Annotated in this window: 53 protein-coding genes; 11 read left to right on the plus strand and 42 right to left on the minus strand. The window is 68.3% G+C overall.

The genetic code is table 11. The features are described 5' to 3' along the window. From MLGJGCBP_RS28775 to MLGJGCBP_RS28800, 6 genes are all read right to left on the minus strand, one after another. Positions 1-555: acetyl-coenzyme A synthetase N-terminal domain-containing protein (locus tag MLGJGCBP_RS28775; RefSeq protein ID WP_236581430.1), on the minus strand; the 555-nt coding region annotated here is incomplete at its 3' end. Positions 556-615: 60 nt separating this feature from the next. Then, a complete protein-coding gene (locus tag MLGJGCBP_RS28780; protein ID WP_160099797.1) occupies positions 616-1,449 on the minus strand; it encodes an HpcH/HpaI aldolase/citrate lyase family protein in 834 nt (277 codons plus the stop codon). Then, complete coding sequence (locus MLGJGCBP_RS28785; protein ID WP_160099799.1) at positions 1,446-1,961, minus strand: MaoC family dehydratase; 516 nt, start codon at positions 1,959-1,961, stop codon at positions 1,446-1,448. The genes MLGJGCBP_RS28780 and MLGJGCBP_RS28785 overlap by 4 nt, the downstream gene beginning before the upstream one ends. Next, on the minus strand, positions 1,958-3,118 hold the full coding sequence (locus MLGJGCBP_RS28790) for an acyl-CoA dehydrogenase family protein (RefSeq protein WP_160099801.1): 1,161 nt from the start codon (positions 3,116-3,118) through the stop codon (positions 1,958-1,960). Before MLGJGCBP_RS28790 ends, MLGJGCBP_RS28785 begins: the two co-directional genes overlap by 4 nt. Continuing rightward, positions 3,115-5,124: an acetyl/propionyl/methylcrotonyl-CoA carboxylase subunit alpha gene (locus MLGJGCBP_RS28795; RefSeq protein ID WP_160099871.1), complete on the minus strand. Its 2,010-nt coding sequence runs from the start codon at positions 5,122-5,124 to the stop codon at positions 3,115-3,117. Before MLGJGCBP_RS28795 ends, MLGJGCBP_RS28790 begins: the two co-directional genes overlap by 4 nt. Positions 5,125-5,138: 14 nt before the next feature. Beyond that, positions 5,139-6,755 (minus strand): carboxyl transferase domain-containing protein, encoded by a 1,617-nt coding sequence (locus MLGJGCBP_RS28800; protein ID WP_160099803.1) that lies wholly within the window; start codon positions 6,753-6,755, stop codon positions 5,139-5,141. A gap of 146 nt (positions 6,756-6,901) precedes the next feature. On the opposite strand from MLGJGCBP_RS28800, the gene MLGJGCBP_RS28805 reads away from it, so the two are divergent. Then, positions 6,902-7,519, plus strand: a complete 618-nt coding sequence (locus MLGJGCBP_RS28805) for an SACE_7040 family transcriptional regulator (RefSeq protein WP_373414049.1) — start codon at positions 6,902-6,904, stop codon at positions 7,517-7,519. Positions 7,520-7,568: 49 nt separating this feature from the next. Here the strand turns inward: MLGJGCBP_RS28805 and MLGJGCBP_RS28810 are convergent, their stop codons facing one another. The 3 genes from MLGJGCBP_RS28810 to MLGJGCBP_RS28820 form a co-directional block, all read right to left on the minus strand. Then, positions 7,569-7,838 (minus strand): GlsB/YeaQ/YmgE family stress response membrane protein, encoded by a 270-nt coding sequence (locus tag MLGJGCBP_RS28810; protein ID WP_072945630.1) that lies wholly within the window; start codon positions 7,836-7,838, stop codon positions 7,569-7,571. 148 nt (positions 7,839-7,986) lie between these two features. Further along, entirely contained in the window at positions 7,987-8,613 is a 627-nt protein-coding gene (locus MLGJGCBP_RS28815) for a response regulator (RefSeq protein WP_087558496.1), read from the minus strand. After that, positions 8,610-9,812 carry a sensor histidine kinase gene (locus MLGJGCBP_RS28820; protein WP_160099805.1) on the minus strand — a complete coding sequence of 401 codons (1,203 nt, stop codon included), beginning with the start codon at positions 9,810-9,812 and terminating at the stop codon, positions 8,610-8,612. The genes MLGJGCBP_RS28815 and MLGJGCBP_RS28820 overlap by 4 nt, the downstream gene beginning before the upstream one ends. A 164-nt stretch (positions 9,813-9,976) precedes the next feature. Between MLGJGCBP_RS28820 and MLGJGCBP_RS28825 the strand changes: the two genes are divergently transcribed. Continuing rightward, positions 9,977-10,555, plus strand: coding sequence for a GlcG/HbpS family heme-binding protein (locus MLGJGCBP_RS28825; protein WP_160099807.1), 579 nt, complete (start codon positions 9,977-9,979; stop codon positions 10,553-10,555). Positions 10,556-10,590: 35 nt separating this feature from the next. On the opposite strand, the gene MLGJGCBP_RS28830 is transcribed toward MLGJGCBP_RS28825, so the two are convergent. The 13 genes from MLGJGCBP_RS28830 to MLGJGCBP_RS28890 all read right to left on the minus strand — a co-directional run bounded on the left by MLGJGCBP_RS28830 (position 10,591) and on the right by MLGJGCBP_RS28890 (position 25,286). Then, positions 10,591-12,228: an AMP-binding protein gene (locus MLGJGCBP_RS28830; RefSeq protein WP_160099809.1), complete on the minus strand. Its 1,638-nt coding sequence runs from the start codon at positions 12,226-12,228 to the stop codon at positions 10,591-10,593. A gap of 161 nt (positions 12,229-12,389) precedes the next feature. Next, complete coding sequence (locus MLGJGCBP_RS28835) at positions 12,390-13,730, minus strand: MFS transporter (RefSeq protein ID WP_442972130.1); 1,341 nt, start codon at positions 13,728-13,730, stop codon at positions 12,390-12,392. A gap of 119 nt (positions 13,731-13,849) precedes the next feature. Beyond that, positions 13,850-14,395 (minus strand): hypothetical protein, encoded by a 546-nt coding sequence (locus MLGJGCBP_RS28840; protein ID WP_087558499.1) that lies wholly within the window; start codon positions 14,393-14,395, stop codon positions 13,850-13,852. A gap of 216 nt (positions 14,396-14,611) precedes the next feature. Further along, positions 14,612-15,787, minus strand: a complete 1,176-nt coding sequence (locus MLGJGCBP_RS28845) for an MlaD family protein (protein ID WP_160099811.1) — start codon at positions 15,785-15,787, stop codon at positions 14,612-14,614. After that, on the minus strand, positions 15,784-16,833 hold the full coding sequence (locus tag MLGJGCBP_RS28850; RefSeq protein WP_160099813.1) for an MCE family protein: 1,050 nt from the start codon (positions 16,831-16,833) through the stop codon (positions 15,784-15,786). Before MLGJGCBP_RS28850 ends, MLGJGCBP_RS28845 begins: the two co-directional genes overlap by 4 nt. Further along, positions 16,830-17,921, minus strand: a complete 1,092-nt coding sequence (locus tag MLGJGCBP_RS28855; RefSeq protein WP_236581420.1) for an MCE family protein — start codon at positions 17,919-17,921, stop codon at positions 16,830-16,832. The genes MLGJGCBP_RS28850 and MLGJGCBP_RS28855 overlap by 4 nt, the downstream gene beginning before the upstream one ends. Beyond that, positions 17,918-18,958, minus strand: coding sequence for an MCE family protein (locus MLGJGCBP_RS28860; protein WP_160099817.1), 1,041 nt, complete (start codon positions 18,956-18,958; stop codon positions 17,918-17,920). The genes MLGJGCBP_RS28855 and MLGJGCBP_RS28860 overlap by 4 nt, the downstream gene beginning before the upstream one ends. Further along, positions 18,955-19,974, minus strand: coding sequence for an MCE family protein (locus MLGJGCBP_RS28865; RefSeq protein WP_160099819.1), 1,020 nt, complete (start codon positions 19,972-19,974; stop codon positions 18,955-18,957). Before MLGJGCBP_RS28865 ends, MLGJGCBP_RS28860 begins: the two co-directional genes overlap by 4 nt. Then, entirely contained in the window at positions 19,971-20,972 is a 1,002-nt protein-coding gene (locus tag MLGJGCBP_RS28870) for an MCE family protein (protein WP_236581422.1), read from the minus strand. The genes MLGJGCBP_RS28865 and MLGJGCBP_RS28870 overlap by 4 nt, the downstream gene beginning before the upstream one ends. A 50-nt stretch (positions 20,973-21,022) precedes the next feature. Further along, positions 21,023-21,883 carry an MlaE family ABC transporter permease gene (locus tag MLGJGCBP_RS28875; protein WP_124394561.1) on the minus strand — a complete coding sequence of 287 codons (861 nt, stop codon included), beginning with the start codon at positions 21,881-21,883 and terminating at the stop codon, positions 21,023-21,025. Further along, positions 21,883-22,692, minus strand: coding sequence for an MlaE family ABC transporter permease (locus MLGJGCBP_RS28880; RefSeq protein WP_160099823.1), 810 nt, complete (start codon positions 22,690-22,692; stop codon positions 21,883-21,885). The genes MLGJGCBP_RS28875 and MLGJGCBP_RS28880 overlap by 1 nt, the downstream gene beginning before the upstream one ends. A 66-nt stretch (positions 22,693-22,758) precedes the next feature. Further along, entirely contained in the window at positions 22,759-24,351 is a 1,593-nt protein-coding gene (gene fadD5, locus MLGJGCBP_RS28885) for a fatty-acid--CoA ligase FadD5 (protein ID WP_160099825.1), read from the minus strand. Positions 24,352-24,467: 116 nt separating this feature from the next. Next, positions 24,468-25,286, minus strand: coding sequence for an enoyl-CoA hydratase (locus tag MLGJGCBP_RS28890; RefSeq protein WP_160099827.1), 819 nt, complete (start codon positions 25,284-25,286; stop codon positions 24,468-24,470). Between the two features lie 274 nt (positions 25,287-25,560). Here MLGJGCBP_RS28890 and MLGJGCBP_RS28895 point away from each other — a divergent pair, with 274 nt between their 5' ends. After that, a complete protein-coding gene (locus MLGJGCBP_RS28895; RefSeq protein WP_087558478.1) occupies positions 25,561-26,799 on the plus strand; it encodes a TetR/AcrR family transcriptional regulator in 1,239 nt (412 codons plus the stop codon). Between the two features lie 109 nt (positions 26,800-26,908). Here the strand turns inward: MLGJGCBP_RS28895 and MLGJGCBP_RS28900 are convergent, their stop codons facing one another. Further along, complete coding sequence (locus tag MLGJGCBP_RS28900) at positions 26,909-27,823, minus strand: oxygenase MpaB family protein (protein ID WP_160099829.1); 915 nt, start codon at positions 27,821-27,823, stop codon at positions 26,909-26,911. 18 nt (positions 27,824-27,841) lie between these two features. Then, complete coding sequence (locus MLGJGCBP_RS28905; RefSeq protein WP_160099831.1) at positions 27,842-29,392, minus strand: aldehyde dehydrogenase family protein; 1,551 nt, start codon at positions 29,390-29,392, stop codon at positions 27,842-27,844. A gap of 157 nt (positions 29,393-29,549) precedes the next feature. Between MLGJGCBP_RS28905 and MLGJGCBP_RS28910 the strand changes: the two genes are divergently transcribed. Continuing rightward, positions 29,550-30,692 (plus strand): acyl-CoA dehydrogenase family protein, encoded by a 1,143-nt coding sequence (locus MLGJGCBP_RS28910; RefSeq protein ID WP_160099833.1) that lies wholly within the window; start codon positions 29,550-29,552, stop codon positions 30,690-30,692. A 47-nt stretch (positions 30,693-30,739) separates the two neighbouring features. Then, a complete protein-coding gene (locus tag MLGJGCBP_RS28915; protein WP_087558482.1) occupies positions 30,740-31,435 on the plus strand; it encodes a GntR family transcriptional regulator in 696 nt (231 codons plus the stop codon). Between the two features lie 27 nt (positions 31,436-31,462). Here MLGJGCBP_RS28915 and MLGJGCBP_RS28920 read toward each other — a convergent pair whose 3' ends face one another. Both MLGJGCBP_RS28920 and MLGJGCBP_RS52105 read right to left on the minus strand, forming a co-directional pair. Beyond that, entirely contained in the window at positions 31,463-32,185 is a 723-nt protein-coding gene (locus MLGJGCBP_RS28920; RefSeq protein WP_236581424.1) for an esterase/lipase family protein, read from the minus strand. Positions 32,186-32,211: 26 nt separating this feature from the next. Next, a complete protein-coding gene (locus MLGJGCBP_RS52105) occupies positions 32,212-32,397 on the minus strand; it encodes a hypothetical protein (RefSeq protein ID WP_236581426.1) in 186 nt (61 codons plus the stop codon). Between the two features lie 234 nt (positions 32,398-32,631). Here MLGJGCBP_RS52105 and MLGJGCBP_RS28925 point away from each other — a divergent pair, with 234 nt between their 5' ends. From MLGJGCBP_RS28925 to MLGJGCBP_RS28945, 5 genes are all read left to right on the plus strand, one after another. Further along, complete coding sequence (locus tag MLGJGCBP_RS28925; protein ID WP_160099835.1) at positions 32,632-33,081, plus strand: chorismate mutase family protein; 450 nt, start codon at positions 32,632-32,634, stop codon at positions 33,079-33,081. Then, positions 33,081-35,153 (plus strand): aminodeoxychorismate synthase component I, encoded by a 2,073-nt coding sequence (gene pabB, locus MLGJGCBP_RS28930; protein ID WP_160099837.1) that lies wholly within the window; start codon positions 33,081-33,083, stop codon positions 35,151-35,153. The genes MLGJGCBP_RS28925 and pabB overlap by 1 nt, the downstream gene beginning before the upstream one ends. After that, entirely contained in the window at positions 35,150-36,070 is a 921-nt protein-coding gene (locus MLGJGCBP_RS28935; RefSeq protein WP_160099839.1) for a prephenate dehydrogenase, read from the plus strand. Before pabB ends, MLGJGCBP_RS28935 begins: the two co-directional genes overlap by 4 nt. Next, positions 36,067-37,026: an AurF N-oxygenase family protein gene (locus tag MLGJGCBP_RS28940; protein ID WP_160099841.1), complete on the plus strand. Its 960-nt coding sequence runs from the start codon at positions 36,067-36,069 to the stop codon at positions 37,024-37,026. The genes MLGJGCBP_RS28935 and MLGJGCBP_RS28940 overlap by 4 nt, the downstream gene beginning before the upstream one ends. Positions 37,027-37,164: 138 nt before the next feature. Next, positions 37,165-38,100 (plus strand): RNA polymerase sigma-70 factor, encoded by a 936-nt coding sequence (locus MLGJGCBP_RS28945; RefSeq protein ID WP_160099843.1) that lies wholly within the window; start codon positions 37,165-37,167, stop codon positions 38,098-38,100. Between the two features lie 70 nt (positions 38,101-38,170). Here MLGJGCBP_RS28945 and MLGJGCBP_RS28950 read toward each other — a convergent pair whose 3' ends face one another. Together MLGJGCBP_RS28950 and MLGJGCBP_RS50705 are read right to left on the minus strand one after the other, a co-directional pair. Continuing rightward, complete coding sequence (locus MLGJGCBP_RS28950; protein ID WP_160099845.1) at positions 38,171-38,473, minus strand: hypothetical protein; 303 nt, start codon at positions 38,471-38,473, stop codon at positions 38,171-38,173. 15 nt (positions 38,474-38,488) lie between these two features. Beyond that, positions 38,489-38,950, minus strand: a complete 462-nt coding sequence (locus MLGJGCBP_RS50705) for a hypothetical protein (RefSeq protein ID WP_201453228.1) — start codon at positions 38,948-38,950, stop codon at positions 38,489-38,491. A gap of 49 nt (positions 38,951-38,999) precedes the next feature. Between MLGJGCBP_RS50705 and MLGJGCBP_RS50710 the strand changes: the two genes are divergently transcribed. Beyond that, the gene (locus tag MLGJGCBP_RS50710) at positions 39,000-39,362 is read left to right on the plus strand and encodes a diiron oxygenase (RefSeq protein ID WP_268960780.1); all 363 of its coding nucleotides are present in this window, start codon (positions 39,000-39,002) and stop codon (positions 39,360-39,362) included. 58 nt (positions 39,363-39,420) lie between these two features. On the opposite strand, the gene eutC is transcribed toward MLGJGCBP_RS50710, so the two are convergent. The 14 genes from eutC to mftC all read right to left on the minus strand — a co-directional run bounded on the left by eutC (position 39,421) and on the right by mftC (position 57,671). Further along, positions 39,421-40,188 carry an ethanolamine ammonia-lyase subunit EutC gene (gene eutC, locus MLGJGCBP_RS28960; RefSeq protein WP_160099847.1) on the minus strand — a complete coding sequence of 256 codons (768 nt, stop codon included), beginning with the start codon at positions 40,186-40,188 and terminating at the stop codon, positions 39,421-39,423. Continuing rightward, a complete protein-coding gene (locus MLGJGCBP_RS28965) occupies positions 40,185-41,597 on the minus strand; it encodes an ethanolamine ammonia-lyase subunit EutB (protein WP_160099849.1) in 1,413 nt (470 codons plus the stop codon). The genes eutC and MLGJGCBP_RS28965 overlap by 4 nt, the downstream gene beginning before the upstream one ends. Next, positions 41,594-43,048 carry an ethanolamine permease gene (gene eat, locus MLGJGCBP_RS28970; RefSeq protein ID WP_160099851.1) on the minus strand — a complete coding sequence of 485 codons (1,455 nt, stop codon included), beginning with the start codon at positions 43,046-43,048 and terminating at the stop codon, positions 41,594-41,596. Before eat ends, MLGJGCBP_RS28965 begins: the two co-directional genes overlap by 4 nt. 154 nt (positions 43,049-43,202) lie before the next feature. Further along, positions 43,203-43,745 carry a DUF779 domain-containing protein gene (locus tag MLGJGCBP_RS28975; RefSeq protein WP_015889873.1) on the minus strand — a complete coding sequence of 181 codons (543 nt, stop codon included), beginning with the start codon at positions 43,743-43,745 and terminating at the stop codon, positions 43,203-43,205. Next, on the minus strand, positions 43,745-45,268 hold the full coding sequence (adh, locus tag MLGJGCBP_RS28980; RefSeq protein ID WP_015889872.1) for an aldehyde dehydrogenase: 1,524 nt from the start codon (positions 45,266-45,268) through the stop codon (positions 43,745-43,747). Before adh ends, MLGJGCBP_RS28975 begins: the two co-directional genes overlap by 1 nt. Before the next feature lie 78 nt (positions 45,269-45,346). After that, entirely contained in the window at positions 45,347-46,663 is a 1,317-nt protein-coding gene (locus MLGJGCBP_RS28985; protein WP_160099853.1) for a helix-turn-helix domain-containing protein, read from the minus strand. Positions 46,664-46,729: 66 nt separating this feature from the next. Then, positions 46,730-48,202: a mycofactocin dehydrogenase MftG gene (mftG, locus tag MLGJGCBP_RS28990; protein WP_160099855.1), complete on the minus strand. Its 1,473-nt coding sequence runs from the start codon at positions 48,200-48,202 to the stop codon at positions 46,730-46,732. Continuing rightward, entirely contained in the window at positions 48,202-49,602 is a 1,401-nt protein-coding gene (gene mftF, locus MLGJGCBP_RS28995; protein ID WP_160099857.1) for a mycofactocin biosynthesis glycosyltransferase MftF, read from the minus strand. The genes mftG and mftF overlap by 1 nt, the downstream gene beginning before the upstream one ends. Before the next feature lie 106 nt (positions 49,603-49,708). Continuing rightward, complete coding sequence (mftE, locus tag MLGJGCBP_RS29000) at positions 49,709-50,431, minus strand: mycofactocin biosynthesis peptidyl-dipeptidase MftE (protein WP_124395511.1); 723 nt, start codon at positions 50,429-50,431, stop codon at positions 49,709-49,711. Positions 50,432-50,481: 50 nt separating this feature from the next. Next, the gene (locus MLGJGCBP_RS29005) at positions 50,482-52,443 is read right to left on the minus strand and encodes a mycofactocin system FadH/OYE family oxidoreductase 2 (protein WP_160099859.1); all 1,962 of its coding nucleotides are present in this window, start codon (positions 52,441-52,443) and stop codon (positions 50,482-50,484) included. Beyond that, entirely contained in the window at positions 52,440-53,252 is an 813-nt protein-coding gene (locus tag MLGJGCBP_RS29010) for a mycofactocin-coupled SDR family oxidoreductase (RefSeq protein ID WP_160099861.1), read from the minus strand. The genes MLGJGCBP_RS29005 and MLGJGCBP_RS29010 overlap by 4 nt, the downstream gene beginning before the upstream one ends. An 8-nt stretch (positions 53,253-53,260) precedes the next feature. After that, positions 53,261-55,222 carry a mycofactocin system FadH/OYE family oxidoreductase 1 gene (locus MLGJGCBP_RS29015; protein ID WP_160099863.1) on the minus strand — a complete coding sequence of 654 codons (1,962 nt, stop codon included), beginning with the start codon at positions 55,220-55,222 and terminating at the stop codon, positions 53,261-53,263. Positions 55,223-55,238: 16 nt separating this feature from the next. Beyond that, the gene (gene mftD, locus MLGJGCBP_RS29020; protein WP_160099865.1) at positions 55,239-56,420 is read right to left on the minus strand and encodes a pre-mycofactocin synthase MftD; all 1,182 of its coding nucleotides are present in this window, start codon (positions 56,418-56,420) and stop codon (positions 55,239-55,241) included. Between the two features lie 30 nt (positions 56,421-56,450). Further along, positions 56,451-57,671, minus strand: a complete 1,221-nt coding sequence (gene mftC / locus MLGJGCBP_RS29025) for a mycofactocin radical SAM maturase (protein WP_160099867.1) — start codon at positions 57,669-57,671, stop codon at positions 56,451-56,453.

The raw sequence follows: 57,671 nt of genomic DNA on the forward strand, positions 1-57,671 counted from the left end.
CTCAACACTTCGGCGTGCCGGACGAATCGACCCTCGACCGTCCGCCCCGGAGATTGACCATTTCCCGCAGACACCCGTGGCGAGGAACGCGACGACCGCCTCGGGGATGTTCGGAAGGTAGCCGACCACGCGATCACCGACCCCGACCCCGTGCTCGCGGAGCGTCGCGGCGAGACCCGCCACCGCAGAACGCAACTCGTCCCACCCGACGGAAACGTCGGGAAATCCCTCACCCGCGTACAGGATCGCCGGGGTGCCGGGCCGGGCGTTCCGGAAGACGTGGTCGACGTAGTTGAGCGTCGCCCCCGGAAACCAGACGGCGCCCGGCATCGCGGCGTCGGCGAGGGCGGGCCCGGGATCGGTGGCGGACCGGAACTCGAAGTAGTCCCACACGTCCTGCCAGAACTCCCCCGGCGCCGCCACCGACCAGCGCCACAGCGACCGGTAGTCGTCGACCGTGACACTGTGGCGCCGTGCGACGAACGCGGCGAAATCGGTGATCACCGCGTCGCGCACGTCGGCTTCGGTGGGAACCCATTGCGGATCGGCAGCCATGGGGACCATCTTCCCCGAGAGCGCGGCCGTTCCGCTCACTTTCGCCGCCTACCGCCGGCCTCAGGCCTGCTTGCCCCTTGCCGACTCGACCTGTGAGCGGCGCAGGATCGCCTCGGCGTGACGCAGGACCGGCGCGTCCACCATCTTTCCCTCGAACGCGAAGACCCCGCGCTGGTCGGCGACGGCGGCGAGAACCCGCGTCGCCCAGTCGACGTCCTCGTCGGACGGCGCATACGCCTCGCGGATCACCGCGACCTGACTCGGGTGGATGGCGACCTTGACGTCGAATCCGACGGCGACGGCGTCGAGGGCCTCGGCGCGAAACCCGTCCAGGTCCTTGATGTCGAGGTAGACGGAGTCCAGCGCGAGCCGGTGATAACCCTTGGCCGCCAGCAGCGTCGACGACCGCACCTGGGTGGCGACGTCGCGGTAGCTGCCGTCCTCGCGGCGGCTGGAGTTGCCGCCCATCGCGGCGACGAGGTCCTCGGCCCCCCACATCACGCCGATGGTGCTCGCCGCCAACGCGATCTCGGTGACCGCGAGCGCACCGAGCGGCGACTCGACCAGGGCGATCACCTCGCGCGGAGCCAGCGACAGCACCTGGTCGGCCGACTCGCACTTGGCCAGCATGAGCCGGGTGTAGCGGGTGCCGTCGAGCGCCAGCAGGTCGCGTTCGTGGTCTTCGGTGCCGACCGGGTTGACCCGCACGACGGTCCGATCGGGATCGAGCGGGGTGTCGATGAGGGCGACCCGGGCCGCTTCCTTATCGCCGGGCGCGACCCCGTCCTCGAGGTCGAGGATCACGACGTCGGCGGCCGCGGCGGCTTTCGCATACCGTTCGGGCCGGTCCGCCGGGCAGAACAACCAGGCGGGACCGGGCAGTTCCCAGCTCACGACGGCTTCTTCTGGACGAGGGTCTTGCGGACCGCGATGGCCACCACGTCGCCGTTCTGGTTGCGGCCGGTGTGCTCGAGCGTGACGATGCCCTCGCCGGGACGGCTTTTCGATTCACGCTTGTCCGCGATCTTCGTCTCCGCGTACAGCGTGTCCCCGTGGAACATCGGCTTCGGGAAACTGATCTCCGAGAACCCCAGGTTCGCGACGATGGTCCCCTGCGTCAGCTGCGCCACCGACAGTCCGACCAGGGTCGACAGGGTGAACATCGAGTTGACGAGTCGCACGCCGAACTGGGTGCCCTCGCTGTACGCCGCGTCCAGGTGCAGGGCCTGGGTGTTCATCGTCTGCGTCGTGAACAGGACGTTGTCGGCCTCGGTGACGGTCCGGCCGGGACGGTGCTCGTACACCGCGCCCAGCTCGAACTCCTCGAACCACAGGCCACGCTGGACGATTCGCCTGGGCTCCGTCGTCGCAGATTCGGTGTCGGTGGTGCTCTCCGCGGAGGTCACAGTCCCGCCTCCCGCGCGATCAGCATCAACTGCACCTCGGTGGTGCCCTCGCCGATCTCCAGGATCTTGCTGTCGCGGTAGTGCCGCGCCACGGTGTACTCGTTCATGAACCCGTAGCCGCCGTGGATCTGGGTGGCGTCCCGGGCGTTGTCCATCGCGGCCTCGGAGGCGACGAGCTTGGCGATGGCGGCCTGCTTCTTGAACGGCTTGCCGGACAGCATCCGGGCGGCGGCGTCGTAGTACGCCGTGCGCGCGGTGTGGGCGCGCGCCTCCATGCGGGCGATCTTGAAGGCGATGGCCTGGTTGTGCCCGATCGGCCGCCCGAACGCCTCACGTTCCTTGGCGTACTTGACCGACTCGTCGACGCATCCCTGGGCGGCGCCGACGCTGAGGGCGGCGATGGCGATGCGCCCCTCGTCGAGGATCCGGAGGAAGTTCGCGTACCCGCGACCGCGCTCGCCGAGCAGGTTCTCCTCCGGGACGCGCACGTCGGTGAACGTGAGCGGGTGGGTGTCGGAGGCGTTCCAGCCGACCTTGTTGTACGCCGGTTCGGCGGTGAAGCCGGGTGTCGACGTCGGCACGAGGATGGTGGAGATCTCCTTCTTGCCGTCCTTCGTCCCGGTCACCGCGGTGACGGTGACGAGCTTGGTGATGTCGGTTCCGGAGTTCGTGATGAACTGCTTGTTGCCGTTGATGATCCATTCACCGCTGTCGAACTTCGCGGTGGTCTTCGTGCCGCCGGCGTCGCTTCCCGCGCCCGGCTCGGTGAGCCCGAACGCGGCCAGGCTCTTGCCGCTCGTCAGCTGCGGCAGCCACTCCTGCTTCTGCTCCTCGTTGCCGAACCGGTAGATCGGCATCGCACCCAGCGACACTCCGGCTTCCAGGGTGATCGCGACGCTCTGGTCGACCTTGCCGAGTTCTTCGAGTGCCAGGCAGAGGGCGAAGTAGTCGCCGCCCATTCCGCCGTACTCCTCGGGGAAGGGCAGGCCGAACAGGCCCATGTCGGCCATCCCCGACACCACCTCGTACGGGAACGTGTGGTTGGCGTCGTGCTCAGCCGCGACCGGTGCCACCACGTTCTTGGCGAAGTCCGCGACGGTCTTCGCCAACTGCTGGTACTCGTCCGGAAGCTGGCCGGTGGCAAGGAATTCAGTCATGACGCGTCTTCTTTCGTGTCGGTGGTGTCGGTGTGCGGGGTGACTCGTGCGAGCAGTTGGTCGACCATCACCTGGTCACCGGGCGCGACGAGGACGTCGACGACGCCGTCGACGGGCGCGGTGAGCGCATGCTCCATCTTCATCGCCTCGACTACGACGAGTGTCTGGCCGGCGGTGACGTGGTCGCCCGCCTCGGCGCCGACCGCGATGACGGATCCGGGCATGGGGCTGGTGATCTCCGCCTCGCCCGCGTGAACGTCGCCGGTGCGGACACTGAGTTCGCGGACCTCACGCAGCATCGTCGTGCCGTCGGACCCCGCGAGCCAGATGTGCCCGTCGGTCTGGGCGACCCGGTAGGTCTCGCGCCTGCCGTCGATCACGACCGACAGCGTGGACCCGTCGAGCGCCGCCGTCAGCGACAGGGTGTCGCCGTCCTCGACCTGCGCGGTGGCCTCGGACGGGCTGCCCGTGATGCGCACGTGGTCGGTGCGGGTGGGCGAGGACAACCGGATGCTGGTGGGTGCGGGCGTGCCGACCCGCCAGCCGCTCGGAACGTCCCACGGGTCGGCCTGCGCACGCTCGGGCCAGCGCTGCAACCACCGGAACGCCGCTGCGGCGATCAGGGCGGCATCGGTGGCCTCCGCGGCGACGAAGTCCTCGAGCCGCCGGTCGAGCAGGCCCGTGTCGAGGGTGCCCGCCACCACGTCAGGGTCGGCGAGCAGGAAGCGCGCGAACTCGATGTTGGTGACCACTCCCAGCACACCGGTCCCGGCCAGGGCGCGGTCCAGTTTCCGCAGCGCGCCGGCGCGGTCGTCGGCGTGGGCGATGACCTTCGCCAGCATCGGGTCGTAATCGCTGCCCACGACCGTGCCGGGCTGCAGCCCGGAATCGACCCGGACACCGGGGCCTGCGGGTTCGACGACGTCGGCGACGAGTCCGCCGGTGGGGAGGAAGCCGCGACTGGGGTCCTCGGCGTAGACGCGGGCTTCGATGGCGTGCCCGGTGAGGGTGACGTCGTCCTGGGTGAACCCGAGTGGCTCACCGGCGGCGACCCGCACCTGCCACTCGACGAGGTCGAGGCCCGTGACGAGTTCGGTGACCGGGTGCTCGACCTGCAAACGGGTGTTCATCTCCATGAAGAAGAACTCGTCGGGCTTGTCGGCGGAGACGATGAACTCGACGGTTCCCGCACCGGAGTAGTCGACGCTGCGCGCCGTGTTGCAGGCGGCCTCGCCGATCCGGGCGCGCGTCGCCTCGTCCAGCAGCGGCGACGGCGCCTCCTCGATGACCTTCTGGTGGCGGCGCTGCAGACTGCATTCGCGCTCACCGAGATGGACCACGTTCCCGTGTCCGTCCGCGAGGATCTGCACCTCGATGTGCCGGGGGCGCAGCACGAACCGCTCGAGGAAGAGCGTGTCGTCGCCGAACGCCGACGCCGCTTCACGCCGCGCGCTGCGCAGCGCCTCGGCCAGTGCGCCCGGCTCCTCCACCAGGCGCATGCCCTTGCCGCCGCCACCAGCCGAGGGCTTGACGAGCACCGGGTATCCGATATCGCCCGCGGCCGCGATCAGTTCGTCGTCGGACAGGCCGGGCCGGGCGATGCCGGGAACGACCGGCACGTCGAACTTCGCCACCGCGTTCTTCGCGGTGATCTTGTCGCCCATCACCTCGATGGCGTGCGCGGACGGGCCGAGGAACGCGATCCCCGCATCGGCGCACGCGCCGGCGAACTTGGAGTTCTCCGACAGGAACCCGTAACCGGGATGGATCCCCTGCGCACCGGTCGCCTGCGCCGCCGCGATCACCTTCTCGATGACGAGGTAACTCTCCCGGGCCGCGGCCGGGCCGAGCAGGACCGCGGTGTCGGCCTCGCGGACGTGCCGGGCGTCCCGATCCGCCTCGCTGAAGACGGCGACGGAGCGGATTCCCATGGCCCGCAGCGTGCGGATCACGCGCACCGCGATCTCGCCGCGGTTGGCCACCAGGACGGTATCTATCCGAGTCATTTCAGTCATTCCACTCACATCCGGAAAACGCCGTAGGAGACCGGCTCGACCGGTGCGTTCGCACACACCGAGAGCGCCAGTCCGAGAACAGTTCTGGTATCGGCGGGGTCGATGATGCCGTCGTCCCACAGCCTGGCCGTCGAGTAGTACGGGTTGCCCTGCGCCTCGTACTGCTCGCGGATCGGCGCCTTGAACGCCTCCTCGTCGTCGGCCGACCACGGGTTGCCCGCGCTGTCGAGTTGCTCGCTGCGCACCGTCGACAGCACCGACGCCGCCTGCTCCCCGCCCATCACGGAGATCCGCGCGTTCGGCCACATCCACAGGAACCGCGGCGAGTACGCCCGCCCGCACATCGAGTAGTTTCCCGCCCCGTAGGAGCCGCCGATCACGACGGTCAGCTTCGGCACCCGCGCACACGCCACCGCGGTGACCATCTTCGCGCCGTGCTTGGCGATGCCGCCCGCCTCGTAATCGCGACCGACCATGAAGCCGGCGATGTTCTGCAGGAACAACAGCGGAATCTTGCGCTTGTCGCACAGTTCGATGAAATGCGCGCCCTTCATCGCGGACTCGGCGAACAGCACACCGTTGTTGGCGACGATGCCGACCGGGTGGCCCTCGATGTGCGCGAAACCGGTGACCAGGGTCTTGCCGTACTCGGCCTTGAACTCCTGGAATGCGCCCCCACCGGCGGAGCCGGATCCATCGACACCGTCGACGATGCGGTCGATGACCTCGTGGACGTCGTAGGGGGTGCGCGGGTCGGTGGGGACCACGTCGTAGAGGTCGGTCTGCTGCGCCGTCGCGGGGACTGCGGAGATCACGTCCCACGGACGTTCGGTGCGCGGACCGAAGGTCGCGACGATGTTCCGCACGATCCGCAGCGCGTCCTGGTCGTCTTCCGCGAGGTGGTCGGTGACACCCGAGACCTTGGAGTGCAGATCTCCGCCGCCGAGTTCCTCGGCGGTCACGACCTCACCGGTGGCCGCCTTCACCAGCGGCGGGCCGCCCAGGAAGATGGTGCCCTGGTTGCGGACGATGACGGCCTCGTCGCTCATGGCGGGCACGTAGGCGCCGCCCGCGGTGCAAGAGCCGAGGACCGCCGCGATCTGCGGGATGCCCTGCGCGCTCATCGTCGCCTGGTTGTAGAAGATGCGCCCGAAGTGCTCGCGGTCGGGGAACACCTCGTCCTGCCTGGGGAGGAACGCTCCGCCGGAGTCGACGAGGTAGATGCACGGAAGCTGGTTCTGCAGCGCGATCTCCTGCGCCCGCAGGTGCTTCTTCACCGTCATCGGGTAATAGGTGCCGCCCTTGACGGTCGCGTCGTTGGCGACGATCACGCATTCGCGTCCGGACACCCGGCCGATGCCGGCGATGACACCCGCGCCGGGGCTTTCGTCGTCGTACAGACCGTTCGCCGCGAGCGGCGAGATCTCGAGGAACGGGCTGCCGGGGTCGAGCAGCGTGTCCACCCGATCACGGGGCAGCAGCTTGCCTCGGCTCACGTGCCGCTCGCGCGACTTCTCGCTGCCGCCGAGCGCGGCCACGGCCAGCCGCGACTTCAACTCGTCGACCAACTTCGTGTGCTCTGCCCGGTAGACCTCCCGTGCAGTTGTTCCGCCCAGTGTCATCCTGCCGCCTTCTTTTCTTGACGCCCGTGCCTAGTGAGTTAATGCTCGATAACTGAAACTAAGATAACTGTGATTAACTGAGTTGTCCAGACCACACCGCGGAAAAGAGCAAGGCGATGACTACAGACGTCGACGGCACCGAAGCGATGACCCCGACCAGCGACGGCGCCGGGGCCCCGATCACGCGCCGCGAGCAGATGAAGGCGGACCGCCGCCGCCAACTGCTCGACGCCGCCGCCCGCCTCATCGCCGAACGGGGCTTCCTCGGAGTCCGCCTCGAGGACCTCGGTTCCGCGGCGGGAATCAGCGGTCCCGCCGTGTACCGGCACTTCCCCAACAAGGACGCCGTCCTCGTCGAACTGCTCGTCGGGATCAGCACGCGACTGTTCGAAGGCGGGTCGCTCGTCGCCGCGGAGGCAACGTCCCCGGACGCGGCGCTGGAAGGTCTGGTCGACTTCCACCTCGACTTCGCACTGGGGGAACCCGACCTCATTCGCATCCAGGACCGAGACCTGGAGAGCCTGCCCGCCGACGCGCGCCGGGAGGTCCGGCAGAAGCAGCGGCGTTACGTGGAGATCTGGGTGAAGGTGCTTCTGCAGGTGGATCCGGCACTGGACGAGACGGATGCCCGCACCAAGGCGCACGCCACGTTCGGGCTCATCAACTCGACCCCGCACAGCGCCGACCCCACCACCCCGTCGCGCACCCGGAAAGTGCTGCGCGACATGACGTTCTCATGCCTGCGGCCCGTGAGTACTTCTTAACCGCGGGCGGTTACTAAGTACTCACGGGCCGCAAGGCACTCCCGGGTGGTTACACCCTGTTCTTACTCGTCATCGCGGTGTACCCCAGCGACAGCACGGCCGCAGCGGCGATGCTGATGATCCACCGGATCCAGTCGATCCCTCCGGTGTTTCCCTTGCCGAGGAGCCCCTCCCACACCCAGTACCCGATCAGCGCGCCGATGATGCCGAGGACGACGGTGATAACCCACCCCATCGCCTGCTTTCCCGGAATCACGAGACGCGCCAGAACGCCGATGACCGCACCGAAGATGATGGTGCCGATGATGTTGCCGACCATGGCCCTTGTCCTCTCAACACGCAATTCATGGTGCGAGCGGAAGGTCACCGCTCATTTCGAACATAACCACCTGGACAGCTGTTCGACAGGGCTTCGGCAAATCGTTGCCAAAAGGTTCACGCGGTGGACCACCGTGAATCCCCCCGGTTCAGCGGATGCCCTGCCGCCGCAGCGCGACGGACACGGCTGCGGCCCGGGTGTCGACGCCGAGCTTCGAGTAGATGTGGGCGAGGTGTGTCTTGACCGTCGCCTCGCTGATGAACAGGGCCTTGCCGAGTTCCTTGTTGGTCATCCCCTTGGCCAGCAGGGTCAGCAATTCGGCCTCCCGCGGCGTGAGAGCCTCCTCGGGGCGCTGCATCTGCTGCAGCAGTCGCGACGCGACGGGCGGCGACAGCACACTCTGGCCGGCCGCCGCACCGCGGACGGCAGCGAAGATCTCCTGGGGCGTCGAATCCTTCAGAAGGTATCCGATGGCACCGGCGTCGATGGCGCGGACGACGTCGGCGTCCGTGTCGTACGTCGTGAACACCAGCACCGGCAGGTCCCGGTCGACCTGCCGGATCCGGCGGATGGCCTCCACCCCGTCGATGCCGGACCCGAGGGCCAGATCCATCGTCACGAGCCGCGGACGGTGGGTGATCACGGCGTCGACCGCCTCCTCCCCCGTGCCCGCCTCGGCGATGACCTCGATGTCGGGCTGCGAGTCGAGCAGCGCCCGCAGTCCCGCGCGCACGACCGCGTGATCGTCGACCAGCAACACGGTCACGGTCGTCATGTCGAGGCTCCTCTCGCGCACGGTATCTGCGCGGCCACCACGGTGCCCTCGCCCGGTGCGCTCTCGACGGTGAACGTGCCGCCCAGTTGCTCGACGCGACTGCGCATCGCACGCAGGCCGTACCCGCCGCGGTCCGAGGGAGGTCCGGCGGGTGCGGGGTCGAAACCGGCGCCGTCGTCGTAGATGTCGAGTGCGACGGCGTCCGGAAGATACGTCAGGGTGACACCGACGGTCTCGGCCCGTGCGTGCCGGGTGATGTTGGAGACCGCGCTCTGGGTGATCCGCAGCAGCGCGTGCGCCACCTCCGCCGGTATCGCGATCGGAGTGCCCACGATCCGGAGTTCCGCCCGCGGGTGATGGGAACGGGCGGCGGCGAGCAGTGCCGCGTCGATCGGCTGGGATTCCAGGTTGGGCGGCGCGAGATGGTGCACGAGACTGCGGGTTTCCGCCAGGTTCTCGCGCAGCGTTCCGGTCGCCACACGGACGTCCTCGCGGGCCCGTGCCTCCGCCCGCGGATCGGCCTGCGCCCAGATCTGCTCGGCCGCCTCGAGCCGGAGGAGGCTGCTCGTCAGTCCCTGCGTCACGGTGTCGTGGATCTCGCGAGCCAGTCGTTCGCGTTCGGCGAGGACGCCCGCCTCCCGCTCGGTCTCCGCGAGCCGGGACCGCGTCTCCGCGACCTGACGGAGCAGCCGCACCCGCTCCCGCCCGTCCCGCTCGATCTGGCCGTACGCCATGACGATCAGTGCCCCGGTGCACAGCGGTCCCACCAGCACCGCCCACTCGGTGCGCCCGGAGAACGTGAAGAACGCCAGCGACGTGAGGACGGCGAGAACACCGACGACGGGATATGCGATACGGCTCGGGTAGGCCCTCGTGCACAGGAAGAACATGGGAAACGCGCACCAGGCGAAACTCGGCGCGAGCCAGACGAGTACCGCCCATGTCGTCAGGACCGGCCACACCCACGGTTCCCACGCACCGTCCCGTCGCGCCACCACCACGGTCGACGTGTACAGCGCGGCGAGCCCAGCGATCAACGCGACCACGACGACGAACTGACCGCTGACACCGTGGTAAGTGAGATATCGCGCCGTCGACGTCGCGAGGAGAACGTAGAAGGAGACGTGGATGGCCGTGCCGAGCGGGCCTCGCAGACTCTCGCCGGCCGACCTGTCCACTCCGTCCACGGGTCCAGTCACGTCTGTGGATCCTACGGACGTGCGGAAGGTCGCGGATCCACCGTTCGGATGATCTGCCGGCGCCGGACGGATGAGTCCGGGAGCACCGTCGGCCCGATGCGGTGACCGGTGCCTGCGAGCCAGGCTGGTCACGTCACCTCGTCACTTCCCCGAAAGGCCCTCCGATGCGCACCTTCCACCGCCTCCCCCGCATTCTGGCGATCATCGTCCCGCTGGCCGCGATCGTCGCGACCGCGGCGTGCGGATCGTCCACGACGGACGACGCGACGGCGGCGATCACTCCGGTCGCGACCGCACCCGCCCCGGTCGACGGCGCGGACGGCCTGGTCAGCCAGAACCGTCTCGGTGTCGGGGCCGCGCAGACCGCCGCGCAGGCGGCGCTCGCAAAGTGCCAGGCCGACGGGCTCGGCTTCGTCACCGTGTCGGTGGTCGACCGCAACGGCAACGTGCAGGCCATGCTGCGGGGGGACAACGCCGCGCAGCACACCGTGGAGGCGGCCCGGCAGAAGGCGTACACCGCCACCGCGTTCGGCGCGAACACCAGCGACCTGAGTGACCGCGCCAAGGGTGACGGCGCGACGGTCGCCGACCTTCCCGGCACGTTGTTCCTCGCGGGCGGCGTGAGTGTGAAATCCGCCAGCGGGTCGATCGCCGGCATCGGCGTCGGCGGCGCCCCCGACGGCATGCGGGATCAGGCCTGCGCGGCGGCCGGTCTCGACGCGATCGCCGGCAACCTGGGTTGAAGAACCGCTGCTGCGGACCGGGTGACAGGGGCGGGTCAGGTGCGCCCGATGAGGTCGAGGGACTGCTCGCGCATCTCGACCTTGCGCACCTTACCCGTCACGGTCATCGGGAACTCGTCGACGACGTGCACGTACTTCGGGATCTTGTAGTGGGCGAGTTTGCCGGCGCAGAATTCGCGCACCTTCGCCGCGTCCAGGGGTTCGGTGCCTTCCTTCATCCGCACCCACACCATCAGTTCCTCGCCGTACTTCGCGTCCGGGACGCCGATCACCTGGGCGTCGAGGACGTCGGGATGGGTGTACAGGAACTCCTCGATCTCCCGGGGGTAGACGTTCTCGCCGCCGCGGATCACCATGTCCTTGATCCGCCCGGTGATCGCGACGTACCCGTCGGAATCCATCACACCGATGTCGCCGGTGTGCATCCACCGTCCGGCGTCGATCGCTTCCGCGGTCTTCTCCGGATTGTTCCAGTACCCGAGCATCACCGAGTAGCCGCGGGTGCACAGCTCCCCCGGCTCACCCCGCGGAACGGTCAATCCTGTTGCCGGATCCACGATCTTGACCTCCAGGTGCGGGCCGACCCGGCCGACGGTCGACACCTTCTGGTCGATGGTGTCGTCGGACCGCGTCTGCAGCGACACCGGCGACGTCTCGGTCATGCCGTAGCAAATGGAGACCTCGGCCATCCCCATCAGTTCGATGACGTGCTTCATCACCTCGACCGGGCAGGGCGATCCGGCCATGATCCCGGTCCGCAGACTGGACAGGTCGAAGGACTCGAAGTCGTGGTCGGCGAGTTCGGCGATGAACATCGTCGGCACCCCGTACAGCGACGTGCACTTCTCCGCCTCGACGGCCTGCAGCGTCGCCCTCGGGTCGAACGAGGGACCCGGAATCACCATGGTGGCACCGTGACTCGTGCACGCGAGGTTGCCCATGACCATGCCGAAGCAGTGGTAGAACGGCACCGGGATGCAGACGCGGTCGTTCTCGGTGTAGTGGCACAGTTCGCCGACGAAGTACCCGTTGTTGAGGATGTTGTGGTGGCTGAGCGTCGCGCCCTTCGGGAACCCGGTTGTCCCCGAAGTGTATTGGATGTTGATCGGGTCGTCGGGAGACAGGGCGGCCTGCGCCGCGGGCAGCCGGGCCGGGTCCGCGGCGTGCGCGGCCGTGCCGTCCGCCGCCAGCCTGCTCCACTCGGCACTCCCGAGCAGCACGACCATCTCGAGGTCGCCGCATTCGGGGCGGACCTCCTCGATCATCGCCGCGTAGTCGGACGACTTGAACTGCGGAGCCGACACCAGCAGCCGGATACCGGCCTGGTCGAGCACGTACTTCAATTCGTGCGCCCGGTACGCGGGGTTGATGTTGACGAGGATCGCGCCGATCTTCGCGGTCGCGTACTGGATCAGCGTCCACTCCGGGCAGTTCGGCGCCCAGATCCCGACCCGGTCGCCCTTCGCGATGCCCCGCTTCAGCAACCCCGCCGCCACGGCGTCGACGTCCCGCTTCAGTTCGGCGTACGTCCACCGCCGCCCCGACGGCCGGTCGACCAGGGCGTCACGATCGGCGTGGGCCGCGACGGTCCGGTCGAAGTTGTCTCCGATGGTGTCGCCGAGCATGGGGGCGTCCCACACGCCGTGGGTGTAACTGGGAAGCGGGGTTGTCATCACTCTTCCTCTCCAGGAGCCCGTTCGGGCGCCTACGGGACGGGCAGACCGGAAGGCCCTTCCGCGGTCGAACTTACTCTTGGTTGTTGTGATCCAGGGCATACTGCACGGCGAGGGGTGCCGGTAACTGTGCGAAGTCCGGACACCCCTCGCCTGCGACGTCAGAGCGCGTCGTCTTTCGTTTCCACCAGGGCCTTGGTGCACAGCAGGCTCACCACGCCGAGGACGGCGAGCAGCACGCCGATCGCGGCGCTGCCGTACGCGGACGCCAGGGGCGCTGCGATCAGCGGCGGTACCGCCCCGCCGAGCACGCCGGCGAGGTTGTAGCCGAGGCCCGCGCCGGTGTACCGGTACCGCGTCTGGAACATCTCCGGGAGCAGCGCGCCGCAGGGACCGTATGCGATTCCGAAGATGGCGAGCGTGACCATCACGCCGATCGTGAACGCGACGGGCGAACCGGTGTCGAGCAGCGGGAACAGCACGAGCGCCCACACGACGGCCAGCCCGCAGGAGATCATGATGACCCGTCGACGTCCGATCCGGTCCGAGTACAGCGCGGACACGACGATGGTGAATCCGAAGACCACCGCCGAGGCGATCCCGACCGTCAGCACGAACGGGCGGCTGAACCCGAGGGTCTTGGTGCCGTAGCTGGTGAGAAACGCCGTGCCCATGTAGAAGAACGCGAACAGGGTGGCCAGCGCACCGGCCGAGAGGAGGATCTCCTTGGTCTGGAATCGCCAGGCGTCCATCAGCGGGAGGGTGCGCGGGGCCGCGTCGGCGCGGTCGGCCTGCTGAGCGGCGCGGAACACCGGCGTCTCCTCGATCGCCAACCGCATGTAGAGACCGATTCCGACGAGTACGGCACTGAACAGGAACGGAATCCGCCACCCGTAGTCGAGGAAGACCTCGTTGGTGTCGCCGAGCAGGCTGCCGGTGACGAGGAACGTGGTGCTGGAGAGGATGAAGGCGACCGCGGGCCCGAGTTGCGGGAACATCGCGTACAGGCCGCGCTTGCCCGGCGGTGCGTACTCCGCCGTCAGCAGCGTGGCGCCCGCCCACTCGCCGCCGACCGCGAAACCCTGCCCGAAACGCAGCAGCACCAACAGGATCGGGGCCGCGACGCCGATGGTCGCGGCGCCGGGCAGCAGGCCGATGAGGAAGGTCGAGACGCCCATCAGGATGAGCGTGGAGATCAGGGTCTTCTTCCGCCCGATCCGGTCGCCGTAGTGGCCGAACAGCATCGCACCCACCGGCCTGGCGACGAAGGCCACGGCGAACGTCGCGAAGGAGGCGACGGTGCCCGCGGTGGAACCGAGGGCGGGAAAGAACACCGTGGGGAACACCAGGGCTGCGGCGGTGCCGTAGATGAAGAAGTCGTAGAACTCGGTGGTCGTGCCGATGCCACTGGCAATGGCCACCTTGCGGACGCTGGTACCGCCCTGTCGCACCGGTGTCGGGGCGTGGGGGGCGCCCGCACCCGAGTTGGAGACTGTGGTCACTCGATTCCTCCGTGGTCCGTGGGCAACGCCCTGGTGGGCGTATCCCGGATGAGAGGAAAAGTAGTGATCCGGCTCACTGCGTCACCACCCCCGAATGGGGGGTGGTGACGCGGCTCACGTCATTCGGTGGCGCCGGACGCGCCGATCAGTTCCCTGCGCAGCTCGGTCCACACGGTGGCGTACGAGTCGATGACCGGTTCCGAGATCCACTTCGTCTCCCCCGCAGCGACTTTCGCGAGAGCATCGGCGAACAGGTCCTGGTAGCGGGACAACCGGGGCACGAACGCCGACAGGTCGTCGAACACGACCGACGCGCGGCGGTCCAGGTCGGCCAGCTGATCGGCGTCGGCCGTGTCGATCAGTCCGACGAACTCCTCGTGGAACGGCACGAAGCTCTCGTACACCTCGGCGATCGAGTCCTCGTCGATGGACACGCGCTCGGCGTCGAGCTGGTCCTCGAGCTCCGCCAGCCCGGCGTCGGTGAGCGCGATCCGGCCATCGGAGGCTTCCTGCGCCTTGCCCTGGGTGAGCAGCGCGTCGTACGCGGCCTGCGCGGACGCGGCGCTCACACCGAGATGTTCGGCGAGTACCGCCGCGCTGACCTGCTCTTTCAACCGGACCGCCTGCAGCAGGGCCAACTCGTCCACATTGCCAGCGAAGGCCATAGATCTCTCCTCGTCACACCCCGTCCAGGGCGGTTCTCCGCAGGCCCGGTCGGACCTGCCGCCCTTTAGATAACACGACTACAGTTCGAGCGTCTCCACTGCGGCGGGTTTCCTGTGTGAGCGGGCCGAGTTCTGCCGACGAGTAATCGTCGGCGGCGTCGGGAGGCGATCAACTCGTTGCGCACCACCCCGGGCGACCTCGCGTCGCAGCCGCCCTTAGCGCGTCAGCGGGGGTTCGATGACCAGCGGATCGTCTGCCGCGGGTGGGCCGTAGACACCGCCGTTACTGGTCGCGTTCTCCTGACCGAGGTCGTCGGGTCGTGGGACGTTCACGGCGCCGCGCTGCTCGAGGTACTGCTGCGACTGGCAGGTCCAGTCCAGGGCAGGCTCAGTCGGTTCCGCCTCGGTCACCAGACGGCGTGGGGCGTCGTACACGCACATCGGGCCCTGCGTTCCGACGAGGAGCAGGTCGGCGAGCCCACCCTTCTCGATCGACGCGATCTTCGGTAGAGCGCCGGGCATGATGGTCAGGCCGTACTCGAGGGAGGGGGTCCGGTCGCCGAGGATCTCGGTCGGGAGGACCAGATTCGCCATCAGGGTGCCCAGGGAGTCGCGGTTTCCCGACAGCAGCGCGTCGAGGCTCGCCATCGTCTGCGGCGACCGTCCGAGCAGGTCCACGAGCGCGGAGTCGTGGGCACGCAACTGTTCGAGCACGCTGCGGGCGGTGCTCACCGATTCCGGCAGGGCGGCGGTGAGACCGTCCACCGTGTCCAGGAGCGGCAAGCCCTTGTTCACGATGGTCGACAGTGCGTCGGTGCGGGTTTCGAGGGTCCGGGCGATCTCGGCGGAACCGTCGAGCATGTTCTGCAGGTCGGGTCCCGTGCCTCCGAAGGCGGTGCCGAACGTGTCCGCGAGCGAGGACAGGGCGGTGACGTCCATCGAGTTCACGAGGTCCGTCGTCTGGACGAGCGTCGCGTCGAGCGATCGCGGAATCCCCTCCTGCGGCACGTCGATGAGGTCGCCGTCCGCGAGGTACGGCGGGTCCGCGCTGTCGGGCATGATGTCGAGCGCCTGGATACCGATCGCGTTCTCGGTGGTGATCTTCGCGGTCGACCCGGCGGACACCTGTGTGCCAGGTTGCAGCTCGATGCCGAGGACGATGCCCGTCCCCTCCTCGTTCACGTCGACGAAGCTGATCTTCCCCACCCCGACTCCCCGGTAGTTGACGGATGCACCCCGGGCGAGACCGGCGGCGTGGTCGAGGCGGGCGGTCAGATGAATGGGGTCTCCGAACGTGTCCGGGCCGGTGACGTACCGCAGCCCGAAGAGGATCGCGGCGACCGAGATGACGAGGAACAGCACCAGCTGCGCCACGACGTGGCGTGTCATCATCGGACGCCTCCGCCGAGTACCTCGGGCAGCGTGCGGGCTTCGGGCACCTCGAGCGGGGCCGATCCGGTGAGCAGTTTCGCGATGACGGCGGTGACGTCGAACGTTCCGTCGAATGTCGTGTAGTCACCGGGTGTGGCCGCGGCGAATCCGCCGAGGAACGTCGCCACCGAGTTCAGGGTCGGGGCGAGCTCCGACTCGAAGCCGTCGAGAGCGGCGAGCACGGTTCCGGCGTCGCTGATCTCGGTCGACAGTGTGGATCCGGCGCCGCCGAGGACACGTTCCGCCTCGCGGCTGAGCCTGGACGCCTCCCCCATCAGCGCGGTGATCTGATCTCGTTGCGACACCAGGAGATCCACCACCGGCGCCAGGTCGGTCATCGCCCGGTCGAGGACCGGTTGGCCGGCGGCGAGTTCCGCCGCGAACGCGTTGGACGCCACCATGGCCCGGTCGAGTTCGTCCCGGTGGTCGTCGACGACGCCCAGCGTGTCGTTCAGCATGTCCACCAGTTCCCGGATCTTGTCGGAGCGTCCGGTGAAGGCGACGGTCAATTCGTTCATGATGGCGTGTATCTGATCGATGCCGCTGCCGTTGAGCACCGTGGCCAGCGCAGCCAGTCCGCTCTCGATGTCGGGGCCGCGCGACGTCTGCGACAGCGGGAGCACGTCACCCTCGCTCATCGGTCCGCCCGCCGCGTCGGCGACGTCGAGTCGGATGAAGGGATTGCCGAGGGCCGTGGGCAGTTCGATGCGTGCCGTCGCGTCCCGCGGAATCGGGACGTCGTCGCGGATCCGCATCTCGACCTCTGCGGTGAAATCCCGGGTCGACACGTCCGAGACACGGCCCACCACCTCCTGCCCCACCCGGACCTCGGCGCCGGGCACGACGCGGTCGACGCCGTCGAACTGCGCGGTGATCTCGTAGGACGGACCGTCCGGTGAGCGGCCCACCGACAGTTCCTGCAGGCTCAGCGAACACCCGGCGGCGGGCAGCGTCGCGCCGACGATCAGCGCCGCCGTCAGCGACTTCGTTCTCGTGCGGATCGTCATCGTCCTCCGACCATGAGTTCGCGCAGCCCGAACGGGTCGGACATGCTGGGCGGAAACTGAATCGGGTTCGTGATTCCCGCTCCGCGGCAGAGGATCGGATCCATCACCGCGCAGAGCGGGGACGTCGGCTCGGCCTGCGCCAGGTTGGTGGAGATGTTCAACCGGATGCGGGCGCGCTGGTCCGGCGTGACCGCGCGCTGGATGTTGTCGATCAGCAGCGGCACCAGGTCCATGATCTCGGCGAGATCGGTGTCGTGTCTCTGCAGCACTTCACTCACTCCCGCCAGATCGTCGATGCCTGCGGCGATGTCGCCGCCCCGGGCGGACACGAGTTGGTCGATCTGATTGAGCAACGCGGACAACTGGTTCACCGTGTCGCCGATCGCGAACTGCTGCCCGGCGAATTCGTCTCCGATCGCGGTGAGCGAACCGGCGAGGGAGTCGACCTGCGCCTGACGCGCCGAGATCGCGTTGACGAGAATCTCGAGGTTGTCGACGAGCGCTCCGACGTCCGCGCTGTTACCCGCGATCACCGAACTCGCCTGCGACAGTGTGCGGATGGCGTCGTTCATCGCGGGACCGAGCCCGTCCGTGGACGCCGCCGCGGCCGAGATCGCGGCGCCGGCGTCGCCGCCGTCGGGGCCGAGTGTCCTGACGACGGTGTCGACGCTGTCCATCAGCTGGTCCCAGGTGATGGGCGAATGACTGCGTTCGGGAGGAATGGTCTGCCCGCTCTCCAGCACCGGACCGCCGGTGTACGCGGGACCGAGTTCGACGAAGCGCTCCCCGATCGCGGAGGACACCAGCACGTACGCGTTCGCGTCGGCGGGCACCACGACGTCGGACGCGATCGACATCGTGACCGTCACCGTCGCGCCTTGCGGTTCGACGGACTCGACGGTGCCGACGGGTACGCCGAGCACGGTCACCTCGGTGCCGGGGAACACCCCGTTGACGTAGGCGAACTCGGAATGGATCACGGTGGAGGAGGTGCGGACGATCAGCAGCCACCCGGCCACGACGATCGCCGCCACGAGGGCGAGCACGCCGCCGATCCCGACGATCCGGCGTGCGGCGCCCGCGCTCACGAGCACCCCGTGATCAGTCCGACGACGCAGAGCAGGTTGTCGGCGATCACGGCCGACGGCGCCGACACGTCAGCCCAGTCGCCGTTGCCGGTCGCGTTCACGAGCGCCCTCGCGGCCGGCGCACCCTTGGTGAGCAGCGCGTCGAGGTTGGCGAGGTTCGCGTCGAGTCGATCCGTCACCTTCCGCGCCTTCGCGAGCAGTGAGTCGAGTTCGACGGTGTTCTCGCCGAGGAACTGCGACGCCTGCGCGATCAGGGCCCGGAGATCGTCGACCATCCGGTGGATGGCCTCCCGACGGGTGGCGAGCGTGGTCATCACGACGTCGGCGTTGCCGAGCAGGGTGGTCAGCTGATCCTGCTGACCGACCAGCACGTCGGTGAGGGTTCGCGAGCTGTCGAGCAGTTGCGTGACCTGATCCGCGTTCTTCGCCAGGATCGCGGACGCCGCACTCACCCCGGACAGTGCCTCCCGGTTGAGGGTCGCGTCCTGCGGCACCGTGTCCGTCACGACGGTGAGCATCTTCTGCAGTCCACCGAGGTCGAGGTCGTCCGCCGTCTCGATCGCGGACGAGCCGATGTCGTCGAGCGAGTACGGAACACTGGTGCGGCTCAGGGGAATCACCCCGTCGTCGCTCAGGTCGCCGGGTCCCGACGGTGACACGTCCAGGTACCGCTTGCCGAGGATGGTCGACAGCTTGACGCCCGCGGACGTCGTCGACCCGAGGTGACGCGCGCCGTCGAGCCGGAAATGCACGACCACATGATCGCCTGCCAGGTCCACCGCGGTCACCCGGCCGGCGGGCACCCCGGCGACGTACACGTAGTCGGAATCCGTCAGGCCTGCGGCGTTCGCGAGTTCGGCGGTGTAACCGTCGGTTCGCACGCTGAAACTCACGCGCGGGATCACGAGAACCAGGGCCAGCGCCAGCGTCGCGGCGAGGATTCCCACGATGCCGACGATCAGCGGATTGACGGGCCGCACCCGCTGGTTTCCGGCCAGCGCGTCCCAGACGTCGCGCGCCTTCGCGGTGACACTCATTGGCAGTACCTCGAATGCAGGTCGGGACCGAGGGCGCCTTCACGACCGTCGACGTTGACGATGAAGGTGCACAGGTAGATGTTGAGCCAGGAACCGTAGGAACCCGAGCGGTCGACGGAGGAGAAAAATTGCGGCATGGCCACCATCAGGTGATCGAATTCCGGGTCGGCACCTACCATTGCCCCCGTCAGGGATTCGAGTCGGTTCACCGTGCGGCCGAGTTCCGGGACCCGCCCGTCCACGATCTGCAGGGCCGAACGGCTCACCGCCGCACTCTGATCGAGGGTGTCCACGAGAACCTCGTTGTTCTCGGCGAGCATCCCGGTGAACTGGGTCAGGCTGTCGACGAGGTGGGACAGTTCCGGACCGCGGGCCGCCGCCGTTCCCACCACCACGTCGAGGTTCGTGATGAGATCCCCGATCAGCTGATCGTGATTCGCGAGGTTGCCGGTGACGTCCGCGACCCTGCGCAGCAGCGTTTCCATGCTCGTCTTCCGGCCGTCGAACACGGCGACGACCTCGGTGGCGAGTTCGTTGACCTGTTTCGGGTCGATCGCGTCGAACAACGGCTTGAATCCGTTGAAGAGACTGGTGAGATCGAGTGCGGGCGACGTCCGGTCGAGCGGAATCGTGTCGCCCTCCGCGAGGGTGCCCTCGTCGCCCGACGGACCGGCCGCGAGATCGAGATACCGTATCCCGAGCAGGTCGCCGTACCGGATCGCGACGGTCGTGTCGGCGGGCAGAGCCTGATCGCGCTGCACCTCGAAGTTCACCAGGGCGGTGGCGCTTCCGGCGTCGCCGTCGACGATGTCGACCGAAGCCACGCGTCCCACCCGCACACCGGCGATGGTGACGTCGCTGCCGGGAGTCACCCCCTGGGCGTCGGTGAACAACGCCTTGTACGCGACGGTCGGTCCCTCCACCGGCACCCGCAGTGTATTCACCACGAGGACCGCGGAGAGAATCCCGAAGACGGCGAAGACCACCAGTTTGATTGCCGAGTTCCGGACGCTCATCCTCCGCCACCGCTCCCGCAGTTCGGTCCGTTCAGGCCGGGGTACCGCGGGCAGTCGGACGAGGTGTAGGGCCGCGGGTTGGACAGGTCGGCGGCGACCCGCACCGCGAACTTGCCGGTGGAGAAGACAGCGGCGCCGGCGTCACCGAACGGGCCCGCCTCGTCCAGGGTCGCCCGCAGCAGGTCGGACTTGCCGGCGATGGTGCCCAGGGTCGGTGAGACGTTCAGCGCCACCGCGATCATGTTGTCCGCGTTCTGCTCCAGCAAGTCGCCGGAGTTCCTCGACACGACGAGGGAGGCGGCGAGGAAACCGGTGAAGCTGCCGGTGTTCTCGACGAGAGTGTTGGACAGCGACACCGCCGCGTCCATGGCCGCGAGGACGTCGGGTGCGGCCGTGGCCAGCTGTTCGCTGATCCGAGCGATCTGCGGCGCGCGCTCCGCGACGGAGTCGACGAGAGGAGCGGTCGACTGCGCCACCGTGTGGAGGCTGTCGATCGTCTGCCCCAATTGTTCGCCGCGCCCGCGCAACGCGTCGGCGACGGAGCTCAGCGCGGCCTGCATCTGCTCGGGCTTCACCCGGGACACCAGGTCGTAGACCTTCGAGTACAAGTTGTACATCTGGACGGTCTCGGCCGATGTGTCGGGCTGCAGCCGGGCACCGGCCTCGAGCCGCGCACCGCCGGTTCCCGCAGTGGACACCAGCTCGACGGTCTGGTCGCCGAACAACGTGCGCGGCACCACCCGCACCTGGACGGACGCCGGGATGTGCTGCATCTGTTCGGGGCGGAGACTGATGTCCATGCCCGTCTCGTCCTGTCCGGGGTCGACGCTCGACACGGTGCCGACGGTCGCGCCCTTGTACGACACAGTGGTGTGCGCCTTCACCGCACCGGCGTCCGCCGGAAGCGTCGCCGTCACGACGGGGTCGGTGACGATTGCACCGGTGCCGAAACCGACCAGCAGCGCCGATCCGAGGGCCAGGACCGCCACTCCGATCACCCCCCGCACCGCGAGGGACCCGCTCCCCGGACCTCCCGGGCGGCCGCGCATCACGGCAACCCCAGGGCGGGGGCGGACGGGACGAGGCCCCACAGGGTGAGGGTCAGCAGCAGGTCGACGATGCCGATGGCGAGGATGCTGGTGCGCAGCGCGCGCCCGGCCGCCCGGCCGACGCCCTCGGGCCCGCCGTACGCGTGGTACCCGTACGAGCAGTGCACGAGCGCGATGATCGTCGCGAACACGATCGCCTTCACGAAGGAGTATGCGACGTCGGTGGGGGTGAGCATGAGATGGAAGTAGTAGTCGTAGGTTCCGGCCGACTGCCCGCTGAACGTGACGATCACCAGCCGCGAAGCCAGGTAGGACGACAGCAGTCCCACGACGTACAGCGGCACCACACAGATCAGGCACGAGACCAGCCTGGTGCTCGCGAGGAACGGCAGCGACGGGATCGCCATCGCGTCCAGCGCGCTGATCTCCTCCGAGATGCGCATGGCGCCGAGCTGTGCGGTGAACCCCGTGCCGACCTTCGCGGCGAGCGCGATGCTGGCGATCACGGGCGCGAGTTCACGGGTGTTGAGGATCGCGGACAGGAGCCCGGACAGCGAACCCATGCCGAGCAGGTCCAGTCCGCGCAACCCCTCGATGCCCACCTGCGTCGCCGCGACCGCGGACATCGCGAAGACGACGCCGATCGCTCCCCCGCCGGCGAGCAGAGTCGCACCACCGAAACTGATGTCGCCGATCTGCCGCATGATGTGCCGCCAGTACTTCACGACCGCGAGGGGAACTCCGGCGATCACGCTGCCGTAGAACGTGAATTCCCGGCCCAGTCCCGTCATCAGCCCGAGGGGCTGACGGACCCTGGCCCGCACCCAGTGCGCTGCGGGCCATCGGGTACTCACGACCATCAGTAACCACCTACCGGGACGACGAGAACGGAATAGAGCTGACTGAGCACGGTATTGACGATGAAAACGAGGATGAAGGCCAGCACCACGGCCTCGTTGACGGCGTCGGCGACACCGCTGGGTCCGCCCTTCGCGTGCAGGCCTTTGAAACTGGCGACGAGCGCCGACGTCACCGCGAACGCCATCGACTTGACGAGGGCGACCACGAAGTCCGACAGTCGCGTGTACTGGGACAGTGCCGCGAGAAAGCTTCCCGCCGAACTGTTCTGGACGACCACCTGGAAGAGGAAGCATGCCGACACCCCGACGGCGGTGACCATGGCGCACAGTGCGACGCCGACGAGCACCGCCGCGAGCAGTCGCGGAACCACCAGCCGCTCGATCACATCGAGTCCGAGGACCTCCATGGCCTCGACCTCTTCGCGGATCGTGCGCGAGCCGAGGTCCGCGCAGATCGCGGACCCGCCGACCCCGGCCAGCATCAGCGCACAGACCAGCGCGGACGCCTGCCCGACGATCACGAACCCGACGACCGCCCCCGTATACCCCTCGGCGCCGAGCTGACCGGCGAGGCTGCCGATCGTGACGGCGATGAGGACTCCGATGGGGATCATCAGCAGCAGGGCCGGCGCCGACGTGACCGAGGCGATCCGCCAGGCCTGGTCCAGCAGTTCCCGCCAGGCCAGTCTGCGCCGCACCAGAACACGTACGGCGGCCACCGTGGTCGCGATCGAGAACCCGATGAGCGCACCGACTTCGTTGGCGAAATGGCTGACGGGCCCTTTGGCGGGTGGCAGCTGGAATGTCACGCGGTCCTCCCCCGGTGCCGGTCACCCACGATCGGCGACCGGCGTCGAGCTGTATGGGAATCGGGGTCAGACGACCGCGACGTCGTTCGCGCCGTAGGCTTTTCGAAGCTCACCCTTGACGACCTTCCCGCTGGCGTTCCGCGGGAGGGCGTCGACGACGACGACGTCCTTCGGATGCTTGTAACGGGCCAGTTTGTCTTCGAGCCACGCGGCGAGTTCGTCGACCGTCAGATCGTCTCCGTCGTCGTCTAGCGCCACGATCGCGACGGGCACCTCGGTCCACTTGGGGTGTGGCCTGCCGACCACGGCGGCTTCCCGGATCCTCGGATGCCCGAACAGGACGTTCTCCACCTCGGCGCAGTAGATGTTCTCGCCCCCGGAGATGATCATGTCCTTCTTGCGATCCACCACGTAGACGAAGCCTTCCTCGTCCTGCCGCACCAGATCGCCCGAGTGGAACCACCCGCCGGCGAACGCGTCCGCCGTCGCGGCCGGGTTCTGCCAGTAGCCCTGCATCATGGTCGGGCCGCGGTACACGATCTCGCCGACCGTGCCGGGGGCGACGTCGTTCATCTCGTCGTCGACGATCCGCGTCTGGATGGTCGGGACGGGCTTGCCCACCGAGCCCAGCTTGCGGATCGCGTCGTCGCCGTCGAGCACGCACGTGATCGGGGACATCTCGGTCTGCCCGAACACCGCCACGACGAGAGCGTTCGGGAAAGTCTCCGCCATGGCGCGCAGCACGGTGTCCGATGCGGGTGCGGCGCCCCAGCTGATAACGCGGAGGGCGAGGTCGCGGCCCGCGGCGGTGGGATCGGCGCAGACTGCCTGCCACTGCACCGGAACGAGGAACACCGTCGTGATGCGCTCGCGCTCCCACACGTCGAGCATCTCGGTGGGGTCGAACGCCTTGAGGGGGTGGATCACGGTCGTGGCGCCGAGCATCAGCATCGGGGCCACCGAACCGAGGGCGGCGACGTGGAACACCGGGGACGCGAGGAACCCGACGTCGTCGCCCCTGTCGTAGCGCATCGCCCGGATGCAGGTGATGGACTGCCCGACCATGTTCGAGTGCGACAGCACCGCACCCTTGGGCGTTCCGGTGGTGCCGGACGTGTAGAGGATGAGCGACGGGGTGTCCTCCGGCAGGTCGACGGGGGCGAAGGCCGGACCGTCTTCCGCGACGAGGTCCTCGTAACCGAGAGCGTCGCCCTCGGTGTCCGCGCCCATGACGATCGCGAGGCCGAGATCGGGAACATCCTGCCGCACAGCGGAAACGAGGGGCGCCAGCGCCGGCTCGGTGAAGACGACTCGTGCACCCGAGTCCCGGGCGATGAAGGCGACCTCGGGCGGTGTCAGCCGGAAGTTGACCGGGACCGCGATCGCGCCGAGCGCGTTGATCGCGAGCACCGCCTCGAAGAACTCGGTCCGGTTGAGTGTGAGAAGCAGGACGCGGTCGCCGAAGTTCACCCCGCGCCGCGACAGCGCTCCCGCGAGGGCCTGCGAACGCTCGTGCAGTTTCCGCCACGAGGTGCTCTGCCCGAGATGGCGGAACGCGGGATGGTCGGGCTTCGTCTGCGCGTGGGTGGCAACCCAGTTGTTCCAGTGGTTGCGGCGGGATTGCAGTGGCTGCGTGAGCGGCTCGCTACGTGATGACATGTGGTGGTGGTCCCTTCGCTGTACTCGCGTTCGCCCCTCGGGCCCCGCACGGAGGCTGTGACGAGTATTACAGATGTCGACGTCGATCGGAACAGTCTTGTTAACCACAATTCGCATCAGCTCCGGAAGTTCGCAGCACGTTTCGTGAGCATGGCCGCGACTCCTTCGGCGAAGTCCGGCGACCGGAGCAATTCGATCTGTCCGGCCTTCTCGCGGCCCAGCACCCGGTCCGGTTCCGTCAGCGTGGTCGCGGTGAGAGCCTGCTTGGTCAGCGCGACGGCCCGCCTCGGACCACGGGCCAGCCTCGCCGCGACGGCGTCGACGTGGGCCGGGAGGTCGTCGGCCGCGAGCACGCCGGCGATCAGACCCTCGTCCGCCGCCCGGTCGGCGGGCAGCCGTTCGCCGAGCAGCGCCATCCGGGTGGCCCGCGCCCTGCCGATCGACGCGGCGATCAACGCACTGGAACCGCCGTCGGGCATGAGTCCGACGTTGACGAACGCGAGGAGTAGGTACGCGCCCTCGGCGGCGTACGTGAGGTCCGCCGCCAGGGCGATGGACGCCCCGACCCCGACAGCCGCGCCGCCGACCTGCGCGATCACCGGGATCGGGAGGTCGACGATCGCGCGGATCACGCGATTGGCGGAATCCATCACCACCTCCGGCGGCGCCTCCCGGCCGCCCGCGGTGGCCGCCGCGGCGAGATCCGCGCCGGTGCAGAATGCCGCGCCCGCACCCGAGAGGACGACGACGCGGACGACAGGATCCGCCGCCGCGGCGGTGAGCACGTCGCCGAGTGCGGTCATGTGAGCCAGATCGAGCGCATTCATCCGGTCGGGCCGGTCGATCGTGATCCGGAGGATCCCGCCGTCCACGACCACCCGGAGACCGCCGGCTGCGGCGGCGGGGATGGTCGACAGTTGCCGTGGTGCACTCATCAAGCCAGTTACCTCCGAAGGAATCGGCCTGCGGGGCCGGGAAGGCGGGACGATGGAAGAAGCCACCGCCGAACGCGAATTTCAGTTAACTTATTGGTGTCGCTCGGTACGTGTCAATACCTCTCGGAACACATTTCGCACTGTTTTGCTGGCGATTCACCGAGACGCCGGGCGAACGCTCCGGCGCACGGGGACCATCCGTGGCTCGTCGTCGCCGGAGTCTCGGTTAAGATGACCGGCAGAGGAACTGGCAGACGACTGCCCACTACTGGAGGTGACCGTGGCTCGGACCAGCACGGCGGCCGGTGCCGCCACCGACCGGCCGATCCGCCGCCGCCCCAAGAATCGCAAGGCCCAGATCGCGAACGTCGCGGCCGAAGCCTTCAGCGAGCGCGGCTATCATGCGGTCGGTGTCGACGAGATCGCTGCCACCATCGGCATTTCCGGCCCCGCTCTGTACCGGCACTATCCCAACAAGTACGCCCTGTTCGTCCACGCGGCGACGACGACGGCCGACGCGCTCCAGGCCACCGCGGACGGCGCACTCGATGTCGTCGCCGAACTCGAACCCGGCGATCGCCTCGAACACCTGATCGCCGCCATCGTCGCCAACAGCATCGAGAACCGTAAGATCGCCGGGCTCTACCGCTGGGAGGGCCGGTACCTCGAGGCCGAGGACCGTAAGCGGATTCGCGCCGTGTTCGTGCACGTCACGCAGTGCGTTGCCGCGCCGCTGCGCGAGATCCGCCCCGAACTCACCGCAGTCGACGCGACGACGCTGGGGGCGTCGACGTTGAGCGTGATCGGCAGCATCAGCGCGCACCGGACCACCCTCGCCACCCGGCGACTCGACACGCTCCTGAAGTCGGCGTGCGGGTCGATCCTGAACGCGACGCTCCCGCCCGCCGTCCCGAACGCGGGCGGGGGCGCCCCCGCCGGCGCGGTGCGGGGACTGGCCGTGACGTCCAAGCGCGAATTGCTGATCAACGAGGCCGTCAAGATCTTTGACCGGCACGGCTACCACGACTCGAGCATCGAGGAGATCGGCGCCGCCGCCGGCATCAACGCGTCGAGCGTGTACCGCCACTTCCCCAGCAAGGCAGACCTTCTGGCGGCGGTGTTCTACCGCGCGTCCGACCGGCTGGCCGTGGCCACCTCGGCGGCGCTGTCCACCGCCACCGACCCCGAGGACGCCCTCCGCAAGCTCGCCGAGTCGTACCTGGAACTGTCGTTCGGGAACCCGGAAGTGCTGTCGGTCTACTTCGCGGAGATCGGGAACCTCCCGAAGAACGAGCGGACCAATCTCCGTAACGTGCAGCGCCTGCACGTCGAGGAGTGGGTCCACCTGGTGACCGCCGCGCGGTCCGAACTCTCGGCGCCGGAGGCACGGTTCCTGGTGCACGCGGCACTGGGGCTGGTTCTCGACATCGGCCGACTGGTCCACTTCGACACCCGCGAGGAGTCGCGTGCCCGTCTCCACACCCTGATGACGGCCGTACTGCTGGGACATTGAGCCCGGCCCGGGCGGTGACATTGAGCCCGACCCGGGCGGTGACATTGAGCCCGGCCCGGGCGGTGACACTGAGCCCGTGTCCCTGGGCGAATCGTCCGGGGGCCAGTTCTCATGCGGCCCGCCGGCGACCTCCTCGTTGCTTGTCGTTGTCCGCGCCGAGGTCACGGGGTCGGTAGCCCACCGGGTATCCGGGGTAGGTCCGGTTGCGCGGATCCCGTGCGGCCTTCGATTCCCGCCGGGGCGGCAGGAGGCGGACGAACCGGGCACGGATCCGCAGCGCACGACGGGACGCGTTCTGCAGCCAGTGCGGGGCGGCGGGAAATCCGAACGCCGCCAGCATCATCGGGTCGAGGAGGGCGTAGACCCCGTGCGCGACGAGCGGCCGCAGTGGTGCCGGGAACCAGGAGCAGAACAGATTCAGCGTGTAGGTGCCGACCCGATGGTTGTCGTCGGTGTACCGGAAGTGCGTCCGCTCGTACTCTGCCTTGAACCGGTAGAAGTCCTCGAAGGTCTCGGGAAGGTTTCTGATCCCCATGCGAACACCCACCTGACGGTAGAAGTGGAAGCACGCGAGACGCTCGTTCCGGGTGAGCCGCCGCCATCCGAAGCGGTCGATCCAGTCGATCGGCTCGTAGATGAAGGTGGTCAGCACGTACAGCATGTCGTCGTTGTCGATGTCGTACTTACCGTGCATGCGGTTCACGACGCGCAGCGACTCGATGCCACGTTCGGAGTCGTAGCCGTGCTCGACGAGTTCGGCCATCAGCAACGCGGTGTCGTCGTACCGCTTCTGCGGTCGTTTCTCGAACTCACCGGTGCGCTGCAGCAGTTCCGAAATCGTGGGGACGCAATACGTTCGGAACAGCGCGAACTCGAGGGACCGCTGGTAGTCCCACGGAAATTCGTAGCCGGCCGTGATGCGATGGATCTCCTGGTGGTCGAGGACCGGGTCGAGTTCCTCGATCCGGCGCTGCCAGCCGTGCCTGCCCCGCGGAACGCTGTCCGGCGTGGTCTTCGTCAGCATGTAAATATCCTCCCGTGGTCAGCGTCCGTGCCGGTTCTTCAACATCCAGGCGGAAATCTTCATGTCCCGCGACTTACGCTGCATGGTCAGCAGATTCAGCGGCGCCGCGAACTTCTGCCGGGCGATGGACTTGACCCGGCTGAATTCCCGCAGCCCGTCCGCGCCGTGAATGCGGCCGAAGCCCGAGTCTCCGACACCGCCGAACGGTAACGACGGGACACCGGCGAATCCGAGCACCGACCCGATCGTCACGACGCCTGCCCTGAGCTTCTCGGCAGCCTGCATCGCCTTGGTCGCATCCTTGCTGAAGATGGACGCGCCGAGACCGAACGTGGTGCCGTTGGCCTTTGCGACCGCCTCGTCGAGGCTCGCGACCTTGTTGACGACGACCGTGGGGCCGAACGTCTCCTCGCGGATCGCGGTGCTGTCCTCGGGAACGCCGGTCAGCACGATGGGCCCGACGTACCCGTCCGCGATGGAGTCGAGTCCGCCGACCACCGCGGATCCACCCTTGTCGAGTGCGTCCCGGACGTGGCTGCGGATCACGTCGGACTGGCTGGTCATCGTCATGGGGCCGTACGCGGCGTCCCGCGGTCCCGGGCGCAGAACCTTCGACTTCTCGGCGAGCAGCCGGACGAACTCGTCGTAGACGGAGTCGACGACGTAGATGCGCTCGACGCCCGCGCACGTCTGTCCGGCGTTGCCCATCGCCCCGAACACGGCGAACCCCGCCGCCTCGTCCAGGTTCGCGTCGGCGTCGACGAGCATGGCGTCCTTGCCTCCCGCCTCGACGACCAACGGCGTGAGCGTCTCGGCACAGGCGGCCATGACGCGCTTGCCGGTGGCGGCGGACCCGGTGAAGGCGATCTTGTCGACGCCGGCGGAGACGAGGGCGGAACCCGTCGACCCGTCGCCGGTGATCACTTGCAGGACAGGCTGATTGGGGATGAGTGCCTTCCACTTGTCGGCGAGCCACACAGCGACCCCGGGCGTCAGCTCACTGGGTTTGAACACGACGGTGTTGCCCGCTGCGAGCGCGTAGGAGATGGAGCCCATCGGCGTGTACACGGGGTAGTTCCACGGCCCGATCACACCGACCACACCCATCGGCTCGTACCCGACGCTGCTGGCCTGGTTCGCGCTGACCAGACCGGAAGGCACCTTGCGCCGCTTCAGGACCTTGCCCGCGTTCTTCGCGGCCCAATCGAGATGCTCGATGGCGAGCATCACTTCGAGGAGCGCGTCGTCGTAGGGCTTGCCGGTCTCGGCGGCGACGAGCGCGGCGAGTTGCTCGCCGTCCCGTGCCATCGACTTCTTCCAGTCCAGGAGCCATTGCTTGCGGCCGTCGAAGCCGAGAGCGTTCCACCACTGCGCGGCGGACCGGGCCGCGTCGACGGCGGCGCGCACCTCCCGCTCCCCCTGGATCGGGTACTCGGCCAGGACGGTGCCGTCGCGCGGGTCCAGCGACGCGAACGTCTTCGGCGCCGGCTCTGTCGAGGCCGCCGGCCCGGTCGAGGCCGTGGGCTGCGCGCCTGCCGTCGTCTCGGTCGTCTCCGCCTGCTGTGACATGGTCGATGCCCTCCCTCGAGATCACATCAAATATATGTGATGTGATGTAATGTAGTGGACATCACAGTATGCGGCCGACCCCATCGCGGCAAGCCCCACACAGTCACCCCGGCCGGCCTGTTCGCCGGCCGCACCACCCACGAGGAGTTCCCCGGACATGAGCGTCGAATTCACCAGTGAACAGAAGGACTTCGCGGCGGCGATCGCCGATTTCTGCAAGCGCGAGAGCGGCACCCGCGAACAGCGCGACAGGCTGACGAATCACGGCGAGCACAACCACAATCAGGACCTCTACGAGAAGATGGCGAAGCTGGGCTGGCTGGGCATCACCATCCCCGAGGAGTACGACGGCTCGGCCGCGAGCCACGTCGACATGTGCATCCTGCTCGAGGAAGCCGCCAAGGGCATGGCGCCCATCGGCGGAATCGGGCCCACCCTGATCACCGGCGGCGCGTACGCGAAGTTCGGAACCGACGCACAGAAGGACGTCGTGCTGCGCGGCATCGTGGCAGGCCGGTCGCAGTCCATCTCGATGTCCGAGCCGGAGGCCGGTTCCGACGTCGGCAACCTCAGCACCCGTGCGGAGAAGACCGCCGACGGCTGGGTGATCAACGGCCAGAAGACGTGGTGCTCCAACGCGCACTTCGCCGACAACATCCTGCTCGTGGCCCGCACCGGGCGCGGCGACGGCAAACACGAAGGCCTCACGATGTTCCACGTCCCCGCGGACACCGCCGGACTGAAGATCAGCGGCATCGACACCATGGGCGGCAAGGAGGTCAACGACCTCTACTTCACCGACTGTGTCCTCCCCGAGGACGCGGTGGTCGGCGAGGTCGGCAACGGCTGGCGCCAGCTGATGACCGGACTGAACTTCGAACGCCTGATCCTCGCCGCCATGATGCTCGGCACCGCGCAGCGCGCGTTCGCCGACACTCTCGATTTCGTCACCCAGCGCAAGCAGTTCGGGCGTCCCGTCGGATCGTTCCAGGCGCTGCGCCACCGCATCGCCGATCTGGCGACGGAGATCGAGTGCTGCAAACTGCTCGTGTACAGCGTCGCCAAGGACGTCGACGCGAACCCCGACAAGATGCTGGCCCGCGAAGCGTCGATGGCCAAGCTGAAGGTCACGGAGACGGCGAAGAAGGTCGCGCTCGAGGGCATGCAGATGATGGGCGGGTACGGCTACGCCACCGAGTTCGACATGGAGAAGCACGTCCGCTCCACCATCGTCTCGAGCATCTACGGCGGTACCAACGAGATTCAGCGCGACATCATCGGCAAGACCTACGGCTTGTAAACATCCACTGCGGTTTATGCTGGTTTGCCGCATCGAAGGAGTTCTCCATGGCATCGCCCTCCGTGTCACGATCCCCAGCGGGCCGCACCCTGCGCCGCCGACCCCAGTTGTCGGACGACGTCGCCGTGCACGTCCGCAACCTGATCATGTCCGGGGGCGTTCGCCCGGGTGACTTCATTCGCCTCGACGAGACCGCGGCGGACCTGGGGGTCAGCGTCACACCCGTCCGCGAGGCGCTCCTGACCCTGCGCGGCGAGGGACTCGTCGAACTGGTTCCCCACCGCGGCTACGTGGTCGCCCCGCTCAGCCGGGACGACATCCACGACCTCTTCTGGTTGCAGGGCCAGATCGCCGAGGAACTCGCGGTCCGCGCGACGCGGTCCGTCACCCCGGAGGTCGTCGAGGAGCTGACCGCGATCAACGAGAAGCTGCGGCGGGCCGTCGAGGACGGCGAGGCCGACCGCATCGAGGATCTCGAGTTCTCGTTCCACCGGGTCATCAACCATCTCGCGAACGCGAGCAAGCTGTCGTGGTTCCTGCTCAGCGCCACCCGGTACACGCCGGTGCAGTTCTATTCGTCCGATCCGGCCTGGGGCGAGTCGGCGGTCGAGAGCCACCGCCGCCTCATCGCCGCGCTCGCCGACGGGAAGGCCGACGTGGTCGGCGCCGAGAACAAGGCCCACTTCATCGACGGCGCCCAGCGACTGGTCGCACACCTCGACGAGGTCGGCATCTGGGACTGACCGGCGCCGCCGATCACCCGCGCCGGGTCAGCACGGTGCGGGGTTGCGGTCTCCGTACGCGGGGTCCAGCGCCCGCTGGATGATGTACACGGCCCGCGGATCGGTGGTCAGCTGGCCGTGATCCGCGGTGTTCGTGCCGCAGCCGTCCTGAAGCCAGATGTTGTGCACGGTGGCCCACGGACCTGCCGTCAGGAACGTGTTCTCCGGTGGGGTCGACACGGTGTCGCTGCGACTGGCGACCACCGTGTAGTCGATGCCCGGGTCGGTGTCGCCGGCCGCGTTGAGGAGCTGCAGGAAGGGCGAGCCCACCATCTGCTGGATGTAGGACGGCCCGACCGCGACACCGGCGAGCGTCGTGACCGGCACACCCAGTGCGTGCGCGATCGCACCGAGCGTCTGGACGTCCCCGAAGCTGGTGCCGTGGTTGGTCGCCCCGAGTGTGACGACGGTGTGGACCTTGTTGAGTGACGAATTGGAGTGATCGGCACCCCCGAGAAATCGAAGATACTGGCGCGTTACCACGCCACCCTGAGAGTGGCCCACCACGTCGACTTGGGGCGTTCCCGTTGCAGTACGCACGCGGTCTATGAATGTACTGAGCTGTTGCGCTGACTCGACGATGTCCGCACCTTCCGGGCGCTCCATCAGATTTCCTTCGTCTACACCGCCTTGGCGACCGTAGTCCAATCCGAAGATGCAACACCCCTCGGCTGACAGACTGGGAGATAGTTCGCGCCACGTCTCTGCCATGTCAGCGCCGGTTCCATCTACCAGCACTACGGGACGGGGTGTGCGACCGAAGGCCTGCAACTCCAATCGTTCATACCGACGACCGGCGTCGAGTCCGGTGTGAACGCGGACGGCCCGGTCGGGACCTGCGCCTGCGCCTGCGCCGGCACTCCCCCGACGCACGCCAGCAGCCCCGCGAAGACGACCAAGTGAGCCTTACCGCCCCACGACATGCGCATATTCCTCGTATCCTGGATAGACCTAATTACACTGCTCGTCACACTAGCCACGCCGATGCAAGCCTCAACCTGAAGTCGAGACTATGGGGGTGATCACTCACCTGGTTCGTTTTCGGCTGATCGGCCACGGTCCTCCCGGCCATCCGGAAGGCTCATGGAAACGAACCACCAACGACACACGATAGTCGGGATGAGAAAGTTACTGCCGATCGAGTGAGTGGGGCGATTATGTACTTCTCCGTAGAACAGCGGAACGGCGACGATTCCGGAGAGCATTCTGACGCCTCGGCGCAGCACGAACTCGAGGGTCTGCGCGCGGAACTCGACGCCGTCGACGCGACCCTGCTCGAGACGGTCCGGCAGCGATTGGAAGTGTGCCTGCGGATCGGCGAACTGAAGGGCCGCGAGCACATCGCCATGATGCAGCCCGGACGGATCCACGTCGTCCACGAACGGGCGCGTCGGTTCGCCGACAGCCATTCCCTGTCCCCGGAGTTCTTCGACTCGCTCTACGACCTCATCATCGCCGAGACGTGCCGGCTCGAGGACCTCGTGATCAACGCGGAGGCCGTCGACGAGGGCCCCCGCCACAATGGCAATCACAACGGCAGCCACAACCACGGTGGCAACCATCAGGTTCGCCACAGTTCCGTGCCGTCTGCGAATGTCGAGTCGTGATGAGTACCCGGACGCTGCTGGTCGACAATTACGACTCCTTCACCTACAACCTGTTCACCCTGCTGGCCGAGGTGAACGGCGAACCGCCCACCGTCGTGCACAACGATGTGGAGTGGGGTTCGATCCCCTGGTCCGACTTCGACAACATCGTCATCTCCCCCGGCCCCGGCCGGCCCGACCGCAAACGCGACTTCGGGATCAGCGCCCGCATCATCAGGGAGACCGAACTCCCCGTGCTCGGCGTCTGCCTCGGCCACCAGGGACTGTGCCAGCTGTTCGGGGGCGAGGTGGTGCTCGCACCCGAACCGATGCACGGCCGGGTGTCCCTCGTCGACCACGACGGTTCCGAACTCTTCGCAGGCATTCCGTCACCGTTCCCGACGGTCCGTTACCACTCGCTGATCGTCGAGGATCTCCCCGGAGATCTCGAGGCCACCGCCTGGACGGCCGACGGTCTCCTGATGGGCGTCCGGCACCGCACTCGTCCGCTGTGGGGCGTCCAGTTCCACCCCGAATCGATCAGTACCGCGTTCGGCCACGAACTGCTTGCGAACTTCCGCGACCTCACGCAGACGCATTCCGGGACACCCACGCACGGATCCCTGCTCAGAATCCCGATCCCCCACGCGCCGTACGTGGTCCAGCAGGTGCGCGTCGACCACGAAGTCGACCCCCGCACCACGTTCGAGGATCTGTTCGCGTCCGGACCCAACGCGTTCTGGCTCGACGGGACGTCGGCGTCGGAACCGACTTCGCGATTCACGATCATGGGCAACTGTTCCGGCCCGCGCGCCGAGTACATCACGTACGACGTCAGCGAGGCGATCGTCCGGATCACGCGGGAGGGGTTGCCGGTCGAACAGGTGCACGCACCGTTCTTCGACTACCTCGAACGGCAACTGCAGGCACGGTCCGTGCCCGGCCTCCCGGGTGTGCCGTTCGGCCTCGGTTACGTGGGATACCTCGGCTACGAACTGAAGGCCGAGACCGGTGGCACCGCGGCGCACAAGTCCCCCACCCCGGACGCCGCACTCGTGTTCGCGGACCGCGCCGTGGTCATCGATCATTCGAACGAGCGCACGTACGCGCTGTGCCTGAGTGATCACCAGGACGATCCGGAGTTGCGCCGCTGGCTGGACGAGATGGAAGCGGCGCTGCACCGGCTGGCCGAGCCGGACCACCCGACGACCGCGGTGCCGCCGATCCGGAAACCGGAGGCCGCCGAACTCGCCCTGCGCCACGACCACGACAAGTACCTCGACCACATCGCGACGTCGCTCGGTGAGATCCGGACCGGCGAGTCCTACGAGGTGTGTCTGACCAACATGGCGACGGTGGACCAGTCGATCAACCCGCTGCACACGTTCGAACTACTCCGCTCCATCAGTCCCACGCCGTACAGTGCCTACCTCCAGTTCGCCGGGCTGTCCGTTCTCAGTGCCTCCCCCGAACGGTTCCTGAGGATCGGCGCGGACCGGGTGGTCGAGTCCAAGCCGATCAAGGGGACCCGTCCGCGCGGCGCCACCCCCGCCAAGGATGCGGCGCTGCGGCAGGATCTGCTCGACAGCGAGAAGGACCGCGCCGAGAATCTGATGATCGTCGATCTGACCCGCAACGACCTGGCCCGGGTGTGCGTTCCCGGCTCGGTGCACGTTCCGAAGCTGTTCGACGTCGAAACGTATGCGGCCGTGCATCAACTCGTGTCGACCGTGCGCGGAACCCTCAGCGCCGACGCCTCCGTCGTCGAGTGCGTCCGTGCCGCCTTCCCCGGCGGATCGATGACGGGCGCGCCGAAGATCCGGACCATGGAGATCATCGACCGGCTCGAGTCCGGGCCGCGCGGCGTGTATTCCGGTTCGATCGGCTACTTCTCCCTGACGGGGACTGCCGACCTGTCCATCGTCATCCGCACGATCGTCGCCACGGACACCGAGGTGACATTCGGCATCGGCGGGGCGATCACTGCGCTGTCGGACCCGGAGGAGGAGTTCGACGAGGCAATGGTCAAGGCCGCCACCATGTTGCGGGCGCTGTCCGTGACGGCAGACCGGCCGAACGAGATCGGGCAGTGAACGTCCCGGCCGCATCCTCCCGGACCGTCGCACTGATCGGCGGTTCGGGCGATGTCGGCCGGATGCTCACCACTCGGCTGCGCGCCGACGGAAACACGGTGCGCACCGTCGACATCCGGTTCACCGACCGGTCCGAGTCGGATCAGGTGAAGGGCGACATCACCGACCCGTCGCCGGAACTACGGGCGGTGGTGCAGGCCGCCGATGCGGTGATTCTGGCGATCCCCGAAAGCGTCGCACTGGAGTCGATTCCGTTCCTCGTCTCAGAGTTGCGCGAACACGCGCTGCTGGTCGACACGCTGTCCGTGAAGTCCCGATTCGATGCGGCCCTGCGGGAGAGCGCACTGTGCGGCGGCGCGGTGGGCATCAACCCGATGTTCGCCCCGTCCCTCGGACCGGAGGGCCGCCCGGTCGCGGCCGTGACCTACCGGGGCGGCCCCGGGGTGGAGTGGTTCCTGTCGGCACTGTCCGGCTGGGGATCGTCGGTGGTCCGCCTGGACGCCGAACACCACGACCGGCTCACGGCAGCGACCCAGGCACTGACGCACGCAAGCGTCCTCGCCTTCGGCCTCGCCCTCGCGGACCTCGGTGTCGACGGCGCCGAACTCACCGCGGTGGGCACCCCACCGCATCTCGTCTCGCTCGCTCTCCTCGCGCGGGTCGGCGGCGGCGTCCCGGAGGTCTATCGGGACATCCAGGCAGGCAATCCCTACGCGGGCGACGCCCGCCGCGCGCTCGCCGCCGCGCTCGCCACTCTCACCGACACCGTCGAGCAGGGCTCCGAGGACGATTTCGCCGCGCTCATGTCCCACGCGACGTCCCCGCTCGGCGACCGGAGCGAACCCCTCGGCCGGCTGTGCGCCGACCTTTTCACCGATCTCGTTCACCGACAGCCGCGGAACGGAGATACGTCATGACGACCCAGAACATTCCCTCGCTCCCGGAGTACGACCCGTCCGATCCGGTGGAAAGTGCCGTCGTGACGCGGCTCGCGCGCAACTGGGGGCAGCGGGCGACCGTGAAGAAGCCGGAACCGGACCTCGACGCGCTGTTCGACCTCGGCAAGCAGGACTACCCGAACGAATTGCTGCCGTTCGCCGATCACGACCGGTTCCTCCGCATGGACGAGGAGCAAAGGAACCGGCTGCGGGCGTGGGCCTGGATCGCGTTCAACAAGAACGTCATGGACATCGAGCAGTACGTGGTCAATCCCGGGTTCGACCTCGTCGCGCACGACGCCCTGGACACCGGACTCGGAGACACGTTCGCCGTGGCAGTCCACCAGGCGATGGTGGACGAGCAGTACCACACCCTCATGCACCTGAACGCGAGCGCGGTCACCCGCCGGCAACGCGGTTGGGCGATGCCGAACAACGCCCTTCCCGACGTCCTGACGTTGCGCCGCCAGCGCGCGGCGACGGCCGAGGCCGCCGACCCGAGGCGGCGGGCGATCACGACGTTCGCCTTCATGACGGTGGCGGAGATCTCGATCAGCTCCTACCTCGACCTGATCTCCGAGAACGACGTCATCCAGCCGGTCAACCGGGCGACGGTCCGGCTGCACAATCGCGACGAGTACTGTCACGCCTCGATCGCCGACGACATCGCGGGCGTCGTCTACGACACCCTGAACCCCGGCGACCGGCGGCTGTTCCTCGACGGGCTCGTCGACGCGATGACCGCCTTCAGCAGCAACGACTACTCGACCTGGCACACCATCGTCGACATCCTGGACCTCGACGGCGGTCAGGCGATGATCGACGACGCCGAACACGACACTCGCCGATCCGCGCTGGTCCAGGATTTCGGTGGCATCCACAAACTGTGCAAGCACCTCGGGGTCGCGGGCGAGATGTCCTACGAGTGGGCCTGACTCGATTTCAGCCCGATTTCTGCCGATCAGCTCGACTTCAGCCCGATTTCTGTGACAGCCGCTCCCGTCCGGCTGTCACAGAACGGCGGGTTCCGGTGTCTGGTGTGTGACACCGTCGAGAACGAAGAGGAGCCACCCATGGCCGGCACGTCGCAGACCACACCCGACGATCGCGGCGGGAGCGGGGATGCCCGTTCGGATCCCGCCACCGAGGCGTTCGTCACGCACCGCAATCTGCTGTTCACCGTCGCCTACGAGATGCTCGGCTCGGCCGCCGACGCGGAGGACATCCTGCAGGAGACCTGGCTGCGGTGGGCGGGCGTCGATCTGGGCACGGTGCGGAATCAGCGGGCGTACCTGGTCCGGATCACCACCCGCCAGGCGCTGGTCCGGCTGCGCACACTCGGCAGGCGCAGGGAGTCCTACGTCGGCCCCTGGCTACCGGAGCCGTTGCTGACCGCCCCCGATGTCGCCGAGGACGTCGAGTTGGCCGACAGCGTATCGATGGCGATGATGCTGGTACTGGAGACGCTCGCACCCACCGAGCGGGCGGTGTTCGTGCTGCGCGAGGTGTTCGATCTGGAGTACGGGGAGATCGCGGCCGCCGTCGACAAGAGCACCGACGCCGTCCGTCAGATCGCGCACCGGGCGCGGACCCACGTCGCGGCGCGCCGGCCGCGGGGCGTCGTCACTCCGGCCGAGTCCCGGGATGCACTCGACGCGTTCAAACGGGCGCTCGAGACGGGCGACCTGCAGAGCCTGCTCGACCAGCTCGCGCCGGACGTCGTCCTCCTCGGTGACGGCGGCGGAGTCAAGCAGGCCGTGCTGCGACCCATCGTCGGGGCCGACAAGGTGGGCCGCCTGCTGGCGGCCGGCCTGCCCCGGATCGGCGGCGAAGTATCGGTCGAACCCGTGCAGATGAACGGCTCCCCCGCCCTGATCGTCCGGCTCGACGGGGAGATCGACGACGTCGTGGCCGTGCGGATGGACGACGGCATGATCACCGGGCTCTACATCGTGCGCAACCCCGAGAAGCTGTCGCGGGTCGAGCGGGAAACGGCGGTGAGCCGCTGAGGCGGACCCCCTGACCTGACGATGCCGTGGTGGGAAGGCGCGGAGCCTTCCCACCACGGACGCTCGGAAATCAGTGCCCGGACCGCTCCTCGGCTTGAGCCACGAGCGCGGTGAGCGCCTCCACCCAGAACTGCCCGAACCGGTCCACTTCCGGCGCCGAGAGGATGCCGGGCGGGAACGACATGAACGCCGACAACTGCAGGCCCTCAGCAGTTTCCGAGATCACCGACTGGATGTCGAGAACGGCCTGGGCGGGCATCGCGCTCTTCTCGAAGCCACCCGTGACGGGAGATTCGAAGTCGGGCAGCCAGTCGAGTCCGCGGACCGCCTCGGGAACCTCGGCGGCGCTGACGCGTCCGATGTAGTTGAACACGATCTGCGGTTCCGGTCACTTCATCATCACCGACGACGTGTCCGGGTTGAGGTACCGCAGCAGTCCGTATCCGATTCCTCGGTCCGGGATCGCACTCAGCTGATCCCGCACCGCGTGCACGGCGTCCGCGCCTTCGGTCTCGCCCTTGCGGAACTCGGTGTCTACAGCGCCGAACTCACCGCGGTGGGCACCCCACCGCATCTCGTCTCGCTCGCGCTCCTCGCACGGGTCGGGCGCGGCGTCCCGGAGGTCTACCACGACATCCAGGCAGGCAATCCCTTCGCCGGCGACGCCCGCCGCGCGCTCGCCGCCGCGCTCGCCGCTCTCACCGCTCTCACCGCTCTCACCGCTCTCACCGCTCTCACCGACGTCGAGCAGGGCTCCGAAGACGATTTCGCCGCACTCATGTTTCGCGCGACGTCCCCCCCTCGGCGATCGGAACGAACCCCTCGCCCGGCTGTGCGCCGACCTCTTCACCGATCTCGTTCACCGACAGCCGCGGAACGGAGAAACCTACCTCGATCTGATCTCCGAGAACGACGTCATCCAGCCGGTCAACCGGGCGACGGTCCGGCAGCACAATCGCGACGAGTACTGTCACGCCTCGATCGCCGACGACATCGCGGGCGTCGTCTACGACACCCTGAACCCCGGCGACCGGCGGCTGTTCCTCGACGGGCTCGTCGACGCGATGACCGCCTTCAGCAGCAACGACTACTCGACCTGGCACACCATCGTCGACATCCTGGACCTCGACGGCGGTCAGGCGATGATCGACGACGCCGAACACGACACCCGCCAATCCGCGCTGATCCAGGATTTCGGTGGCATCCACAAACTGTGCAAGCACCTCGGCGTCGCGGGCGAGATGTCCTACGAGTGGCAATAATGACACGCAATTCGGTCGGTGCCAGCGAAGGCCATAGATCTCTTCTTAGATAACACGACTACAGTTCGAGGATCTCCGAGGGGGCTGCCAGCGCATCCGCGCGGGAAGTGTCCTTCAGCTCCACTCCGGACCGGCCCAGTTTCCGGGCGCCGGACACGAGGCCCGCCACGACGCCGGCGGCGAGTTCGTAGCCGAGCCCCTCGGGTGGGTGGATGTTGGACACGCAGTTCCGGTCGGCGTCGGTGCGTCCGGGGCGCGGCAGATGTGTGAGGTAGACGCCGACGCTGTCGGCCACCGACAGTCCCGGCCGCTCCCCGATCAGCAGGACGAGCGTCTGCACACCCAGCGCCTGCGCGATGTGGTCGCCGAGCGCCACCCGGGCCTGGGTCGCGATCACCGGCGGCGCCAATGAGTACGTTCCCCCGAATTCGTCGACCAGCGCCGACAGCAGGGACACCCCGTGATCGGTGAGCGCGCGAGGCGACAGCCCGTCGGCGAGGACGAACCCCACCTCCGCGTTCCCCGCGGGGACACCGGACAGGTCTGCCGGCGTGCGGCCCAGGTCGGGGCGGCGCAGGTATTCGCTGCGATCCGACGCCTGACTCGTGACGACCACCGGTCTGCCCAGGCCCACCGCCTCGACCTGCTCGGCCAGCGCCTGTGCGTCGAGTGGTTGGTGGACGGCGTCGCGAGCCGCGGCGTGCGCCGACCGGAACTCGAGAACACGCTGCGTGGGCAGCGCGTCCCCGGTGCGGCCGAGTCCGATACGCGCCTGCGTCGTGGCCCGCAGTTCCGCCCAGAAGTCTTGTGCGACAGGATCGGTCATCGTGCCACCGTCAGTGCTCGAAGCGGCGACGCCGCGGCGTCGACCGGCAGCACCCGGCCGGCGTCGTCGACCATGCCGAGGCGGCGCATCCAGTCCTCGAATTCCGGCGCCGGCCTGAGTCCGAGCACCTGGCGCGCGTACAGCGCATCGTGGAACGACAGACTCTGATAACCGAGCATGACGTCGTCGGCGCCGGGCACCGCGATGACGAACGCAGCGCCCGCCACCCCGAGCAGGGTGAGCAGCGTGTCCATGTCGTCCTGGTCGGCCTCGGCGTGGTTGGTGTAGCAGACGTCGACGCCCATCGGCAGACCCAGCAGTTTCCCGCAGAAATGGTCCTCGAGTCCGGCCCTGATGATCTGCTTGCCGTCGTACAGGTACTCCGGCCCGATGAAACCGACGACCGTGTTGATCAGCAGCGGTTCGAGGTCGCGGGCCACCGCGTACGCCCTGGTCTCCAGGGTCTGCTGGTCGACGGGCCTGCCACCGGTGCCGAGGTGCGCCCCGGCACTCAGGGCCGACCCCTGCCCCGTTTCCAGATACATCACGTTGTCGCCGACGGTGCCGCGTTTCAGCGACCGGCCGGCCGCGTTCGCCTCCCGCAGCAGCGAGATGTCGACGCCGAAACTGGAATTGGCGCCCTGTGTCCCGGCGATGGACTGGAACACCAGGTCGACGGGAACGCCTTCCTCGATCAGGCCCATCGTGGTGGTCACGTGCGACAGCACGCACGACTGCGCCGGAATGTCGAAGCGCTGACGGATGTCGTCGAGCAGGTGCAGCAGTTCCGCGGTGGCGTGCGGCGAATCGGTGGCCGGGTTGATGCCGATGACGGCGTCACCGCAGCCGAGCAGCAGTCCGTCGAGGGTGGCGGCCGCGATCCCGCGGGGGTCGTCGGTGGGATGGTTGGGCTGCAATCGGGTTCCCAGGTGGCCGGGTACGCCGAGCGTCGTCCGGAACCCCGCGGTGACGGTGACCGCCCGTGCGACCGCGATGAGGTCCTGGTTGCGCATGATCTTGCTGACCGCCGCGACCATCTCCGGGGTGAGCCCCGGGGCGACGCGGCGGAACGTCTCGGCCGCGCCGGCCCGCGCCGCGACGTCCAGCAGCCAGTCGCGCAGGCCGCCCACGGTGAGGTGGGAGATCTCGCCGAATGCGACCCGGTCGTGCGAGTCGATGATCAGCCTCGTGACCTCGTCGTCCTCGTAGGGCACGACGAGTTCGTTCAGGAACGTGCCGAGCGGGACATCGGCCAGCGCCCACTGCGCGGCGGCGCGTTCGGCATCGGACGACGCCGCGCACCCGGCGAGTTCGTCCCCGCTGCGCAGCGGCGTCGCCTTGGCCATCAGGTCGACGAGACCGTCGAACGCGTACCCGGTTCCTGCGACTCCGTGACTGTAGGTGGTCATTCGAGATCTTCCTCTGCCTTTGCAAGAACAGCAAACTCCTCGTCGGGCGAATTGGCAACGAGGTGATGACGGCTGTACAGGCCGAAGTACGCCATGAAGGCCGCGAACGCGATCAGCGTCCAGAGTGCGGCGACCGGATCGACGAGGAACGTGGCGATCACCGCGGCGGCCGCGATGACCAGTGCGAACGACGTGGTGACGATGCCGCCGGGTGTGCGGTACGGCCGCTTCATCTCCGGCTCGCGCCTGCGGAGGACGATGTGGCTGACCATCATCAGCACGTAGCTGACGGCCGCGCCGAGCACGGCCATGTTCAGCAGCATCGCGCCTTCGCCGGTGAGCGAGAGGATGAATCCGATGACACCCGGCACGATGAGTGCGAGCGTGGGCGCCTTCCGCGAGTTGGTGACCGACAGGTTCGTCGGCAGGTAACCGGCGCGGGACAGCGCGAACGTCTGCCGCGAGTAGGCGTACATGATCGAGAAGAAGCTGGCGACGAGGCCGGCCAAGCCGATGTAGTTGACGACCTTCGCCGCGGTTCCGTCACCGAGCGCCTCGACCAGCGGATTCCCGGACGTCGACAGGCTCTCGGCACCCAGTGCCCCCGTCGCGAGGAACAGGACCGATGCCCCCGTGACGATGAGGATGAGCATGCTGATGATGATTCCGCGCGGCACGTTCTTCTCCGGCTCGCGCGCCTCCTCCGCGGCCAGCGGCACGCCTTCGACGGCGAGGAAGAACCAGATGGCGAATGGCACGGCCGCCCAGATGCCGAACGCGCCGAACGGCAGGAAACTCGACGCCCCCGCCGCATCGGTCGCGGCGATGTCGGTGAGGTTGCCCGCGTCGAACAGCCCGATCGCGGAGACCGCGAAGATCACGAGGCCGACGAGTGCGATCGCCGTGATGACGAACATGGCCTTGAGCGCCTCGCCGGCGCCGGTCAGGTGGATTCCGATGAAGATCGCGTAGACCGCCAGGTACACCCACCACCCGTCGGTGATGCCGAACAGGTTCAGCGATTCGACGTAACTGCCGATGAACGTCGCGATGGCGGCGGGCGCGATCGCGTATTCGATGAGAATGGCGGTGCCGGTGGCGAATCCGCCCCACGGCCCGAGTGCCCGCCGGGCGAACGTGTAACCGCCGCCCGCGGCGGGCAGGGCGGAGGACATCTCGGCCATCCCCAGCACCATGGCCAGATACATGCCTGCGATGACGACACCGGCGATCAGCAGTCCGCCGAATCCGCCCTCGGCAAGCCCGTTGTTCCATCCGGCGTAGTCACCGGAGATCACGTAGCTGACGCCGAGCCCTGCGAGCAGCACCCAGCCCGCCGAACCCTTTCGGAGCGTGCGTTTTTCCAGATAGCTGTTGTCTTCGGAGTGGAAGTCGGCAGCATCGTGGTGGTTACCGGTTCCGGAATTCTTGGATGGTTCTACGAGTGACATTCCGTCCCCTACGTCGATCCGAATATTGCCTCGCCGACGCCACGCGAGACGCGGTGCCGAACGGCCGAGGCCAATGGTGAATGAGCTGTGTACACGTCGTGTCAGGAGAACGTGACCACGACGTAAAAACCGCGGTCGCAGTGAACTTCGGGCGCTAGGGGCCCGGGCGGCGAGCGGGCACGGGACATGCGTCGACGGCTTCGGCGACCACTTGCGGTTCGGGTGACGGTGCGGGCCTCCAGCCCTGCTCCCACCGCTCGCCCACGATGACGTCCTCCGCGGCGAGACTGGTGTTCTCCTCCGGGGTGAAGGCACGCGCACGGCTGAGGAAGCGCATGCCTTCCGGGCTTTCGAGGCTGAAGCCCGATCCACGGCCGGGGACCACGTCGAGCACCAGCTGGGTGTGCTTCCACGCCTCGAACTGCGAACCGGAGATCCACACGGGCACGGCGTCGGCGCCCTCGGGCCGGGTCGACGGGGTCTCCCCGACACCGAGACGCAGGTCGAGGACACCGAGCAGCACGTCGCGGTCGCCGACGATGAATTCGCCGTCGGGATAACACATCGGCGCGGACCCGTCGCAGCATCCGCCGGATTGATGCATCATCAGCGCCCCGTGGGTACCGCCGAGGCGGCGGAGAAGCTCCACCGCCCCGGCGGTTGCCTTCAGGCGCTGAGGCGCCCGGGCTGCATCCATCAGAAGAAGCCCTGAGCCTTCTGGGCGTAGCTGACCAGCAGGTTCTTCGTCTGCTGGTAGTGCTCCAGCATCATCAGGTGGTTCTCGCGGCCGATGCCCGACTGCTTGTAGCCACCGAACGCGGCGTGCGCCGGGTACTGGTGATACGTGTTGGTCCACACACGGCCGGCCTGGATGTCGCGGCCCGCCCGGTAGGCGACGCCACCGTCGCGGGACCACACGCCGGCGCCGAGGCCGTACAACGTGTCGTTGGCGATCTCGATGGCCTGGTCGTAATCCTTGAACGACGTGACGGACACGACGGGACCGAAGATCTCCTCCTGGAAGATCCGCATCTTGTTCTGGCCGGTGAATATGGTCGGCTGCACGTAGTAGCCGCCGGACAGGTCGCCGCCGAGTTCGGCGCGCTCACCACCGGTGATCACCTTGGCGCCTTCGCCCTTGCCGATCTCGATGTACGACAGGATCTTCTCGAGCTGATCGTTGGATGCCTGCGCGCCGATCATCGTGTCGGTGTCGAGCGGGTCGCCCTGGCGGACGGCCTTGGTGCGGATGGCCGCCATCGCGAGGAATTCGTCGAAGATGTCCTCCTGGATCAGCGAACGCGACGGGCAGGTGCACACCTCACCCTGGTTGAGGGCGAACATCGTGAAGCCCTCGAGCGCCTTGTCCTGGTAGTCGTCGTTGGACGACAGGACGTCGGAGAAGAAGATGTTGGGGCTCTTGCCACCCAATTCGAGGGTGACGGGGATCAGGTTCTGCGACGCGTACTGCATGATGAGCCGGCCCGTGGTGGTCTCACCGGTGAACGCGATCTTCCGGATCCGCGGGCTCGAGGCCAGCGGCTTGCCCGCCTCGACACCGAAACCGTTGACGATGTTCACCACACCGGCGGGCAGCAGGTCGCCGATGACGGAGATCAGGTGCAGGATCGACGCCGGGGTCTGCTCGGCGGGCTTGAGAACGACCGCGTTGCCTGCGGCGAGCGCGGGAGCGAGCTTCCACACGGCCATCAGGATCGGGAAGTTCCAGGGGATGATCTGGCCGACGACGCCGAGCGGCTCGTGGAAGTGGTAGGCGACGGTGTCGGAGTCGATCTCCGACAGGGCGCCTTCCTGCGCGCGGATCGCACCGGCGAAGTAGCGGAAGTGGTCGATCGCCAACGGAATGTCGGCGTTCAGGGTTTCGCGGATCGGCTTGCCGTTGTCCCAGGACTCGGCGAGCGCGATGGACTCGAGGTTCTCCTCGATGCGGTCCGCGATCTTGTTCAGGATGATGGCGCGCTCGGCTACCGACGTCTTGCCCCAGGCCGGAGCTGCGGCGTGCGCGGCGTCGAGTGCAAGCTCGATGTCCTCGGACGTCGACCGCGCGACCTCGCAGAACGGCTGCCCGGTGACGGGGGTCGGATTCTCGAAGTACTGGCCCTTGACGGGCGCAACCCACTGGCCGCCGATCCAGTTGTCGTAACGCGATTGGAAGGACATGACGGCGTCGGGCGAACCCGGGCGGGCATACACGGTCATCGATAACTCCCTGGTGTCGTGAAACTCGATGGAACTTTCTCGGTGTGACTCACAACACTAGGGACCGTACCGTTGCAACTACGTTGCGTACTGCTGATCGAACAGATCGATCCTCGACTTGACCTGCGAATACAAGGGGGAACGCGGATCGAGGCCCGCGAGGTACGCCTCCCATGCGGCGACGTCCTCGCGGCCGTGGACGGACGTGGTCCACTTCGCGAGCAACCGTTGATCGCCCTCCCGCAGCAGCGCCGCCTGGACGCGGGCCCGCAGTTCGCCGCGCAGGTCCTCGATCCCGGGAGCCTCCGACCCGGGTAGGACCGGACCCGAGTAGACGTCGAGGGCGGCGGCGAGCTCACCGCGGTCCAAAGCTCCGCGCACCTGCCGGACGTCGGACGTCAATTCGGTGAGCAGCCGGTACGGCCGCGAACCGAGGTTCGCCGGACCGAAAACCTTGCGCAGGCGTGACATCTCGGCACGAATGGTGACGGCGTCGAGTTCGTTCTCGTCGAGCAGCACCGCGAGCCGGTCGGAGCTCAGTCCCTCGGGGTGTTCTGCGAGGAGCAGCAGGATTTCGGCGTGCCGCTGCGACAGCGGGATGCGGTCGGCGCCGCGCACCAGAGTCGGTCGTCCCGACCCCAGCACCTCCAGCCGCAGCACCGTCTCGACCAGCGGCTGCGGTGAGCGCAGCAGGTGCAGGCGCAATTCCGCCTCGGCGGCCGCGACGGTGGCCCGGATCAGCGACAGCACCTCGGGTACCGCCACCCGCGGCCCGCCGGTGATGTCGATGGCGCCGACGATCAGCCCTGTCGCCGGGTCGTGGACGGGCGCCGCCGAACAACTCCAGTCGTGCACCGACCTGCTGAAGTGCTCGGCGCCGAATATCTGCACGCAGTGGTCGAGCGCCAGCGCGGTGCCCGGTGCGTTGGTGCCGACGGTGTCCTCACTCCAGTCGGCGCCCTCGACGAAGTTCATCTCCAGTGCGCGGTCCTTGGCGGACGAATCGCCCTCGACCCACAGCAACTGGCCTTTCTCGTCCGTGATGGCGACGAGCAGTCCGGTGTCGGCGGCGTCCTCGACGAGGAGTTTGCGCACCACCGGCCGGATGATCGACATCGGGTGCGACGCCCGGTACGCGGCGAGATCCGCGGCCGCCAGATCGACCGCGCGGGCGGACCCGTCCGGGCTCACGCCCTTGCTCGTGCTGCGCATCCACGAATCGAGGATGACCGACCGCACCGAATTTCCGTCGCCTGCCTGGTCACGGCCTGCGGGGGCGCGACGATCGACGAACAACTGGTGCGCCGACGACACCCTGCGCGCCAGCATCGCGACGTCGTCTCCCGGGCGCACGGCGACCCACGGATTGCCCCCTGTGGGCGGTTGACTTTGCATCGAACTCCTCCACGGCGTCTCTGCCTACTGTAACCCGGGTCACACGGGGCCGGGTTCCGCCCTCCGTCACTCCCTGAGGAAGGTACTGACCCGCTCGGCGACCATGACCGCGGTGGCGTGCGGCCCCCGGCTCGGGACCACCGGGAACACCGAGGTGTCCGCGATGGTCAGACCCTCCATGCCGCGGACGTTGCACCGTTCGTCCACCACCGCGCCCGCGTCTGCGCGTCCGCCCATCCGGCAACTGCCGCACAGGTGCAGCGACGTCCCCAGGTGCGCGAGCACGAAGCGGTCGGACACCTCCTCGGACAGCGGCCGGACCAAGGGGCCGAGTTCCGGCGAGCGCAGCAGGTCCAGTGCGATGGCCAGCCCCTCACGCAGCGCCCGGCGGTCGGCGGCCGATTGCGCGTAGCGGTACTGGATCCGGGGACGGTCCCGGCGGTGCCCCGACGTGAGCCGGATGTCGCCCCGGCTCTCCGTCACCATGAGCCCGATCCCGAGGACCGGGTCGGGTTGCCCGGATCCGGGGACGAGCACGTCGAACGGCGCCGTGTACGGACGGATCTCGAGGTCGCCGACGTTCAGCACCGTTTCGACGACCGGACTCGTGCCACTGCGGCGGAGCGTGTTCCGGATACGGTACGGTAGCGCGACTTCGGGGTGATCGCTGAAGTCGCTACCGACACCGGGAACGTCGAGGACGACGTCGATGCCGTTGTCCCTCAAATGTTCTACCGGACCGATTCCCGAAAGCATCAGCAGCACCGGGGTTTCGATGGGTCCCGCCGCCAGTACGACCCGGCCGGCGCGGACCGTGCGACGGGTGCCGCCCGACTCGACCTCGACGCCCACCGTCTCGTGACCGGAGAACAGGATTCGCACGACAGCGGAGTTCGCTTCGACGGTCAGGTTGGGCCGCTCCGACGCCGGCAGCAGGTACGCGAGAGCGGTGCTGACCCGGCGGCCGCCGTCGACGTTGAGCGGCACCGGGCCGATCCCGCCGTCGCCGGCTCCGTTCTTGTCGGGTTCCTCGGGATGTCCCGCGCTGAGCGCCGCGGCGCGGAACGCCGCGCTGATCTCGCTCAGCTGCTCCGCGGGCTGCCTGCGCACGGGCATCGGGCCGGTGGTGCCGTGCCGGGGGTCGTCGAAGTCGGCGTCGCGCTCGAGCGTCCGGAACGTGGGCAGCACGTTCTCGTACGACCACGACACGGGCCAGTTCCGGAAATCCGCTTCCGTCCCGCGGACGAAGTAGGCGCCGTTGACGGCGCCCGACCCGCCGAGGACGTGACCGCGCACCATGGCCGAGGGCACGCTCGGCGCCAACTCCACGCCGTACGTCTGCGCGAATGCGCTGCCCGGACCGACGGGCAGCGTCCGGTAGTCGAGGACGGGACAGTCGAGCGCCGACCGGTAACCGGGTCCGGACTCGAGGAGGAGGACCGATCGTTCGGGATCCTCGCTGAGCCGCCCGGCCACCACGCATCCACTCGAACCGCCGCCGACGACCACGACGTCGGCGGCGCGAATCGGATCGGCCACTACGATTTCAACCGGGGCTTCAATGCGTCGAAGTCGCGGGCGGCGACAGCGCCCTTCCAGAGCCCGGCACCGTACGCGACGTCGTCGAGCCGCTTGAACACCGTGTGCCGCACCGGTCCCAGCCCGCCGGGCTCCCGGTGGGTGACCCAGTCGGCGACCCCCTCGGCGACGGCGATCGCGAGCGCGATCCGGCGAATCCGTTTCGAGAACAACACCGCCAGCAGCGTGACGGGCCAGTAGTGGCGGCACATCGCGGACGCCAGCTGCCAGGCACCACCGGCGAAGCCCTGGGCGGCGAGGATGGCGGCGATGCGGGTCGGCTGGTCGAGTCCCGTGAACATGCGGCGCAGGCGCACCAGCATCATCGCGAGCGTGGCGACGGCGCCGAGCAGACCCAGCCGGGTGCAGGTGGCCGCGGCGAGGCACGCGAAGAACGTCCACGGCGACATCGACAGCGGTGGGACCATGCCCGAATGCCTCGCCGCCAGCGGCGCCGCACCGGTGCCGTAGAACAGCTTGCGGCCGAACCACTTTCCGAACGCCACGCGATGGTCGTGCGCGACGTGGGCCACGGGCTCGTACCGCAGTCGCCAGCCCGACTCCTGGAGTCGCCAGCACAGGTCGACGTCCTCCGCCACGTGCATGGACTCGTCGAAGCCGCCGAACTCGTCGAGCACCTCACGACGGGCGATCATCGCGGCGCTCGGGACATACGACACCGGGCCGCCGGACTGGACCGCGGACTCCTTCCGTCCCAGGTCGAGGGAGGAGCGGGCGTGCTCGTACCGGGCGAGCGTGCTCGCCTCGGATTCGAGCGCCACGATCCGCGGGGCGACCAGCGCGACCGCCGGGTCGCTGAAGTGACCGAGCATGACCTCGATCCACCCGGTGCGCGGCAGGACGTCGGAGTCGAGGAACGCCACGAACGGAGTTGCGGCGTAACGCAGACCGGTGTTGCGGGCCGCGGCGGGCCCCTTGGCCGTCTCGTGGCGCAGCACGGTGACGTTGCCACCGCACCCGTTCTGCAGCGCGGGGGCGACGATCGGGACGTCGGAACCGTCGTCGACGACGACGACCTCGAGTCCGCGGAGCGCGGCCAGCACCCGGTGCAGGCCGGACGCGTTGTTCTTCACCGGAATGACGACGGTGACGTCCCGCGGGGACGGCGTGCTCATGGGGCGCGGGTTGGCGACCCCCGAGTCGAGGAGGCGGCGTGCGACGACGGCGGACTGCGGATCGACGACCTCGAGGTAGCCGTCTCCGATCATGGCCGCCGCGGTAGGCGCCAGCTTCAGCATCCGGGTCGGCGAACCGCCGATGAGCACTCGACCTCCGGAATATGCGCGTACCTTGGGGTCGATTCGGATCCCGAATCCGTCGGGAAGTCGAGCTTGGCGCATCAGTCGATCGTATGCGGATCGGACAGCGCCGGCAGGGCATGCCGGAAATCAGCCGCAAGGATGTGCCGAAAATCCGCCCTCGGCAACTCGAGGGCGCCCGTGCGGGTCATTGGAGCCTCCCATCGGCGCCCGGTTCGCACCGGAGCCGTCCGTCGGGGCCCGGTTCCCACCGGGCCAGTGCCTTGGTGACTGTGTGGACGAGCACGCCGAAGATCTGCGCCCCCTCCGCGGCCGTTGCGCCCGTCGGGTCACCGAGCACCCCATTGGCCGACACGGCGACCATACCGCCTTCACGCAGTCTTGGCATCAACCTCGCGACAGGTTCCGTATTACCGGGCTCGGCCCTGGACAACCGCACCCGACCAGGCGAAAGGTGTAGCAACAAGGACGTTTCCGTACGCCCGGCATGCGCGTCGGCTCCGGGGACCGCGCACGGCACCCAGGCCACGTCGCGGGCCTCGTAACGAAGCAAGGCGACAGCCTTGACCAATGCGGGTCCGTTTCCGCCGTGCCCGTTGACGAACAGCACGCGGTCCGCCCACCGGCATGCGGACCTGCCGTACTCCACCAAAACGGTCTCGAGCGCCTCCGACCCCAGCGAGACGGTCCCGGGAAACCCCTCGTGCTCGCCACTGGCGCCGTACGCGATCGGGGGTGCGACGAGCACGTGCGGCAGCGCGCGGGACACGGCGTCGGCGATGGTGGTGTCGGTGTCGAGCGGCAGATGCGGTCCGTGCTGCTCGAGGGAGCCGACCGGGACGACGACCGTCGATACGTGGGACACGAGGTCGGGCCACACCGCGTCGTCGAGGTGTCCGGAATGGGGCATCCCCCGATGCTAGGCGACCGCGGATTCGACCCGGGCCGTGACTGCCTGCGTCAGAGCGCGAGCGCGACCCGCTCCCCCTCGATGACGGCGGAGTGCGCGCGGCGCGGAGCCAGGGCGTCGCCGACGCGATGCACCTCGATGCCACTGTCGGACAACTGTTTCCAGAGCCCGTCCTCCGGTTGCTGATGTGCGGACGACACCACCCAGTCGACGCTGAGTCGACGCGACGCACCGGTCGGGTGGTGCAGGAGCGTGACCGCGAGCCGGCCCTCGCCGGCGTCGTCGCACCCGGTCGGCACCACATCCGTGACCTGGGTGATGCCCTTGCCGTGCGCCCGCCGGTTCCATCCCTCGAGGTCCAGTGTGATCCCGAGATCCTGGCCGACGATCATCCCCGGCGTGCAGATCGTGACGGCACACCCGGCGTCGGCGGCGAACTCCGCGACGGACGTGCCCTGATGGAATCCCAGTTCGTCGACAACCAGCACCGACCCGGACGGATGCGCGCGACCCTCCAGCACGTCCCGCACATCCACCACCCGGTCCGACGCACCCGCCCAGCGCGGACGGCGCGGACGTGCCCCGGTGGCGAGCACCACCACGTCAGGTCGTCCCTGCGCGAGCGCCTCGGCGGTCGCGTCGGTGCCGGTCCGCACATCCACGCCGCGCCGAACGCATTCCGCTTCCAGGTCGACGACGAGGTCGAGGAACTCGCGGCGTCCCGGGACGACGGCGGCCGTCCGGACCTGACCGCCGAGGACGGCGGCGCGTTCGAACAGCGTCACCTGGTGCCCCCGCTGCGCGGCGGTGGCGGCGGCCTTCAGCCCGGCAGGTCCGCCGCCGACCACCACGACCCGCCTGCCGCGGACGGTGGGTTCGGGCAGCAGGACCGATTCTCTGCCTGCGCGCGGGTTGACGACGCAGCCGAGCCACCGGCCGAGACCCATGCGTCCGATGCATTCCTGATTGCACGCCAGGCACGATCGGATGGTGTCCTCTTCGCCGGCCAGTGCCTTCGCCGCGAAGTCCGGGTCCGCGATCTGGCCGCGCACCACCCCGATCAGGTCGCAATGCCCCTCGTCGAGAGCCCGGTCGGCCTGATGCGGATCCGAGAACCGGCCGACACCGACCACCGGAAGTCCGACTCGCTGCCGGATCGCATCGGGGACGAACAGCGCATACCCGCGGGGGACGGCCATGGACGCCTCGATCATGTGCAGCGTCTCGGTGGCCATCCCGATGGACGTGTTGAGGTAGTCGACCCGGCCGTCCGCCTCCAGCAGAGCGGCCACCTCCACCGCCTCGTCGAGGTGCACCCCGCCGTCGAACAGGTCCTCCCCCGCGATCCTCACCCCGAGCGCGCGGTCCGGACCGATCGCCGCGCGCACCGCCTCGACGACCTCGAGGAGGAAGCGCGCACGGTTGGCCAGCGACCCGCCGTAGCGGTCCGTGCGCCGATTCGTGGCGGGGGCGAGGAAACTGCGCACCAGCGACGAGTGCGAGCACTGCAGTTCGATGCCGTCGAATCCGCCTCGGACGCAGTGCTCGGCCACGCGCGCGTACCCGTCGACGAGGGCCCGGATCTCGCGCTCATCGACCGCCTTCGGGACCTCGCGGAACAACGGGTCCGGGACGGCGCTCGGCGCCCACAGCGGCCGCCGCGAATACATGCTCGACCCCTGGCCACCGTTGTGGTTGACCTGCGCGAGGATCGGGACTCCGTGTGCGTGGACCGCGTCGGTGATCCGCCGGTATCCGGGGACGACCTCCGGCCGGTAACCGGCGATCACCTTCTCGTACGGCCAGTCACCCGGGTGGATGGCGTGCTCTTCGGAGATGATCAGGCCCGCACCGCCCTTCGCGCGCGCCGCATAGTAGGCGGCGTGCTGAGCGGTGGGCAGACCGTCGACGGCGTACCCCGTGAGATGCGCCGAGAAGACCACCCGATTGCGCAGAGTCAGCGGTCCCAGGCGCAACGGGGTGAACAGGTGGCGGTACGCGGAGGTGCTCACACCTTGGTGTTGCCCATGTCGACGGCGACCTGACTGCCCGTGACCCGCCGCGACCCGTCACCGGCCAGCCACACCACCGCGTCGGTGATGTCGTCGGTCTCGGCCAGCGGGTGCTCGGTGAGGATGGTGCCGAAGCTCGACAAGTAGTGCGGGTGCTTCTCGAGAATCACGAGGCTGCCCGGATCGGTGCCCATCGGGGTCTTCACCCCGTACGGGTGAATGGAGTTGACCCGGATGTCGTACTCGCCCAGTTCCTTGGCCGCGGTCTGGGTGAGTCCCACGAGCCCGAACTTGGAGGCGGCGTAATTGGCCTGCCCCGGGAGCGGTTTGATCCCGGCGACGGAACTGATCACGATGATCGACCCGCCGCGGCCACCCTCGATCAGCGCCGGGACCGCTGCCTTCAGCGTCTTCCACGCGCCGGTGAGATTTACGTCGATCAGCGTCTCCCATTGCTCGTCGGCCATCTCCCAGAAGCGATTCCAATTGCAGATCCCGGCGTTCGCGATCACGATGTCGAGACGGCCGAACTGTTCGACTCCCCGGTCCACGACCGCCTTCAGTTGCGCGCTGTCCCGCACGTCCGCCTGCTCGGCGAGAATCTTGCCGCCCTCGGATTCCACGAGCCGCACCGTCTCGGCGAGGTCGTCCGCCGTCGCCGGCTCATAGGTGTTGAACTCCGACACCGGTCCGCAGATGTCGACAGCGATGATCGCCGCACCTTCGCGCGCCAACCGCACCGCATGCGTCCGCCCCTGCCCACGGGCAGCCCCGGTGATGAACGCGACCTTGTCGTCGAACTGTCCCATGAAATGTCCTATCTCTCGGTGACGAGGGTGAACGGATGTTGATCGAACTCGGACCGCCGGTGTGCGGTCACGGCCAGCGCCTCGGTGCGGCCCTCCCGGACCGCCTCGAGCAGTGTGCGGGGGGCCACGCAGTCGCCGGCCCGCACCGCGTCCGGGCGGGTCGCGCCGAGCGTGTCCGCGGGGAGAAGATGCGAACAGTCGATCAGCACGGTGCACGGCACCACCGACTCTTCGGCGGTGTACCGGTTGCGTAACCGCATTCCGTCGCCGTCGATCGACACGATGCGGCTGTCGAGGTGACGCGTCACCCCGGCCCGTTGCAGGCGGGTGTTGGCGTCGGCGAGGTCGCCGGTCATGCCGAGTCGTGAGCCGGCCACGGAGTCCTGGGTCACGATGCTCACGTCCCGTCCCCGCGCCGCGAGCCAGTCGGCGACCGCCACGCCGACGGGTCCGCCGACCGGGTCGAAGACGACGTGGGGTCCCTCAACCGGTTCGTCACCGTCCTGCAGGTCCGCGGCGCCGAGACACCGGACACTTCCCCCGACGGGGAACGGCAGCGGCCTGGGCGTGCTGCCGGTCGCGAGGATCACCGTCACGCCGTCCCGTTCCGCGGCGTCGAGTTCGGCTTCGGAGACCGTTGTGCCGAGACGGAATTCGACGCCGAAACCGCGGCATTCGTTCTCCAGCCAGTCGGTCAGCGCCCTGAGGTGCGGCGCCCCGACCGCAGCCCGCACCATCCCGCCGAGCCGTGTCGACGCCTCCGCCACGGTGACCCGGTGACCTCGCAGCGCAAGTACCCGCGCCGCCTCGAGTCCGGCCGGACCACCCCCGACCACCAGTACCGTGCCGCCGACCACAGCGGCGTCCTCGGTGGGATCGACGGTCTCGTGCCCGGCCGTCGGATTTCCGATGCACGTGACGACCGGGTTGCGGGGGTCGAGTACCTGGCACGTCTGATTGCACAGGACGCACGGCCGCGGCACCGCACCGCGGCGGATCTTGACGACGAGATCGGGATCGGCGATCTGGGCACGCGTCATCTCGACGACGTCGGCGACACCGTCGTCCAGCGCCCGCCGGGCATCGGCCGGATCGACGACGCTGCCCTGGAGAACGACCGGGACCGCGCCGGCGACGGCCGTGCGGATGCCGCGGCAGAGTTCGGTGCCGAACGCCGGCGGCCGGTGGAAGTCGGGGCGGTAGGCGTTCGGCGACAGCGGCCCGCCCCGGACCACCACGAGCAGATCGAGTGCGTCGGCCACGTCCCGTACGTGACCGGCGGCGATCGACGGCGTGATCCCCGCCCAGGACGTCTCCTCGTCGCAGCTCAGGCGCAGGGACAGTATCCGGCCGGGGCCCAGCTCTGCGCGGACGGCGGTGAGGACCTCGCGGATGAGCCGGAGCGGGTCGGTACCGTACTCGTCTTCGCGCACGTTGGTGAGGTTCGAAAGGAACTGTCGCAGTAGCGCTCTCGGTCCGGCGTCGAGTTCGACACCGTCCACGTCCGCTGCGACCGCCGCAGCGGCCCCGGCCCGGAAGCCGTCGACGAGACTGTCGATCTCCGTCTGCTCCATCTGCGTCGGCATCTCACGGGAGATCACGTCGGCGACCCCCGACGGTCCCCACAGCACCGACTGCGAGTAGGCGCTCGACCCCTGCAGTCCGGTGTGCCCCAACCCGGCCAGCACGAGCGTGCCGTGCGGGCGGCAGGCCGCGACCACGTCCCGCCATCCGGCGACGCAGTCGGTCGCCAGCGGAGCCCGCTCGTACGGCCAGTCGGAGGCATGTACCGACGCCACCTCGGTGACGACGATCCCCGCGCCGCCACGCGCCCGGCGCTCGTAATACGCGACGTGACGTGGTGACAGTGCTCTACCCGCACCGAGATTGGTGGGGTGCGGACCCAGAAGCACCCTGGACGGAGCGTGGCGTCCGGCCAGGGTGATCGGGTCTGTCAGTTGCGCAGACATCTACGCCGTTCGTGGTTCAGGATTCGGCGCCGAGTACGCGGGTGAATCCGGGCGGGATCACCACGTCGGACGGGGTGAGGTCGTGGATGTTCGAGTGGCCCAGCCCGAGTAGTGCCGAATCGATACCGCCGCGCAGGACGTCGAGGACGTTCTCGACACCGGCCTGACCGTTCGCCGAGAGACCCCACAGGTACGCGCGGCCGATCATCACCGCCCGCGCACCGAGCGCGACGGCCTTCACGACGTCGCTACCGCGGCGGATGCCGCCGTCGAGGAGCACCTCGACCTGATCGCCCACGGCCTCCGCGATGGCGGGCAGCGCGCGGATCGGCGCCGGGGTGCCGTCGAGGTTGTTGCCACCGTGATTCGACACGGAGATCGCGGTGACACCGGCGTCGACGGCCCGCTTCGCGTCGTCGACCCGCATGACACCCTTGAGCATGAACGGCCCGCCCCACTGCTCACGCAGCCACGCGATGTCGTCCCACGTCGGCAGCGGCGTCTGCATCCACTCGCCGTAGGCGCCGAAGAAGGTCGGCGGTTCCTGACCGGGCTGCGCCAGGTTCGGGGTGGTCAGATCCGGGATCTTGCGGGTCTTCGCGAACTCGTACAACCACTTCGGCCGGGTGATTCCCTCCGGCGCGAACTGGAGCATGGCCTTCAGGTCCATCTTCTCGGGGATGGCCGGGCTACCCCAGTCACGTCCGTACGAGAACGACCAGTCGGTGGTGATGATCAGTCCGGTCGCCCCCGCGGCGCGGGCGCGTTCCATCCGCTGGATCAGCACCTCCCGGCTGCCGACCCAGTACATCTGGAAGAACGTCTGAGGATTGGCCGCCGTGACCTCCTCGACCGACTTGCTCGCGAACGAGCTGAGACCGATCGCCGTTCCCCGTGCCGCCGCCGCACGCGCGACAGCGACCTCACCGTCGGGATGCACCGCCTGCACACCGGTCGGGGAGATGATGACGGGCAGCGAAATCGGCTGGCCCATCACGGTCGTGGACAGCTCACGCTTGTCGGACAGCCCCACCACGTGCGGGGCGAACCCCAGTTCGCCGAACGCCGCGATGTTGTCGTCGACCGTCACGCCCCGCTCGGACCCGGCGATCAGCGCCGCGTACACCGACTTCGGCAGGCGCTTCTTCGCGCGTCGCTGAGCCTCGGCCACCGTCTCGAAGAACGGATTCTTACCCATGGAAATACCTCTCGTACCCGGCAGACGTCGTTACGTCTGGTCCATGCCCGCAAGCGGGTTCTCGTCACAAATCTTTGCCGGCGGACGCACCATCAGCGTCAACGGAACCGGCGCCCGCGGAGTCCGGCGCTGGCCGGTGCGGGAGTGGTCGACACTGGATTTGGGGATCTCCCCCGCGGCAGCCAACGCCAGTTCGCCGTTGCCGATCACACATTCGGGGTCCGGGCCGTCCATCGGCAGGCCGGTGAAGAACTTCGCGGCCATGCACCCGCCGCGGCAGGAGTCGTAGTGGTTGCACTTGCTGCACGCGCCGCCGGTCTGCGGGGACCGCAGCTCCTGGAAGAGCTCCGACGTCTGCCACACCTGCTGGAAACCGCCGTCCGCCACGATGTTTCCGGCGAGGAACTGGTCGTGGATCGCGAACGGGCAGGCGTAGACGTCGCCGATCGGGTCGATCAGGCACACCACCCGTCCGGCGCCGCACAGATTCAGGCCGGGCAACGCGTCGCCATAGGCGGACAGGTGGAAGAAGGAGTCGCCGGTGAGCACACCCTCGCCGTTGGCGACCAGCCAGTTGTACAGCTCGCGCTGCTGCGCCTGCGTGGGATGCAGTTCGTCCCACACGTCCGCGCCGCGCCCCGACGGTCGCAACCGGGTGATGCGCAGGGTGGCGCCGTACTTGTCGGCCAGCGCCTTGAAGTCGTCGAGCTGGGACACGTTGTGCCGGGTGACCACCACGGAGATCTTGGCGTCCTTGAAACCGGCCTCGGACAGATTCTCGAGCGCCCGCACCGCCATCGCGAACGAACCCGGACCACGGACGGCGTCGTTGACCTCGGCCGTTGCACCGTCGAGGGAGATCTGTACGTCGACGTAGTCGCTGGCCGCGAGCCGGGCGGCGACCTTCTTGTCGATCTTCACCCCGTTTGTGGAAAACTTCACCCCGACCTGGTGGGCGGTCGCGTAGTCGACCAGCTCCCAGAAGTCCGAGCGAACCGTCGGCTCGCCGCCACCGATGTTCACGTAGAACACCTGCATGCGCTGCAGTTCGTCGATGATCGACTTGCACTGCTCGGTGCTCAGCTCCCGCGGGTCACGCCGGCCCGAAGAGGACAGACAGTGCACACACGACAGGTTGCACGCGTAGGTCAATTCCCAGGTCAGGCAGATCGGGGCGTCGAGACCGAGTTCGAACTGGTCGACGAGGCGGCCGACCGGGGCGGCGGAAGGCCTTTCGAGCATGGAGGTCAT

This window comes from Rhodococcus sp. T7 (genome assembly GCF_009872365.1).
In the GTDB taxonomy this organism is placed as follows: Bacteria; Actinomycetota; Actinomycetes; order Mycobacteriales; family Mycobacteriaceae; genus Rhodococcus_F.

Bases quoted from the DNA above. Each gene is read 5' to 3' on its own strand.
- MLGJGCBP_RS28940 (WP_160099841.1), top strand. From the start codon at position 36,067: ATGACGACCCAGAACATTCCCTCGCTCCCGGAGTACGACCCGTCCGAT.
- pabB (WP_160099837.1), top strand. From the start codon at position 33,081: ATGAGTACCCGGACGCTGCTGGTCGACAATTACGACTCCTTCACCTAC.
- mftF (WP_160099857.1), bottom strand. From the start codon at position 49,602: ATGCGCCAAGCTCGACTTCCCGACGGATTCGGGATCCGAATCGACCCC.
- fadD5 (WP_160099825.1), bottom strand. From the start codon at position 24,351: ATGTCATCACGTAGCGAGCCGCTCACGCAGCCACTGCAATCCCGCCGC.
- MLGJGCBP_RS28840 (WP_087558499.1), bottom strand. From the start codon at position 14,395: ATGGCCTTCGCTGGCAATGTGGACGAGTTGGCCCTGCTGCAGGCGGTC.
- mftD (WP_160099865.1), bottom strand. From the start codon at position 56,420: ATGGGTAAGAATCCGTTCTTCGAGACGGTGGCCGAGGCTCAGCGACGC.
- MLGJGCBP_RS28915 (WP_087558482.1), top strand. From the start codon at position 30,740: ATGGCATCGCCCTCCGTGTCACGATCCCCAGCGGGCCGCACCCTGCGC.
- MLGJGCBP_RS28845 (WP_160099811.1), bottom strand. From the start codon at position 15,787: ATGATGACACGCCACGTCGTGGCGCAGCTGGTGCTGTTCCTCGTCATC.
- MLGJGCBP_RS28875 (WP_124394561.1), bottom strand. From the start codon at position 21,883: ATGGTCGTGAGTACCCGATGGCCCGCAGCGCACTGGGTGCGGGCCAGG.
- MLGJGCBP_RS28910 (WP_160099833.1), top strand. From the start codon at position 29,550: ATGAGCGTCGAATTCACCAGTGAACAGAAGGACTTCGCGGCGGCGATC.
- MLGJGCBP_RS28890 (WP_160099827.1), bottom strand. From the start codon at position 25,286: ATGAGTGCACCACGGCAACTGTCGACCATCCCCGCCGCCGCAGCCGGC.
- MLGJGCBP_RS28810 (WP_072945630.1), bottom strand. From the start codon at position 7,838: ATGGTCGGCAACATCATCGGCACCATCATCTTCGGTGCGGTCATCGGC.
- adh (WP_015889872.1), bottom strand. From the start codon at position 45,268: ATGACCGTGTATGCCCGCCCGGGTTCGCCCGACGCCGTCATGTCCTTC.
- MLGJGCBP_RS52105 (WP_236581426.1), bottom strand. From the start codon at position 32,397: ATGTCGTGGGGCGGTAAGGCTCACTTGGTCGTCTTCGCGGGGCTGCTG.
- MLGJGCBP_RS28925 (WP_160099835.1), top strand. From the start codon at position 32,632: ATGTACTTCTCCGTAGAACAGCGGAACGGCGACGATTCCGGAGAGCAT.
- MLGJGCBP_RS28805 (WP_373414049.1), top strand. From the start codon at position 6,902: ATGACCCCGACCAGCGACGGCGCCGGGGCCCCGATCACGCGCCGCGAG.
- eat (WP_160099851.1), bottom strand. From the start codon at position 43,048: ATGTCACTCGTAGAACCATCCAAGAATTCCGGAACCGGTAACCACCAC.
- MLGJGCBP_RS28975 (WP_015889873.1), bottom strand. From the start codon at position 43,745: ATGGATGCAGCCCGGGCGCCTCAGCGCCTGAAGGCAACCGCCGGGGCG.
- MLGJGCBP_RS28795 (WP_160099871.1), bottom strand. From the start codon at position 5,124: ATGACTCGGATAGATACCGTCCTGGTGGCCAACCGCGGCGAGATCGCG.
- MLGJGCBP_RS29010 (WP_160099861.1), bottom strand. From the start codon at position 53,252: ATGGGACAGTTCGACGACAAGGTCGCGTTCATCACCGGGGCTGCCCGT.
- MLGJGCBP_RS28905 (WP_160099831.1), bottom strand. From the start codon at position 29,392: ATGTCACAGCAGGCGGAGACGACCGAGACGACGGCAGGCGCGCAGCCC.
- MLGJGCBP_RS28815 (WP_087558496.1), bottom strand. From the start codon at position 8,613: ATGACGACCGTGACCGTGTTGCTGGTCGACGATCACGCGGTCGTGCGC.
- MLGJGCBP_RS28830 (WP_160099809.1), bottom strand. From the start codon at position 12,228: ATGACAACCCCGCTTCCCAGTTACACCCACGGCGTGTGGGACGCCCCC.
- MLGJGCBP_RS28965 (WP_160099849.1), bottom strand. From the start codon at position 41,597: ATGACCACCTACAGTCACGGAGTCGCAGGAACCGGGTACGCGTTCGAC.
- MLGJGCBP_RS28900 (WP_160099829.1), bottom strand. From the start codon at position 27,823: ATGCTGACGAAGACCACGCCGGACAGCGTTCCGCGGGGCAGGCACGGC.
- MLGJGCBP_RS28920 (WP_236581424.1), bottom strand. From the start codon at position 32,185: ATGGCAGAGACGTGGCGCGAACTATCTCCCAGTCTGTCAGCCGAGGGG.
- MLGJGCBP_RS28800 (WP_160099803.1), bottom strand. From the start codon at position 6,755: ATGACACTGGGCGGAACAACTGCACGGGAGGTCTACCGGGCAGAGCAC.
- MLGJGCBP_RS28945 (WP_160099843.1), top strand. From the start codon at position 37,165: ATGGCCGGCACGTCGCAGACCACACCCGACGATCGCGGCGGGAGCGGG.
- MLGJGCBP_RS28790 (WP_160099801.1), bottom strand. From the start codon at position 3,118: ATGACTGAATTCCTTGCCACCGGCCAGCTTCCGGACGAGTACCAGCAG.
- mftC (WP_160099867.1), bottom strand. From the start codon at position 57,671: ATGACCTCCATGCTCGAAAGGCCTTCCGCCGCCCCGGTCGGCCGCCTC.
- MLGJGCBP_RS28850 (WP_160099813.1), bottom strand. From the start codon at position 16,833: ATGACGATCCGCACGAGAACGAAGTCGCTGACGGCGGCGCTGATCGTC.
- MLGJGCBP_RS28825 (WP_160099807.1), top strand. From the start codon at position 9,977: ATGCGCACCTTCCACCGCCTCCCCCGCATTCTGGCGATCATCGTCCCG.
- MLGJGCBP_RS28860 (WP_160099817.1), bottom strand. From the start codon at position 18,958: ATGAGTGTCACCGCGAAGGCGCGCGACGTCTGGGACGCGCTGGCCGGA.
- mftE (WP_124395511.1), bottom strand. From the start codon at position 50,431: ATGCCCCATTCCGGACACCTCGACGACGCGGTGTGGCCCGACCTCGTG.
- eutC (WP_160099847.1), bottom strand. From the start codon at position 40,188: ATGACCGATCCTGTCGCACAAGACTTCTGGGCGGAACTGCGGGCCACG.
- MLGJGCBP_RS28865 (WP_160099819.1), bottom strand. From the start codon at position 19,974: ATGAGCGTCCGGAACTCGGCAATCAAACTGGTGGTCTTCGCCGTCTTC.
- MLGJGCBP_RS29015 (WP_160099863.1), bottom strand. From the start codon at position 55,222: ATGTCTGCGCAACTGACAGACCCGATCACCCTGGCCGGACGCCACGCT.
- MLGJGCBP_RS28985 (WP_160099853.1), bottom strand. From the start codon at position 46,663: ATGCAAAGTCAACCGCCCACAGGGGGCAATCCGTGGGTCGCCGTGCGC.